Origin of the sequence: Mesorhizobium sp. LNHC221B00 (assembly GCF_000502935.1) — a bacterium.
In the GTDB taxonomy this organism is placed as follows: Bacteria; Pseudomonadota; Alphaproteobacteria; order Rhizobiales; family Rhizobiaceae; genus Mesorhizobium; species Mesorhizobium opportunistum.
In genome coordinates this window covers 169,939-215,292 of record NZ_AYWR01000007.1, presented here as the reverse complement: position 1 = coordinate 215,292, position 45,354 = coordinate 169,939, and the positions used below count along the sequence as shown (strand labels likewise).

At 63.6% G+C, this 45,354-nt stretch carries 47 protein-coding genes and 1 pseudogene (1 of these 48 only partly in view); 17 read left to right on the top strand and 31 right to left on the bottom strand.

Annotated features, from left to right (window positions below; genetic code table 11):
* Positions 1–951 (bottom strand): annotated as a pseudogene (locus tag X741_RS154360) (hypothetical protein); the annotation flags it as partial.
* Between the two features lie 76 nt (positions 952–1,027).
* On the bottom strand, positions 1,028–2,326 hold the full coding sequence (locus X741_RS154365; protein WP_023777678.1) for an adenylosuccinate synthase: 1,299 nt from the start codon (positions 2,324–2,326) through the stop codon (positions 1,028–1,030).
* Positions 2,327–2,537: 211 nt separating this feature from the next.
* Here X741_RS154365 and X741_RS154370 point away from each other — a divergent pair, with 211 nt between their 5' ends.
* Positions 2,538–3,440 carry a DMT family transporter gene (locus X741_RS154370; RefSeq protein ID WP_023777677.1) on the top strand — a complete coding sequence of 301 codons (903 nt, stop codon included), beginning with the start codon at positions 2,538–2,540 and terminating at the stop codon, positions 3,438–3,440.
* 54 nt (positions 3,441–3,494) lie between these two features.
* Here X741_RS154370 and serA read toward each other — a convergent pair whose 3' ends face one another.
* From serA to glmM, 5 genes are all read right to left on the bottom strand, one after another.
* Positions 3,495–5,096, bottom strand: a complete 1,602-nt coding sequence (gene serA, locus X741_RS154375) for a phosphoglycerate dehydrogenase (protein ID WP_023777676.1) — start codon at positions 5,094–5,096, stop codon at positions 3,495–3,497.
* 58 nt (positions 5,097–5,154) lie between these two features.
* On the bottom strand, positions 5,155–6,330 hold the full coding sequence (locus tag X741_RS154380; RefSeq protein ID WP_023777675.1) for a phosphoserine transaminase: 1,176 nt from the start codon (positions 6,328–6,330) through the stop codon (positions 5,155–5,157).
* 200 nt (positions 6,331–6,530) lie between these two features.
* Positions 6,531–7,304 carry an outer membrane protein gene (locus tag X741_RS154385; protein WP_023777674.1) on the bottom strand — a complete coding sequence of 258 codons (774 nt, stop codon included), beginning with the start codon at positions 7,302–7,304 and terminating at the stop codon, positions 6,531–6,533.
* A gap of 220 nt (positions 7,305–7,524) precedes the next feature.
* Complete coding sequence (locus tag X741_RS154390) at positions 7,525–8,373, bottom strand: outer membrane protein (protein ID WP_023777673.1); 849 nt, start codon at positions 8,371–8,373, stop codon at positions 7,525–7,527.
* A gap of 240 nt (positions 8,374–8,613) precedes the next feature.
* The gene (gene glmM / locus X741_RS154395; RefSeq protein WP_023777672.1) at positions 8,614–9,966 is read right to left on the bottom strand and encodes a phosphoglucosamine mutase; all 1,353 of its coding nucleotides are present in this window, start codon (positions 9,964–9,966) and stop codon (positions 8,614–8,616) included.
* A 367-nt stretch (positions 9,967–10,333) separates the two neighbouring features.
* Between glmM and X741_RS154400 the strand changes: the two genes are divergently transcribed.
* Together X741_RS154400 and X741_RS154405 are read left to right on the top strand one after the other, a co-directional pair.
* Positions 10,334–11,194 (top strand): hypothetical protein, encoded by an 861-nt coding sequence (locus X741_RS154400; RefSeq protein WP_023777671.1) that lies wholly within the window; start codon positions 10,334–10,336, stop codon positions 11,192–11,194.
* A 217-nt stretch (positions 11,195–11,411) separates the two neighbouring features.
* Positions 11,412–11,867: a hypothetical protein gene (locus tag X741_RS154405; protein WP_023777670.1), complete on the top strand. Its 456-nt coding sequence runs from the start codon at positions 11,412–11,414 to the stop codon at positions 11,865–11,867.
* 126 nt (positions 11,868–11,993) lie between these two features.
* Here the strand turns inward: X741_RS154405 and ftsH are convergent, their stop codons facing one another.
* The 13 genes from ftsH to ybgC all read right to left on the bottom strand — a co-directional run bounded on the left by ftsH (position 11,994) and on the right by ybgC (position 23,126).
* A complete protein-coding gene (ftsH, locus tag X741_RS154410) occupies positions 11,994–13,922 on the bottom strand; it encodes an ATP-dependent zinc metalloprotease FtsH (RefSeq protein ID WP_013892541.1) in 1,929 nt (642 codons plus the stop codon).
* Between the two features lie 122 nt (positions 13,923–14,044).
* Positions 14,045–15,412, bottom strand: coding sequence for a tRNA lysidine(34) synthetase TilS (gene tilS / locus X741_RS154415; RefSeq protein WP_023777669.1), 1,368 nt, complete (start codon positions 15,410–15,412; stop codon positions 14,045–14,047).
* 40 nt (positions 15,413–15,452) lie between these two features.
* Positions 15,453–16,559 (bottom strand): tol-pal system protein YbgF, encoded by a 1,107-nt coding sequence (gene ybgF / locus X741_RS154420; RefSeq protein ID WP_023777668.1) that lies wholly within the window; start codon positions 16,557–16,559, stop codon positions 15,453–15,455.
* 221 nt (positions 16,560–16,780) lie between these two features.
* Positions 16,781–17,287: a peptidoglycan-associated lipoprotein Pal gene (pal, locus tag X741_RS154425; protein WP_013892538.1), complete on the bottom strand. Its 507-nt coding sequence runs from the start codon at positions 17,285–17,287 to the stop codon at positions 16,781–16,783.
* Between the two features lie 245 nt (positions 17,288–17,532).
* Positions 17,533–17,805 (bottom strand): four helix bundle protein, encoded by a 273-nt coding sequence (locus tag X741_RS01000000166495; protein WP_280940335.1) that lies wholly within the window; start codon positions 17,803–17,805, stop codon positions 17,533–17,535.
* Complete coding sequence (locus X741_RS1000000171455; RefSeq protein ID WP_023777666.1) at positions 17,735–17,923, bottom strand: four helix bundle protein; 189 nt, start codon at positions 17,921–17,923, stop codon at positions 17,735–17,737. Before X741_RS1000000171455 ends, X741_RS01000000166495 begins: the two co-directional genes overlap by 71 nt.
* Positions 17,924–17,959: 36 nt before the next feature.
* Entirely contained in the window at positions 17,960–19,243 is a 1,284-nt protein-coding gene (gene tolB, locus X741_RS154430) for a Tol-Pal system beta propeller repeat protein TolB (protein ID WP_245272696.1), read from the bottom strand.
* 66 nt (positions 19,244–19,309) lie between these two features.
* Positions 19,310–20,467, bottom strand: coding sequence for a cell envelope integrity protein TolA (locus tag X741_RS154435; protein WP_023777664.1), 1,158 nt, complete (start codon positions 20,465–20,467; stop codon positions 19,310–19,312).
* Positions 20,468–20,474: 7 nt separating this feature from the next.
* Complete coding sequence (gene tolR / locus X741_RS154440) at positions 20,475–20,927, bottom strand: protein TolR (protein WP_013892535.1); 453 nt, start codon at positions 20,925–20,927, stop codon at positions 20,475–20,477.
* 12 nt (positions 20,928–20,939) lie between these two features.
* Positions 20,940–21,650, bottom strand: a complete 711-nt coding sequence (gene tolQ, locus X741_RS154445; RefSeq protein WP_023766137.1) for a protein TolQ — start codon at positions 21,648–21,650, stop codon at positions 20,940–20,942.
* 272 nt (positions 21,651–21,922) lie between these two features.
* Entirely contained in the window at positions 21,923–22,237 is a 315-nt protein-coding gene (locus X741_RS154450; protein ID WP_023777663.1) for a type II toxin-antitoxin system RelE/ParE family toxin, read from the bottom strand.
* A complete protein-coding gene (locus X741_RS154455; RefSeq protein WP_023777662.1) occupies positions 22,227–22,502 on the bottom strand; it encodes a type II toxin-antitoxin system ParD family antitoxin in 276 nt (91 codons plus the stop codon). The genes X741_RS154450 and X741_RS154455 overlap by 11 nt, the downstream gene beginning before the upstream one ends.
* Before the next feature lie 150 nt (positions 22,503–22,652).
* Positions 22,653–23,126: a tol-pal system-associated acyl-CoA thioesterase gene (ybgC, locus tag X741_RS154460; RefSeq protein WP_023777661.1), complete on the bottom strand. Its 474-nt coding sequence runs from the start codon at positions 23,124–23,126 to the stop codon at positions 22,653–22,655.
* A 55-nt stretch (positions 23,127–23,181) separates the two neighbouring features.
* Between ybgC and X741_RS154465 the strand changes: the two genes are divergently transcribed.
* Positions 23,182–24,432 carry a cellulase family glycosylhydrolase gene (locus tag X741_RS154465; protein WP_023777660.1) on the top strand — a complete coding sequence of 417 codons (1,251 nt, stop codon included), beginning with the start codon at positions 23,182–23,184 and terminating at the stop codon, positions 24,430–24,432.
* 8 nt (positions 24,433–24,440) lie between these two features.
* Here X741_RS154465 and X741_RS154470 read toward each other — a convergent pair whose 3' ends face one another.
* From X741_RS154470 to X741_RS154490, 5 genes are all read right to left on the bottom strand, one after another.
* Positions 24,441–25,337: a metallophosphoesterase gene (locus X741_RS154470; RefSeq protein WP_023777659.1), complete on the bottom strand. Its 897-nt coding sequence runs from the start codon at positions 25,335–25,337 to the stop codon at positions 24,441–24,443.
* A 161-nt stretch (positions 25,338–25,498) separates the two neighbouring features.
* Positions 25,499–26,536 carry a Holliday junction branch migration DNA helicase RuvB gene (gene ruvB / locus X741_RS154475; protein ID WP_023777658.1) on the bottom strand — a complete coding sequence of 346 codons (1,038 nt, stop codon included), beginning with the start codon at positions 26,534–26,536 and terminating at the stop codon, positions 25,499–25,501.
* Positions 26,537–26,579: 43 nt separating this feature from the next.
* Entirely contained in the window at positions 26,580–27,200 is a 621-nt protein-coding gene (gene ruvA, locus X741_RS154480) for a Holliday junction branch migration protein RuvA (RefSeq protein WP_023777657.1), read from the bottom strand.
* 13 nt (positions 27,201–27,213) lie between these two features.
* Positions 27,214–27,726: a crossover junction endodeoxyribonuclease RuvC gene (ruvC, locus tag X741_RS154485; protein ID WP_013892528.1), complete on the bottom strand. Its 513-nt coding sequence runs from the start codon at positions 27,724–27,726 to the stop codon at positions 27,214–27,216.
* 62 nt (positions 27,727–27,788) lie between these two features.
* Positions 27,789–28,322, bottom strand: a complete 534-nt coding sequence (locus X741_RS154490; protein ID WP_023777656.1) for a DUF1465 family protein — start codon at positions 28,320–28,322, stop codon at positions 27,789–27,791.
* 540 nt (positions 28,323–28,862) lie between these two features.
* Between X741_RS154490 and X741_RS154495 the strand changes: the two genes are divergently transcribed.
* A complete protein-coding gene (locus X741_RS154495; protein ID WP_023777655.1) occupies positions 28,863–29,414 on the top strand; it encodes a DUF2269 family protein in 552 nt (183 codons plus the stop codon).
* Positions 29,415–29,455: 41 nt separating this feature from the next.
* On the opposite strand, the gene X741_RS154500 is transcribed toward X741_RS154495, so the two are convergent.
* The 3 genes from X741_RS154500 to X741_RS154510 all read right to left on the bottom strand — a co-directional run bounded on the left by X741_RS154500 (position 29,456) and on the right by X741_RS154510 (position 31,634).
* Complete coding sequence (locus tag X741_RS154500; RefSeq protein ID WP_023777654.1) at positions 29,456–30,226, bottom strand: sulfite exporter TauE/SafE family protein; 771 nt, start codon at positions 30,224–30,226, stop codon at positions 29,456–29,458.
* Positions 30,227–30,345: 119 nt separating this feature from the next.
* A complete protein-coding gene (locus X741_RS154505) occupies positions 30,346–31,074 on the bottom strand; it encodes a class I SAM-dependent methyltransferase (RefSeq protein WP_023777653.1) in 729 nt (242 codons plus the stop codon).
* A 110-nt stretch (positions 31,075–31,184) separates the two neighbouring features.
* A complete protein-coding gene (locus X741_RS154510; RefSeq protein WP_013892523.1) occupies positions 31,185–31,634 on the bottom strand; it encodes an Lrp/AsnC family transcriptional regulator in 450 nt (149 codons plus the stop codon).
* A gap of 133 nt (positions 31,635–31,767) precedes the next feature.
* Between X741_RS154510 and X741_RS154515 the strand changes: the two genes are divergently transcribed.
* From X741_RS154515 to X741_RS154525, 3 genes are all read left to right on the top strand, one after another.
* Complete coding sequence (locus X741_RS154515; protein WP_023777652.1) at positions 31,768–32,652, top strand: DMT family transporter; 885 nt, start codon at positions 31,768–31,770, stop codon at positions 32,650–32,652.
* 141 nt (positions 32,653–32,793) lie between these two features.
* Complete coding sequence (locus tag X741_RS154520; protein WP_023777651.1) at positions 32,794–33,441, top strand: thiamine phosphate synthase; 648 nt, start codon at positions 32,794–32,796, stop codon at positions 33,439–33,441.
* A 1-nt stretch (position 33,442) separates the two neighbouring features.
* Positions 33,443–34,486 carry a tetratricopeptide repeat protein gene (locus X741_RS154525; protein WP_023777650.1) on the top strand — a complete coding sequence of 348 codons (1,044 nt, stop codon included), beginning with the start codon at positions 33,443–33,445 and terminating at the stop codon, positions 34,484–34,486.
* Positions 34,487–34,501: 15 nt separating this feature from the next.
* Here the strand turns inward: X741_RS154525 and X741_RS154530 are convergent, their stop codons facing one another.
* The gene (locus X741_RS154530; RefSeq protein ID WP_023777649.1) at positions 34,502–35,518 is read right to left on the bottom strand and encodes an NAD(P)-dependent alcohol dehydrogenase; all 1,017 of its coding nucleotides are present in this window, start codon (positions 35,516–35,518) and stop codon (positions 34,502–34,504) included.
* Between X741_RS154530 and X741_RS1000000169705 the strand changes: the two genes are divergently transcribed.
* The 8 genes from X741_RS1000000169705 to X741_RS154560 all read left to right on the top strand — a co-directional run bounded on the left by X741_RS1000000169705 (position 35,508) and on the right by X741_RS154560 (position 41,820).
* Entirely contained in the window at positions 35,508–36,311 is an 804-nt protein-coding gene (locus X741_RS1000000169705) for a LysR family transcriptional regulator (protein WP_198023955.1), read from the top strand. The two genes, X741_RS154530 and X741_RS1000000169705, sit on opposite strands and share 11 nt — an antisense overlap.
* A complete protein-coding gene (locus tag X741_RS1000000169700; RefSeq protein WP_023777647.1) occupies positions 36,311–36,487 on the top strand; it encodes a hypothetical protein in 177 nt (58 codons plus the stop codon). Before X741_RS1000000169705 ends, X741_RS1000000169700 begins: the two co-directional genes overlap by 1 nt.
* A 139-nt stretch (positions 36,488–36,626) precedes the next feature.
* A complete protein-coding gene (gene efp / locus X741_RS154535) occupies positions 36,627–37,193 on the top strand; it encodes an elongation factor P (protein WP_013892519.1) in 567 nt (188 codons plus the stop codon).
* A gap of 84 nt (positions 37,194–37,277) precedes the next feature.
* A complete protein-coding gene (locus X741_RS154540) occupies positions 37,278–38,078 on the top strand; it encodes an inositol monophosphatase family protein (protein ID WP_013892518.1) in 801 nt (266 codons plus the stop codon).
* A 151-nt stretch (positions 38,079–38,229) separates the two neighbouring features.
* The gene (locus X741_RS154545) at positions 38,230–38,934 is read left to right on the top strand and encodes a hemolysin III family protein (protein ID WP_023777646.1); all 705 of its coding nucleotides are present in this window, start codon (positions 38,230–38,232) and stop codon (positions 38,932–38,934) included.
* Between the two features lie 152 nt (positions 38,935–39,086).
* Positions 39,087–40,112: a MotA/TolQ/ExbB proton channel family protein gene (locus tag X741_RS154550; protein WP_013892516.1), complete on the top strand. Its 1,026-nt coding sequence runs from the start codon at positions 39,087–39,089 to the stop codon at positions 40,110–40,112.
* A 1-nt stretch (position 40,113) separates the two neighbouring features.
* Positions 40,114–41,145, top strand: a complete 1,032-nt coding sequence (locus X741_RS154555; protein ID WP_013892515.1) for a peptidoglycan -binding protein — start codon at positions 40,114–40,116, stop codon at positions 41,143–41,145.
* A 249-nt stretch (positions 41,146–41,394) separates the two neighbouring features.
* Entirely contained in the window at positions 41,395–41,820 is a 426-nt protein-coding gene (locus X741_RS154560) for a hypothetical protein (protein ID WP_023766118.1), read from the top strand.
* 97 nt (positions 41,821–41,917) lie between these two features.
* Here the strand turns inward: X741_RS154560 and X741_RS154565 are convergent, their stop codons facing one another.
* Positions 41,918–42,271: a DUF1304 domain-containing protein gene (locus tag X741_RS154565; RefSeq protein ID WP_023766117.1), complete on the bottom strand. Its 354-nt coding sequence runs from the start codon at positions 42,269–42,271 to the stop codon at positions 41,918–41,920.
* Positions 42,272–42,411: 140 nt separating this feature from the next.
* Between X741_RS154565 and X741_RS154570 the strand changes: the two genes are divergently transcribed.
* A complete protein-coding gene (locus X741_RS154570; RefSeq protein ID WP_023777645.1) occupies positions 42,412–43,830 on the top strand; it encodes a carboxypeptidase M32 in 1,419 nt (472 codons plus the stop codon).
* A 66-nt stretch (positions 43,831–43,896) separates the two neighbouring features.
* On the opposite strand, the gene X741_RS154575 is transcribed toward X741_RS154570, so the two are convergent.
* Positions 43,897–45,354, bottom strand: the 3' portion of a protein-coding gene (locus tag X741_RS154575; RefSeq protein WP_023766116.1) for an ABC transporter transmembrane domain-containing protein. It continues 342 nt past the right edge of the window; the window shows 1,458 of its 1,800 coding nt (coding positions 343–1,800); the start codon falls outside the window, past its right edge — the gene reads right to left on this strand; the stop codon is at positions 43,897–43,899.

Sequence of the window (45,354 nt, the reverse complement as noted above, 5' to 3'; positions counted from 1 at the left end):
GGTCGCGGCGGGGGCAGGCGTGGCGGCGGGCGTAGGCGCATTGACCGGCGCGTTCGTTGCCGTTGGCGGCGTCGTCAACGCGGCGACGGATTCGCCCTCGCCTATGCCGCTTTGCCCACCGGCCGGGCCGGGATCGGTTTCGCCGCCTTCAGGTGTCAGCCGCTGCGTGAATTTCGTCGCTTCGGCGCCTGCCGCCGGCGGCGTCGCCGCGTCGGTCGCAGGCTTGGCCGGCGCCGGTTTCACCGGTTCGGTCTTGGCAACCTTGCTGCCGTCCAGGCCCAGCATCTTGCCGAAGGCATCCTTGTTCAGCCAGATGCCATAGCCGCCGCCGGCAACAACCAGCAGGGCGACGACGGCGGCAATCAGCCCGCCATAGCTGCGCTTGCGCTCGGCGGGACGCAAACGCTGGAAGGTGTCGGCCGTGGCCGGCTCGTCATCATTGGGAAGGACATCCGGCTGGTCGTCTTCCTGGTCCGCGTCCATGCCTGGCAGGTTCTTGTCAGCCAGATTGAAGGATGCCGGCTGCACCGACGCGGGCTTCGGCCAGCTTGGCTCGGGCTTGGCGGCGGGCGGCGGCGCGGGCCGGTAGGGTTCCGGTTTTGCAGTGGGCGCCGCTGCGGGCGCTGGCCACGACGGCCCCGCATTCGCCGGCTGGCGTGTATGGTTCGGCTGGTTCTTGTTGCGGTCGATGGAGGAAAAGATGTTTTCCAGCTCGGCGAGCGGATCCGTCTCCGGCACGCTCTTGGTGTAGTCGCGCTCGACACTGGAGATAGCATCTTCCAGACCGCGCTTCTGCTTGGCGGCATCCGACGGCGACAGCGGCGGATCGCGCAGGGCAATCTTGGCTGCGATCGTCGAGCGGGCCTTGTCATAGACCCTCGCCCGCATCTCCGGCGACTGATCGCTGAGGTTGTCTATCGTTTTCTTCAGAACAGCAACGAAATCTGCCATGCTTCAGTCGACCTGTATTTTTGCTTCCGCGCCGGCCCCCGCAAATCAGCCGCAATGCCCGGAAAGGCTTCAGAAACTAGTCTTGAAACGGATCGGTCACAAGTATCGTATCGTCCCGTTCCGGACTGGTGGAGAGGAGCGCGACCGGTGCGCCGATGAGCTCCTCGATGTATCGGACATATTTGACGGCCTGGGCCGGAAGGTCGTTCCAGCTGCGTGCCCCGGCGGTGGTGCCTTTCCACCCCTCCAGCGTCTCGTAGACCGGTTCGACACGGGCCTGCGCGCCCTGGCTCGCCGGCAGATAGTCGATCGCCTCGCCGTCGAGGAGGTAGCCGGTGCAGACCTTGATCTCATCCAGCCCGTCGAGCACGTCGAGCTTGGTCAGCGCGATGCCCTTGATGCCGTTGACGGCGACCGCCTGGCGCACCAGCACCGCGTCGAACCAGCCGCAGCGGCGCTTGCGCCCGGTGACGACGCCGAATTCGTGGCCGCGCGTGCCTAGAAACTCGCCGATCTCGTTCTTCTGCTCGGTCGGGAACGGTCCCTCGCCGACGCGTGTCGTGTAGGCCTTGGTGATGCCGAGCACATAGCCGATGGCGCCCGGACCGACGCCCGCGCCGGCGGCGGCCTGCCCGGCGACCGTGTTCGACGAGGTGACGAAGGGATAGGTGCCGTGGTCGATGTCGAGCAGCGTGCCTTGCGCGCCCTCGAACAGGATGCGCTCGCCGGCGCGGCGCTTGTCGTCGAGTATCTTCCAGACCCGGTCCATATAGGGCAGGATCTCGTCGGCGACCGAGGTCAATTCCGTCATGATCGCATCATGCGTGACTTCGGCATGGCCAAGCCCGCGACGCAGCGCATTGTGGTGCGTCAGCAGCCTGTCGACCTTCAAGGGAAGCGTTTCCAAATCCGCCAGATCCATCACCCGAACCGCGCGCCGACCCACCTTGTCCTCGTAGGCGGGGCCGATGCCACGGCGGGTCGTGCCAATCTTCGTTCCGGAATTGGTGGCGGCATCCTCGCGGAATCCGTCCAGCTCCCGGTGCAGTGACAGGATAAGCGCCGTGTTTTCGGCTATTTTCAGGCGGTCAGGCGTCACTTCGACGCCCTGCGCCTTGAGCTTCGCCACTTCGGCCACGAAAGCATGCGGATCGAAGACCACGCCATTGCCGATGATGGACAGCTTGCCTTGCCGCACGACGCCGGACGGCAACAGCGACAGCTTGTAGACCTTGCCGTCGACGACCAGCGTGTGGCCGGCATTGTGGCCGCCCTGGAAACGCACCACGACATCGGCGCGCTCCGACAGCCAGTCGACGATCTTGCCCTTGCCTTCGTCGCCCCACTGCGAGCCGACGACCACCACATTGGCCATGTTTCTTTTCCCTTGAGACGCCGCCGAGCGGCTTGGATTTGGTTCGAAACGACAGGCCTCTATAGCGTCAAGACCTCGCGAGTGCGACCTTTCTTTGCCGCCGAAAATGCCCTGAGGCACAACAATTTTCGGCTTTGACATCATTTACTTGGGCTGACGGGGGCAATAGGCCGGCAAACACCGTGGTCATCCCCACGGCCGGAATCCCGCGATGCATCGAAGCGCTTACATATTCCTGCTGCTCACCACGCTGCTGTGGGGTGGCAATTCGGTGGCCGGCAAGCTGGCGGTCGATCACGTCTCGCCGATGACGCTGGTCTTCCTGCGCTGGGTGCTGGCGGTGGCGATCCTGCTGCCGATCGGCTGGCGCATGATCCAGGAAGACTGGCCTGTCGTGCGCAGGAACTGGTTCGTACTGGCCGCACTTGGGGCCAGCGGCTTCACCTTGTTCAACACCATTTTCTACACCGCGCTCAACTACACGACGGCGATCAATGTCTCGATCGAACAGGCGGCGATGCCGGTCTTGATCATCGTCGCCAATTTCATCTTCTTCCGCTTGCGTGTGAGCTGGGCGCAGATTGCCGGCGTGGTGCTGACCATCTTCGGCGTAGTCCTGACTGCCTGCCATGGCGATCCGCGCCGGCTGCTCACATTGGAACTCAATTTCGGCGACGCTATCATGCTGGTGGCGGTCGTCCTCTACAGCGGCTATTCGGTCGGGCTGCGGATGAAGCCAGTGATGCGTTGGCAGAGCCTGATGCTGTCCCTGGCGGTCGCCGCGCTCATCACCTCGCTGCCCTTCTTCCTGTGGGAGGTCGCCGCCGGCAAGGTCATCGTGCCCGATGCGCGCGGCTGGACGGTCATCGTCTACACCGCGATCGGCGCCTCGGTCATCTCGCAGATAACCTACATCAGGGGCAACGAACTGATCGGCGCCAACCGCGCCGGCCTGTTTATCAACCTGGTGCCGATCTTCGGCACGCTGCTCTCGGTCGTGATCGTCGGCGAGACGTTCCAACTCTATCAGGCGCTGGCACTCGTGCTCGTGCTTGGCGGCATCGCGCTCGCCGAATACAGCGGGCGAAAGACGGCAAATTTGCCGCCAGTCTGAACGAAAGGCGCGACCACGCCGCGCCTTTCGAGGCTGAGTGCAAGGTCGCGGTGTCTACACCCCGCCCACGTCGAACTGCAGCCGCTTGGCCGAATCGATCGACTTGTGTGCCCGCACCTGTTCCAGCACCTTTTCCGGGAACGGTGCGTCCAGATAAAGCAGCGCGATGGCGTCGCCGCCCGGCCGGTTACGGCCGAGCTGGAAGTTGGCGATGTTGACGTCGTTCTCGCCGCACACCGTGCCAAGCAGGCCGATGATGCCGGGCGCGTCGGCATTGGTCGTGTAGAGCATGTGCTGGCCGACCTCTGCATCGAGATTGATGCCTTTGATCTGGATGAAGCGCGGCTTGCCGTCGGAGAAGCAGGTGCCGGCGATCGAGCGCGTCCTGTGCTCGGTCGTGACGGTCAGCTTGATATAGCCGTCGAACACGCCCGACTTGTCGCGCTTGACCTCCGCGACGATGATGCCGCGCTCCTTCACCATGATCGGCGCCGACACCATGTTGACGTCCGAGACCTGCGGCCGGATCAGGCCGGCAAGTGCGGCACTGATCAGCGCGCGCGTGTTCATCGTCGCGGTCGAACCGTCGAACAGGATCTCGACCTCCTTGATCGGATCCTCGGTGACCTGGCCGACAAAGGCGCCGAGCACTTCCGCCAGCTTGACGAAAGGCTTCAGCCGCGGCGCTTCCTCCGCCGTGATCGACGGCATGTTGATGGCGTTGGAGACGGCGCCCTTGATCAGATAGTCCGACATCTGTTCGGCGACCTGCAGCGCGACGTTCTCCTGCGCTTCCGCCGTCGAGGCGCCGAGATGCGGCGTCGCCACCACGTTCTCCATGCCGAACAGGGCGTTCTGCTCGGCCGGTTCGACCTCGAACACGTCGATGCCCGCACCCGCGACCTTGCCGCTTTTCAGCGCCGCGATCAGGTCGGCCTCGACGACCAGCCCGCCGCGGGCGCAGTTGATTATGCGCACGCCGTTCTTCATCTTGGCTATTGCAGCGGCATCGATGATGTTGCGCGTCTTGTCGGTCAGCGGCGTGTGCAGCGTGATGAAGTCCGCGCGAGCGAAAAGTTCGTCGAGTTCCACCTTGTCGACGCCGAGTTCCTCGGCACGCTTGTCCGACAGGAACGGGTCGAAGGCGATGACATGCATCTTCAGGCCGACGCCGCGCGTGGCGACGATCGAACCGATATTGCCGCAGCCGATGACACCCAGCGTCTTGCCGGTGATCTCGACGCCCATGAAGCGGTTCTTCTCCCATTTACCGGCATGGGTCGAGGCATTGGCTTCCGGGATCTGGCGCGCCAGGGCGAAGATCATCGCGACGGCATGTTCTGCCGTCGTGATCGAATTGCCGAAGGGTGTGTTCATCACGATGATGCCCTTGCGGCTGGCCGCAGGGATATCGACATTGTCGACGCCGATGCCGGCGCGGCCGACGACCTTGAGTTTGGTGGCGGCGTTGATCAGCTTTTCGGTGACCTTGGTCGCCGAACGGATGGCAAGCCCATCGTACTGGCCGATCACCTCGAGCAGCTTTTCCTTGTCCTTGCCGAGGTCCGGCAGATAGTCGACCTCGATGCCGCGATCCTTGAAGATCTGGACTGCGGTGGTGGAGAGTTTATCCGAAACGAGAACGCGGGGCGCCATGGCGGCCTCCTTGAAATGGATTGTCGGGAAATGGCGGCCCGCGGGCCGCCACGAAATCTCAGGCTGCCGCTTTCAGCGACGCCTTCTGCGCGGCGAAGGCCCAGTCGAGCCAGGGCAGCAGCGCTTCGAGGTCCGAAGCCTCGACCGTTGCGCCACACCAGATGCGCAGGCCGGGGGGCGCGTCGCGATAGGAGCCGATGTCGTAGGCGACGCCCTCCTTGTCGAGCGCCGAGACCAGGCCCTTGGCGAAAGCCGCCTGCGCGTCGGCATCGAGTGCCACGACATCGGGATCGGTGAAGGACAGGCAGACGGAGGTGTTCGACCGCGTTGCCGGCAGGCTGGCGAGATGGCCAAGCCATGCCGACTTGTCGACGAAGCGATCGAGCACCGCGGCATTGGCGTCGGCCCTGGCGACCAGGGCATCGAGGCCGCCGATCGACTTCGCCCAGTTGAGCGCGTCGAGGTAATCCTCGACGCACAGCATCGACGGCGTATTGATGGTCTCGCCCTTGAAGATACCTTCGATCAGCTTGCCGCCCGAGGTCAGGCGGAAGATTTTCGGCAGCGGCCATGAAGGCTTGTAGCTCTCCAGCCGCGCGACGGCACGCGGCGACAGGATCAGCATGCCGTGCGCGCCCTCGCCGCCCAGCACTTTCTGCCAGGAGAAGGTGACGACATCGAGTTTCTCGAAATCGAGCTTTTGCGCGAACGCGGCCGAAGTGGCGTCGCAGATGGTGAGGCCCATACGATCGGCCGGGATGAAATCGCCGTTCGGCACGCGCACGCCCGACGTGGTGCCGTTCCAGGTGAAGACCACGTCGCGGTCGAAATCGATCTTGGTGAGATCAGGCAGTTCGCCGTAGCCGGCCTCGATCTTGCGCACGTCGGCGAGCTTCAGCTGCTTGACCACGTCGGTGACCCAGCCGGAGCCAAAGCTTTCCCAGGCGACCATGTCGACACCACGCTCGCCGAGCAGCGACCACAGCGCCATCTCGACAGCGCCGGTGTCCGACGCCGGCACGATGCCGATGCGGTAGTCCGCCGGGACCTTGAGGATTTCGCGCGTCAGCTCGATTGCTCGTTCGAGCTTGGTCTTGCCGATCTTGGCGCGATGGGAACGGCCAAGCGCGGCATGCTTCAGCGCCTCGACCGACCAGCCGGGGCGTTTTGCGCAGGGACCTGAGGAAAAATTGGGATTTGCCGGACGGAGTCCGGGCTTCGTATGCGTCGTCATCGTGGTCTATCCTTCCAGATAGTGGCCCCTCGTTGGGGAGGGGTGGCCCACGGACGGCGATATGCGTTCAGGCCTCGGGCGTCAAGAGGAAAGTTTTTGTCGCGGGCAGGATACCGGCGATCCTTGATCAGGATCTCGTGATTTCAAACGCAAACGGCGGACCCCAGGATCCGCCGCCAAAATCCTAGTCTGCCCCAAGTCTACCAGAGATCGTATCTCAGGCCGAGCTTGACCTGGTGATTGCTGATGCCCTTGCGGATCGGAAACGATGTCGGGCTCGCTGCGGTCACATATTCGGCATCTGGTGCCGAAAAGTACTGATATCCGAGATCCACCGCGACATTCTTGGATACCTGATATGCGAGACCCGCATTCAGCGTATAGGCCAGGGAATACTGGGTCTTGTTGTCGTTAAAGACATAGTCGTCCGTGCTGTCGTTGTTGTCGGTGAAATAGCTTCCCGAGAGCTTGCGCGTGTTGCGGACCACGCCAATACCGGCGCCGAGATAGGGCGTGATCCCGACATAGGTGCCAAGATCGACATAGCCATTGAGCATGCCCGAGAAGGCATAGTTCTTCAGGGACCCCGATGCCACCGTCGCCGTTGCCGGTAGTGCCACGATCGTCGAATCGTCATAACCGGCGCTGGCCTTGTTGCCAGGCAAGTACCCGAGATTGAGGTCGGCACGCAGATAGTCGTTGAAGTGATAACCGAAGCCGATGCTGGCAAAGACGGAATCTTCTTTCTCGTCGAAGCTGGCGGGCGTGAAGGCGAAATCATCGTTCTTGAAACTCTTCTCCACCAGGTAGGAGACATCGCCGCGCAGGTACCAGCCGGAGCCAACCTCGACTGGCACGTAATCGGGCGCCTGGTCGACATAGATCGGAGGATCGTAGTCGGCGGCCAAGGCTGGTGTCAGCGGCAACAGGGTGAGCGCGGCAAGCGCCTGCGCCATACGCGATGTGAGTGTCATGGTCCCCGGCTCCCGCATTCGGCCCCGTCCGCGATCGTGACGGCTGCCATCGTTTCAAGGAGCATTGTTAACCATAGTGGTTAAGTCGGGGTTAAGGCTAACAGAGCGTTAGCGGATTGATTTCGAACGCGAACTCATCCGGGCCGCCCGGCGCGAGACCGCCAAACGAAAACCGCCCGGCTGAGCCGGGCGGTTCGCGATTGTTCCGATGTCGGAGGTGTTACTTGGTGTAGATCGGCTCGGGTTCGGGCTGGTAGGCCACCACGGGTGCGGCGCATCCGTTGTTGCCGCCGAACTGGTAGCGCAGGCCACCGCGCACTTCGTGGGTGTTGATGCCACGGTCGAAGCCAGGACCGGCGCTGCTTGCATCCCACTCGAACATGCGGCCGCCTTGGATATGCGAGAAGCGATAGCCTGCATCGAGGATGATCTTGTCGGTCAGGCAGTAGGAGGCACCGGCCATAAGGGCATAGGCGAAGCGCCAGTTGGACGAGCCGGGATTGGTCTCGGCGGTGTTCGGGTCGTAGACGGTGTCCCATTTGACATGCGCGCCGCCGATACCGGCGCCGACATAGGGCGTAATGCCGTGGTAGGTGCCGATATCGACATAGGCGTTGGCGAGCAGCAGGAAGGCGCTCATCTTCGACACTTCGACTGAGGTCGTGGGGTTGCCACCCAAGTCCACGCCGGAGGTGCTGCCATTGAAGTTCGACTTGAACCAGTAGTCAGCGGTCAGATCGGTGCGGAAGTGATCGTTGATCTTGTAGCCGACGCCGCCGCCGAGCGAGAAACCGCCCTTGAGCTTGCCGGAATCGAAACTGTTGCTGCCCGGCGTGACCACGTTACAGGGACAGATGGTGTAGGTCGTGTAGTCGATGCCGCGCACGTCCGACTTGTGATAGTCGATGTCGCCACGGATATACCAGCCGCCGACATCGGCAACCGGTTGTTCGTAAACCGGCGGCGGTGCCTCTTCGACCTGCGGCTCCGGCAGGTCGGCCGCGAATACTGGCCAGGCCAGACCCGCGAACAGCAACGCGAACAGGGCCTTTCTTGCTGTATTGAACATGCTTGTCACCCCTAGACCCTCGGAACGGCGATCGTGTCCGAATAAGATTGGCTTTCAGGCGTGGATAATGAATTGCAAAAGTTAAAAGGCATTTAACCCTGTCGATTAACCACGAATCTCTAAAATCCGAGGCATTCGAGGGTAATATCGAGAGCGGGATCGGTCCTGCCGCCAAAGAAAAAAGCCCGCCGGAGGGGGCGAGCTTTCGATGTAAACAGGGCGAAGCCTCGGCGCCGGAGATCAGGCGGCGCTGCGGGTTTCCGAGATGACCTCGACGATGTCGTTGACGACGGCCTCGACCAGTTGCGGATCGTCACCCTCGGCCATGACACGGATCAGCGGTTCGGTGCCCGATGGCCGGATGACCAGCCGCCCGGCCTTGCCGAGGCGATGACGGGCATCCTCGATGGCGGCCTTGACCGGGGCTTCCTCGAGCGGCTTGCCACCAGCGATGCGGACATTCTTCAGGAGTTGCGGCACCGGCTCGAACTTCTTCGACAGCTCGCTGACCGGCCTGCCCTGCCGCTTGATGCAGGCCAGCACCTGCAGGGCCGAGACGAGACCGTCGCCGGTGGTCGAGAAATCCGACAGCACGATGTGGCCCGACTGTTCGCCGCCGACATTGAGCCCGTGCGCGCGCATATGCTCAACGACGTAGCGGTCGCCGACCTTGGTGCGGTGCAATTGCAGCTTCATGTCGCCGAGGAAGCGTTCGAGGCCGAGATTGGACATGACCGTCGAAACGACGCCGCCGCCGGCAAGCCGCCCGCTCTGGTGCCAGGACTCGGCGATCAGCGCCATGATCTGGTCGCCGTCGACGATGGCGCCATTTTCATCGACGATGACGACGCGGTCGGCGTCGCCGTCGAGCGCGATGCCGATGTCGGCGCGCACTTCGTGCACCTTCTTCTGCAGCCCCGCCGGATGGGTCGAGCCACATTCCTTGTTGATGTTGAAGCCGTTGGGTTCGACATTGATGGCCACGACTTCGGCGCCGAGTTCCCACAATGCCTCGGGCGCCACCTTGTAGGCCGCGCCATTGGCGCAATCGACGACGATCCTGAGGCCCGAAAGCGACATCGAGCGGGGCAAGGTGCGCTTGGCGAATTCGATGTAGCGGTCATGCACGCCGTCGACGCGCTTGGCCCGGCCCAGCCCGTCGGAATCGGCGAGTGCCAGTTCGATATCCTTGTCGAGCATGCTCTCGATGCGCTCCTCGATCTCGTCGGAGAGCTTGTAGCCATCGGGCCCGAACAGCTTGATGCCGTTGTCGTAATAGGGGTTGTGCGAAGCCGAGATCATGACGCCGATGTCGGCCCGCAGCGACCGCACCAGCATGGCCACCGCCGGCGTCGGGATAGGGCCGAGCAGGAACACATCCATGCCGGCAGCGCAAAGACCGGCCACCATGGCGTTCTCGATCATGTAGCCGGAAAGCCTGGTGTCCTTGCCCAGAACGACACGATGGCGATGGCTGCCGCGCTGGAACGAAAGGCCGGCGGCCATGCCGACCCGCATGGCGATTTCCGCGGTCATTGGAAACTTGTTGGCGCGCCCGCGAATGCCGTCCGTGCCGAAGTAATTTCCCGCCATGCTAACCAGCATCCCTGATTGTTCTTAGCCGGCACGTCATGCCACAATTGGCCCGCGCCCTATGATCACATTGTGTGATTATATGTTACCATTCCTTAGAAAATCATTGTTGTGCACCGCACACAACCTGATTGCATCCTGACCTGCTGAGACTGCCACGCCGCAATACACCAGTCACGTTAGCCTTTCAGCGTAGATGCACCTGGAAAATCCTGTCCTCAAGTCCAACAGTCCGAACAATTCATCACCTTGCCGCGAGGCTCCTGCTTTCGGCGGCATATACGCTACTTAGCATCTGGCGCAACCGACCGTTGAGCGTTATTGATTCGCAGGGACGTATCATGGGCTGCTGCAACGGAGAAACGCTATGCTCATCCACCGACTTGCCACTTTGACCGGCCTCGCCGTCGTGACGTTGTTCCTGGCCGCGCCAGCCAACGCACTGACGATGGCCGAATGCAGCACGAAGTATAACGCGGCCAAGGACGCGGGGACCCTTTCCGGACAGACCTGGAACCAGTTCCGCAAGGCGCAGTGCGGCACCGATGCCGCCGCCACCACCGACACCAAGCCGGCCGCCACCACCAAGGCCACCACCAAGGCCGAAACCAAGGCTACCGAAACCAAGCCCGCCAAGGCAGCAAAGGCTGCCGCCGCCGACAGCACGGCCAAGGGCCTGACGGCCAAGGAATGCAGCGCCAAGTACCAGGCGGCGAAGTCCGCCGGCACGCTGAACGGCATGAAGTGGAACGACTTCCGCAAGGCCGAGTGCGCCGCCGGCGCATCCGCTGCCACCGACACGACCAAGCCGGCCACCACAAAGGCAGCCGCGGCTCCCGCAGACGGCGGCAAGGGCCTGAGCATGGCCGAGTGCAGCACCAAGTACCAGGCTGCCAAGACGGCGAACACGCTGAAGGGCATGAAGTGGAACGACTTCCGCAAGGCCGAATGCGGTGCCGGTGCCTCCGGTGACGACACCGTGCCTGCCCCCAGCGAGGCGAGCTACACCAAGGAGCCGGCAAAGCCGACGACGGTCGCGCCCAAGGGCGTTACCTTCCCGTCCGCGATCTCGCCGAAATATGCCAGCGAGACCCCCGGAAAGGGCCGCATGCATACTTGCCTTGACCAGTATTACACCCTCAAGGACGCCAACGCGCTTGGCGGCCTGAAATGGATCCAGAAGGGCGGCGGTTTCTACAGCCTGTGCAATGCCAAGCTGAAGAGCTGATCTCCAGCAGCATTCTGAAAAAATATAGGCCCGCGAGCCGCAAGGTTCGCGGGCTTTTTGTTGCGCATGACAGCGCCCCGGCTTGCTCGCTCCTGTACATGACGGAGTTGTCGGTCTCATCAGTTCGTGTGCTCTTGGCGAAAAATTCCTATTGAACATAACAAGAACAAACAGTATACAAAAAGACGTCACACTTGTTATCAACCAGGAGGGTCTTATGTCCAGTTTGAAATTGGCGGTATTGGCCGCGACGGCATTGGTTTCTTGGAGCGTCGCCCCTGCAAGCGCAATGACGATGAAGGAATGCGGCGAAACCTATCGAACCGCCAAGGAGGGCGGCACACTGAACGGCATGGACTGGGCCGCTTTCCGTAAGGAGAAATGCGCGTCCCTCGCGGAGGGTGTCAGCGCAGATACGGCCAAAACCGCGCAGCAGCCGAAGGACGAAGCCAGTCCGGCGTCCGCCCCCACCGTGGCCCCGGCGGGCGTCGCATTCCCGACTACACTCGCCGCCGAGTTCAAGACCGAAAAGCCCGCCAAGGCACGGATGAAAACCTGCCTGCAGGGTTACCACGGCAACAAGGAGGCGGGGACGTTGAACGGCCTTCGCTGGATCCAGAAGGGCGGCGGCTATTACAGCCTGTGCAATGCGCGGCTGAAAGCTGAATCATGAGAAACCATGCGGCAAAACCCGAGGCGCCAAGCGCCTGAGCGAATGCAGACGGGTGCTTGAAAAGCGAATGATTTCAGGTCGATCGACCTGAAATCATTCCGCCTCCATCGCAAATATGCAGTGCATTCAGCTTGACGGCTGCGGCTCCATGCCGCCTTCGGGCTCGGGACCCTTCTTGCGGCGGCCACCGGACTTCGGCACGGCCGAGCCGCGGCTTGGAGGGGTATCATCCCCCAAATCTCGCGCGGGCTTGTTGCCCGCGATCAGTTGCTTGATCTCGTCGCCCGACAGCGTCTCGTATTCGAGCAGGCCCTGCGCCAGTGCGATCCATTCCTTCTTCTTCTTGGTCAGGATGGACTTCGCCGTCGAATAGGCCTCGTCGATCAGGCGGCGCACTTCGGCGTCGATGATCTGCGCGGTCTCTTCCGAGATGTTCTGCGTGCGCGCCACCGAATGGCCGAGGAAGACTTCCTCCTGGTTGTCGCCATAGGCGACATGGCCGAGCTTGTCGGAGAAGCCCCAGCGCGTGACCATGGCGCGTGCCAGCTTGGTCGCCTGCTCGATGTCGGAGGACGCGCCCGAGGTGATGTTCTCTTTGCCGAACTTGAACTCCTCGGCGACGCGGCCACCCATCATGATGGCGAGGCGCGAGATCATGTATTTGTAGCTCATCGAATAGCGGTCGCCTTCCGGCAACTGCATGACCATGCCGAGCGCGCGGCCGCGCGGGATGATGGTGGCCTTGTGCAGCGGATCGGCCGACGGCACGTTGAGCGCCAGGATGGCGTGACCGGCCTCGTGATAGGCGGTCAGCTCCTTCTCGGCCTGGGTCATGGCCGACGAGCGGCGCTCCGCGCCCATCATGATCTTGTCCTTGGCGTCCTCGAACTCGGCCATGGTGACGAGGCGCTTGTTGCGCCGCGCCGCCATCAGCGCCGATTCGTTGACGAGGTTCATCAGGTCGGCGCCGGAAAAGCCGGGCGTGCCGCGGGCCACGACCTTGAGATCGACATTGGGTGCCAGAGGCACATTGCGCACATGCACCTTGAGGATCTTCTCGCGGCCGACGATGTCGGGATTCGGAACCACCACCTGGCGGTCGAAACGGCCCGGACGCAACAGCGCCGGATCGAGCACGTCGGGACGGTTGGTGGCGGCAATCAGGATGATGCTTTCGTTGGACTCGAAACCGTCCATCTCGACCAGCAATTGGTTCAGCGTCTGCTCGCGCTCGTCATTGCCACCGCCGAGGCCGGCGCCGCGATGGCGGCCGACAGCGTCGATTTCGTCGATGAAGATGATGCAGGGCGCATTCTTCTTGGCCTGGTCGAACATGTCGCGCACGCGGCTGGCGCCGACGCCGACGAACATCTCGACGAAGTCCGAGCCTGAAATGGTGAAGAACGGCACGTTGGCTTCGCCGGCGACCGAGCGGGCAAGCAGCGTCTTGCCGGTGCCGGGAGGGCCGACCAGCAGCACGCCGCGCGGAATCTTGCCGCCGAGGCGCTGGAACTTCTGCGGATCGCGCAGGAATTCGACGATCTCTTCCAAATCTTCCTTGGCTTCGTCGACGCCGGCGACGTCCTGGAAGGTGACGCGGCCATGCGCCTCGGTCAGAAGCTTGGCCTTCGACTTGCCAAAACCCATGGCGCGCCCGGATCCGGACTGCATCTGGCGCATGAAGAATATCCAGACGCCGAGAATGAGGATCATTGGCAGCCAGGAGATCAGGTAACCGAACAGCGAGTTGGAGCCGTCGGTCTCGGGCCGCGCGTTGATGGTGACGTTCTTGTCCTGCAGCCGCGAAACCAGCTGCGGATCGCCGGGTGAATAGGTCTGGAAGCCGCTGGAATTGTCGGTGTAGGTGCCTGTGATGCGGGCACCCGCGATGGTCACCGTCTTGACCCGGCCGGCCCCGACATCCTGGAGGAACTGCGAATAAGGCACATCGCTCGAAGCCCCGCGCGTCTGCGGCGTCTGGAACAGATTGAACAGGGCGATGAGCAGGACCGCTATGATCGCCCAGAGCGCGAGGTTGCGATAGTTCGGATTCATCAATTGTCCCGTTGGCGTCCGCTTGCGGACAGCATCATGAGAGGAAACTTGGGCCTAACATAGGGAGACCGTCCCCCCTTGCCAAGCAGAACAGCATGTCTGGGTTAAGCTTTCGACCACCGTCAACCGGCACTGTGGCCGCCGCAAGGCAAGGCGGGAAGCGATGGCGCGCCAATCAGGCCGGCGACGGCCCGCGCCGGCGCCAGGTCGAAGGACGGCAGGAAGCGGGCAAAAGGCGCAACGACCGGCCGCGCGTCGAACCCTGGCGATGCCGGTTCGCCCTGCTGCACATCAGGGTTTTCAAAGGCTTGCCGCGATGTCGGTTCCGCGGCCAACGCAGCGCGCATCAGGCTTGCCGGGGTTTCTCCCGCGTCGGTCGGCAGCCGCTTCGCTGCTGCCGCACCCAGCGGCGCGATCAACAATCCGGCGGAGCTGTCGTTCAATGTGATGTGGCGGCGGCCATCCCAGATGGTGTTGTCGATAGCCGCGGCGGCAGGCGGCAAGCCACGCGCCTCGCGGCGCAGGAAGATACCGGCACGCCGGAAATCGACCACCGTCCGCGACAATGTGGCACAAAGAAATCCGGCCTTCAGCCGGGCGAACAGTGCCTCGCCGCGGGCCTGGTCCGGCAGGAAGGCAATCCCCCCGACGGTCGCCAGCAGGATGCGCAACGCATAGATGGCCCCGCGCTCGTCGCCGGTCGAGAGCAGTTGCGGGTCGAGGCGCACAAGGCCCGTGGCCGGCTGGCTGGCAAAACGCCGGATCAGGTCGGCGGCATCGAGACCAAGCTGTCCGCGCTCGATGGCAGCCTGGCTGGCCAGGACCAAAGCCTCGTCCATGCGCCGGACATTATCGTCGGCAAGTGCCGCTCTCACGCGCGGCCGCTCGAAGCTCTCGTCGCTGTTGGTCGGATCCTCTGCCCAGCCGACATGTTTGCTTTGCAGGAAATCGCGCAGTGCCGCGCGCCGCGTGCCCAGCAGCGGCCGCACGATCCATTCGCGCCAGTCGTAGAGCGTGGCCGGCGCCATGCCGGCCAGCCCCCGACCCTGTACATTGCCCAGGCTCCCGTCGCGGGCGTGGCGCATCAGCACCGTCTCGGCCTGGTCGTCGGCGGTGTGGCCGGTCACGATCAGGCCGATGCCTTCCGCCTGGGCTGCGCTTGCCAGCAACCGGTAGCGCGCCTCCCGTGCCGCCGCCGGCAGACCGGTCGAAGGCTTGCGCCCGGACCAGACCATGGTGCGGTGGGCGATGCCCCGCTCCGCGCACAGCTTCGCCACGGCTTGCGCCTCCGCCGCCGAGCCCTGTCGCAGGCCATGGTCGATGGTCACCGCCAACAGCTTGGCGGACGGCGCGGATCGATCGAGATGATGTTTGAGAAGCAGAAGCAAGGCGGTCGAATCGCTGCCGCCGGATACGGCCGCAACAGCGCCGTTGGTGAAATCGATATGCGAAAAAAGTCTGGTCGAAAGATCAGGCCCGGAATCGAGCATCAACATCCCGGTTCTTGGGCTGGGACATGCAGGCGAAAAATCAGCACGCAGCCAGTGCCTTCTCCTGCTTGACGCGTTCCTTGAGGGCGCTGGAAATGTCGGGATAACGCTTGCCGATCTCGCCGAAAGTAGCGCAGGCGACGTCATGCTGCTTGAGACCGACCAGCGACACGCCGAGCTTCAGCAGCATGTCCGGCGCTTTCTTGGCCTTGGGATAGTCCTTGCTGGCCGAGAGGAACACCTCTGCCGCGTCGCGGAATTTCTGCTGACCCAGCAGCGACTCGCCCAGCCAGTAATGCGCGTCGGCTGTCTTGGCATCCCTGGGGAAGCGCGAGATGTGATCGCGGAACCCCTGCTCGGCCGTGCCGTAGTCGCCCGACAGGATGAACTGATATGAATTGCGGTAAAGTTCTTCCGGATCGTTGGTGGCGGGCAGCGCCGCGACCACCGTGCCGTCCGACTTGCCTGCCTTCGCCGGCGCACCGGTGGCCGGAGCGGCATCCTGCGCCGGCGCGGTCGCCTGGGTGTTGCCGCCGGCGTCGATCACATTGCCGTTCTTGTCGACGGTGATGGAACCAAAGGTCTTTTCCGGTGCTCCGGTTCCGGGGATCACCTTGCCCGGGTCGCCATCGGGCGATTCGACGATGACGTCCTCGACCGTCTTGCCGCCGGTGGACTGATTGCTGCCGGCCCCGGCGCCGGCATCGGCCGGCGCCTTGGCTGCGGGGGCAGAGGCCACGTCGTTGTTGGTGCCGGCATCCGACTTCTTCTGTGCCGGTGCTTGTCCGCCTTGCGCCCCGCCTTCGAGCTGCTGGAAGCGGAACTCGTTGTCTTCCTGCTGCTTGCGGATCTGTTCCTGCATCTGCAGGATCTGGAAATTGAGTTCCTCGATCTTGCCGTTCATCTGCCGCAGCTGATCCTCGAGCGCGGTTGCGCCGGCGCCATTCGACTGCTGTGCAAGCTGGACCTGGTCCGGTTTCTTCTTGTCGCCGAACAGGCTGGGCAACTCGATCGACGGCAGATGGAAGGAAAAGCCGCTGTCGGTTGATTGCCCCGGGCCACTAGCCCCCAAGCCGCTAGCCGAGGCTGTGACGCCTGATAGGAGCAGCAGCGCAAGCGTGCCGCTCAGAACCGATCTCAAATGCATGTGCCTCTCGCGTATGTCGTTAGTTGTCCGCGCCTTCCAATCACCATGAGACCAGCCAAGCGCCCTCGGCTCATAGCAGGGCGCGAGACTTCGGCCAAATTTTGTTTCGGGCAGCCGGATAGGAAAAAGGCGGCCCGAGGGCCGCCTTTCGCAAAGCTGTGTTGCATTTCTGCCGCTACCGCCGCGCCCTCTCCTGGCGCAGGCGGACGGCCCTGCGCCGATCAGGAACCGGCGCCGCTGAGCGTGGTGACCGCACGGCGGTTCTGCGACCAGCAGGAGATGTCGTCGCACACCGCGACCGGGCGTTCCTTGCCGTACGAAATCGTCTTCAGGCGGCTGGAAGCGACACCCTTGGAAACGAGGAAGTCGCGGGCCGCGGCGGCGCGGCGGGCGCCGAGCGCCAGATTGTATTCGCGCGTGCCGCGTTCGTCGGCATGGCCTTCGACGACAATGGCATACTGCTTGTACTGGTTCAGCCACTGCGCCTGCCGGGCGAGCGTCGTCTGCGCGTCGGCACGGATCGAGGACGAGTCCGTGTCGAAGAAGATGCGGTCGCCGATGTTGACGGTGAAGTCCTGCGCCGAGCCGGGCGTTGCGGCACCCGCGCCGTTGAGGCCGAGATCAGCGGCGCTGTTCGGCGTCTTCTTCGAGGCGCAACCGGCGATGGCGAGCATCGCCACCAGCGCGATCATGACCGGGTTTCTGGTAAGTGCTGCGATACGGCCCATGCCGCCTCTCCTTCGTATTTCGAGTGATCGTATTCGAGTGATTTCGTTGATCACCCAGTAACCACGTTTGGGTTAACCGGTATTCAAGAAACACGGTTAATATTAGGTTTAGCTGCCCGTCCGCACCTGTTTGGCTTGAGGCCACAATTGGCGCGGACCCTAGGCGGAAATACGGCCAAAACGCGACGAAGGCGTGGAAAAAGGGGAATTGAAGAGTTGGAGAATTGAAGAGTTGGAGAAAGAGGTCACTTCAGCGCTGCTCTGAGATTCACCAGCATCCCGTAGATTTGGCTATAGAACTGCTGCCATCTGTCGAGTTGTGTCGTCGAGATGTACTCAAGGTCGGATGCGTAGGAAATCCAGGTCTCCACCTCGCTGCACGATCCCATCGCCATCGAAATGAACCGCGCGAATTCAGCTTTGGAGTGAGGTTGTTTGGCAAACCCCTCAGCCAGATTGGCGCAGATCGCCTTGCTTGAACGGCGCAATTGATCGGCGCAATTGATCGGCGAGCGCATATTGCTCGATCTTCGGAAAGGCAAGCGTGGCTTTGTGAATCTCGAGAGAAATAGTATAGGCCCGCTTGTAGACCTCAAGGTCCCTGGCGCGCCCAACGTAGCCTCCCTGCTTCTCCATTTCTCAGTTCTTCAATTCCTCAGTTCCTCAATTCCCCTATTCAAGCAACGGCGACCAGGCCGGATCGGACGCAAAATTCGAAGTCGGGATCGGCTGCTCGTTGCGGCCGGTGAGATCGACCGAGATCAGTTTCGGACCACCATTGGCGTCGCGGAAGAACATCAGGACGCGGCCGTTCGGCGCCCAGGTCGGCCCTTCCTGCTGGAAGCCCGACGACAGGATGCGCTCGCCCGAACCGTCGGTCTTCATGACGCCGATCTGGAATTCGCCGCCGGTCTGCTTGGTGAAGGCGATAAGGTCGCCGCGCGGCGACCATACCGGCGTCGAATAGACGCCGTCGCCGAATGAAATGCGGGTCTGGCCGGAGCCGTCCGCGCCCATCACGTAGATCTGCGCGCGGCCGCCGCGGTCGGATGTGAACACGACCTTGCTGCCGTCCGGCGAATAGGAGGGCGAGGTGTCGATGGCGGTCGAGTTGGTCAGCCGCGTCGTCGAGCGGCTGCGCAGATCCATGGCGAAGATGTTGGAATTGCCGTCGTCGCGCAGCAGGCTCATGATCACCTTCTGGCCGTCGGGCGAGAAGCGCGGCGCGAACGTCATGCCGGGGAAGTTGCCGACGAGTTCGCGCTGCCCGGTCTCGATCTGCAGGAGATAGACCCGCGGCTGGCCGCTTTCATAGGACATGTAGGTGATCTCTTGCCGGTTCGGCGAGAAGCGCGGCGTCAGCACGATCGACCGGCCGTCCGAGAGATAGCGGACGTTGGCGCCGTCCTGGTCCATGATGGCAAGGCGCTTCTTGCGCGCGTTCTTGGCGCCGGACTCGTCGATGAAGACGACGCGCGTGTCGAAATAGCCCTTCTCGCCGGTCAATCGCTCATAGATGGCGTCGGCGATGATGTGGGCGACGCGGCGCTGGTTGGCATCGTTGGCGAAGAACTGCTCGCCGGCCATCTGCTGGCCGGCAAAGGTGTCCCAAAGCCGGTACTGCGCGCGGATGCGCCCATCGGCCTCCTTGCTGACGCTGCCGGTGACCAGCGCCTGGGCGTTGATCACCTTCCAGTCGTCGAAGCGGGGTGCGGCATCCGGGTTCGAGATCTTCTCGATGAAAGCACTCTTGTCGATCGGCGCGAACAGGCCGGAACGCTTGAGGTCGGCGGTGATGATTTGCGAGATCTGGGCACCAAGCGCATCGCCGCCCTGGAAATCCGTGATGGCGATCGGCAACGGCTCGACATTACCCTTGTTGACGTTGAGCTCGACCAGCGCCAGTGCCGGCAGGGTGCCGGCAGCGGTCATGCCCATCGCCATCGCTGCGATCATCAGGAGCGGCTTGAGGATTGATTTCATGTCTTCTCGCTTCTCATACTGATTTTCGGATAACCGGACCTAGAGGCCGAGCATTTCCCTTGGATCGAAGGTGACCCGGATGTCGTTCCAGATGTCTTGCTTGCCGGCGGGAACCTGCAGCCCGGCCACGTCGCATTTCTGCACCGCACGGACCGCGCTCTCATCGAACTGCCGGTTGCCGCTCGATTTTTCTACCGATGGACGACCATCGAGCTTGCCGGAGTTGTCCAGGTTGAAACGCACCACCACGACGAAACTCTCCGAGCCTTCCAGCCCGGCCGGCAGCGTCCAGCAACCGCCCAGCTGGCTTTCCAGAGCTCCCTGTTCGGACTTAGAGAGCTTCTGGCCCTGATCCTTGTCACCGCCGAGCGAGGCTTGCTGGGTCGAACGCTTGGCGCCGCCGCCGGACGGCTTCTGCTTGTCGAGGAGAGCAGAGATTTCGTCGGCGTTGAACTGCTTGTCGTCGGACTTTGGCTTGGACGACGCTTCCTTGACCGGCTTGTCGGCATCCTTGCGGTCCGGTGCCTTGGCGCTTTCCGCCTGTGCCGGCTGCGGCTTCGGCCGCGCTTCCGGCGCCGGCGCCGAGCTTGGCAATTGGGTCTCTTCGGTCGGCGGGTCCTTCGCTATGGCCTCGGCGACCGCATCAGGCTTGACCTCGGGCGTCGGATCGATAGCGGCGGTCTTGTCCTGCGGCGGCGGGGTCGGCGCCGGCTTGGCCGGCGTCGGCTTGGGCTCCACCTGCTTGACCGGCTCGGGCTTGACCTCTTCCTTGGGCTGCGGCGCCGGCGCCACTTCCGTCGCCGGAATGGGCTTCGGCTTTTCCTGCGGCTTCGGCACGTCCTCGGTCTTCGGCGTTTCCTTGGGAGTCGGTGCAGGTGGCGGAGCCGAGGTCGTATCGACCGGCTTGGGCTTGGCTTCCGGCGTTATCGGCTTGTCGGTGTCGACGCTGTTCTCGCCGACTTTCTGCGCATTCGGCACGATATCGGGACGCTGCGTCGGCAACGGCGCGGGCTTTTCATGCATCACGGCCTTCTTGTCGCCCTGCAATGTCTGCGCGATGGCTTCCATCGGCACGATATCGACCGCGACCGACTCGACATCGGCCGACGGCAGCGCGGCCGGAGCCGACAGGGTGAACAAGCCGAAGGCCAGCACCGCCGTGTGCAGGATCACCGATGTGGTGAGGCCGGTCTTCATCGTCTTGCTACTGATCCTGTTCCTGCAGTGAAACCAGGCCGATGTTCTTGTAGCCGGCGGCCGAAATGCGGGCCATCACCTTCATCGCCGTGCCGTAGTCGGTGGATTTGTCGCCACGAATAAAGATGCGCTCCTCATAGCCGGTCTTCGAGATCGCCTGCAGCTTGGCCACCAACTCCTCGATCGGAATCTCGGTCTCCTGCAGATAGATCTTACCCGCGGCATCGATCGAGACGGTGATCGGCTGCGTGTCGGCATTCATCGCCTTGGCCTGCGTATCCGGCAGGTCGATCGGCACGCCGACCGTCAGCATCGGTGCGGCGACCATGAAGATGATCAACAGCACCAGCATGACGTCGACCATCGGCGTGACGTTGATTTCCGACATCAGTCCATGGTGACGGCCGCGCCGCCGGTGGCCGCGCCCGCCGCGCCCTGCCATGCCTACGGACATACCCATCTTTTGTGCTCCTCAGGCCTTCGGCGCGACTTTTTCATCGATTTGGCGCGAGAGTATGGCGGAGAACTCGTCGGAGAACCCTTCCATGCGCACCGCTATCTTGCTCGCGTCGGACGACAGTTTGTTGTAGGCGATGACGGCGGGAATGGCGGCGAGCAGGCCGATGGCCGTCGCCAGCAGTGCCTCGGCGATACCGGGCGCGACCACCGCAAGGCTGGTGTTCTTGGAGCCGGCGATGGCCTGGAACGAGGTCATGATGCCGATGACGGTGCCGAACAGGCCGATAAAGGGGGCGGCCGAGCCGGTGGTGGCGAGGAAGCCGAGGCGCCCCTCGAGCTTCTCCATCTCGCGGGTCAGCGCCAGGTCCATGGCCTTGTCGATGCGGGTCTGCAGCCCGAGCGGCGTTTTTGCACCTTTCTCGAAGCTCTTCTTCCACTCACGCATGGCGGCGACGAAAATGGCGCCCATACCTGACGTCTTGCGGTCGGCGAGCGTGCGGTAGAGTTCCTCCAGCGACTGTCCCGACCAGAAGACCTGCTCGAAGCGGTTGAGCGCCAGCCGCATGCGGCCATAGGCAACCAGCTTGTCGATTATGATCGCCCAGGTCCAGACCGAGGCACAAAGCAGCCCGATCATGACCAGCTTGACCACCCAGCTGGCCTGCATGAACAGCGCCCAAATCGACAATTGCGCGCCCGGTTCGGCGAGTGCGATATTTTCCATCGTTACGTCCTTAAGGTTTCCGGGCGAAGCTGGCGGCTGGCCCCTGGCATCCCTTGTGGTCGGTTCGCACGAAGCTACCGGGCACCCCAAGTCGAGCCTTTCGCGGCCTTTTCGGGGCAAATATTGGTGAAAGGAAGGCGCTGGATAGCGCCAATCTTCACCAATCTCTTCATGAACCGTTATGGTTAAGGATGGGTTAGTCCGTAAGGCGCGGCGCATTGCCGCGCCCGATGGCGTGGCCGGGGCGCAGACATAAGGTTTGTGCGATGCGGCTAGAAGTCCGTTTCGTCCACATAATAGGTGGGGTAGTCCTGCCCGCCATAGAGGATACGCAGGATCAGCACCTGCTCTGCGTCGACCCGAAACAGGATCGACGCACGACGTTCGAAGCCGACGACGCGGACGCCGGATGCGACGGCGTCGCGAACGATGCCACGTTCCGGGAACGTGGATAGCGCCATGCATGCTGCCTCAATGCGGTCGATATAGCCGCCGGCACGCGCGGCACCGCTTTCCTTTTCGATGTAGTTGTAAATGGCAAAGAGATCGGACTGCGCCGAGGGTCTGAAAAAGACCCTATGCGTCACGCTTGGCGGCCTTCATCCGGTCTGCATGGTGCTCGCGCAATGCCTTGAACACGTCCTCGGTGGGGATGTCCGGACGCGGATCATCGAGAGCCTCCTTCACCTTGGCTCGCATGATGGCGGCGATGACCTGTTCCTCGCGGTCAAGGGCGCGAAGCGCGGCACGCATGACTTCGCTCGCGGAATCATACGCTCCCGACGCCAGTCGGGCGTCGAGGCTGCTCTGCTGGCGTCCAAGCGTCACGCTTATGGGCTTGCTGGTTCTCATGGCGAATGTTTCCTAGTGCCTCCTCATAGCACAGTGTATGACGCTGTCATACTATTTTCTGACGCGCCACCCGGCTTTCTGACGCGCCACCCCGGCTGAAAACCGGGTTGATGAGCTTTAGCGCCGCTAGGGGCAATCCGTTCAATCAGCCTACGCAGCAGACTTGGGCATGAACGCCGCGATCCATTCCTTGGGGAAGCGTCTCGGCCGGCCATTCTCGCCTATAATCGCCGCTTCGACCTTGGCTTCGACCAGCACCTCGTCGCCGCGTTTGAGCTGCTGCGCCATGAAGATGCGAGCTCCGGAAATGGCCTCGGTACGGGTGTCGACGGTCAGGATGTCGTCGATGCGGGCGGGGATACGGAAGTCGATCTCCATGCGCCGCACCACCCAGACTATTCTTTCGCCATGCTTGCCGTCGGCGAGTTCGGTGTGATGCACGCCGGTGAGTCTGAGATAGTCGGAGCGGCCGCGCTCGAGGAATTCGAGATAACGCGCATGGTAGACGACACCCGAAAAATCGGTGTCGGCATGGTAGACCCGCGCCATCAGCCGATGACCGGACGCCGTCAGCGCACCGGAAAGCCCGGCCAGCAGCGTCGCCGATTCACCATGATCGCCCATTGCGCTTCCTTTTTCAGTCGCGGCGAGGCACCTGTTCCCCGTGACCTAGCATCGGATGGCACTGTTGACGGCGATGATCAAGAGTTTGATGGCGGGGCTGCTGGTGCTGGCGGCCCTGTCGCTGCCTGGCCATGCGGCGACCTTCTCGATGAAGCGCGGTCTCAATCTCGACCAGTGGGTCACCTGGCCCGGCGAAGATCAATGGAGCGACGCCAAGGCCATCCTGCCCTATCCCGAGTGGCGCACATTCCTTGGGGAAGACGATCTCAGGAGGCTGAAGGACGCCGGCTTCGATTTCCTGCGCATGCCGGTCGACCCTTCGCCCTTGCTGTCCGACCAGACGACAGCGTTGCGCGACGACCTCTATGCCAGCGTGCTGGACTCGGTGCGCATGATCAACCGCGCCGGCGTGAAGGTGATCGTCGATATGCATCTGATCCCCGCCGGCGGCAGCCGCAAGATCGGCATGGCTGAGGTGATGGACGACCCGCGGACCTTCGAGCTTTATGTCGACATGGTGCGCAAGATGGCCCGCACCCTGTCCGGTGAGGATCCCAGGAAGGTCGCCTTCGAATTGATGAACGAACCGATCGTCGATTGCGACAGCGACGGCACCAGCCTGTGGCCCGAGCGTCAGCAGAAATTGTTCGCCGCCGCCCGATCCTCGGCGACGAAACTCACCCTGGTGCTGACCGGCGCCTGCTATTCCGCCGCGTCGTCGCTGGAGAAGATAGACCCGAAGGCCATCCCCGACGACAATGTCATCTGGACCTTCCATTCCTACGATCCGTTCCTGCTCACCCACCAAGGCGCGACCTGGGCCGGCGACTTCATCCCCTATGTGACCGGCCTGCCCTATCCGCTGACATCAGTGCCGAAGGCGCAGCTCGAAATGACGCTGGACACCATCCGCGCCCGGATTAAGGCCGAGGCGCCATGGACACGGCAGAGCGGCCTGCTTGCCTATCTCGACCAACAGGTCGCCAGCATGGACAGCCCCGACAAGCTCGACGGCCTGATGGATGCGCCGTTCAAGAAGGTCGAGGCGTGGGCGAAGGCCAACCACATCAAGCCGGAAAACATCACGTTGGGCGAGTTCGGCATGATCCGCCAAGAATACGGCAATTCCTACGTGATGCCGCCCGAGTATCGAGCCGCCTATGTCAAGGACATGATCGCCCGCGCCGAGGCGCACGGTTTCTCATGGTCGGTGTGGAGCTATGGCGGCGCGTTCGGCATCGTCGACGCCTTCAACGGCGACAAGGCCGAGCCGGACGTGATGAAGGCAATCCGCAACCTGCGCTGAACCACGCATCAGCCAAGGTCGATCGACAGGATTTCCGGACGCATCCCGAAACGGATGGGCAAATTGCTGAAGCCAAGTCCGCCTGAGACGATCAGGTTGCGGTCGCTTTCCACGACATGGCCGTAGGCGTAGCGATTGCCGTAACGCGACGGCACGATCGGCGAATAACCGAACAGCCGCACCTGCCCGCCATGGGTGTGTCCCGACAGCGTCAGCGAAACCCGCCACGGTACTTTCGGGAAGATATCCGGCTCGTGCGCCAGCAAGATGACAGGCGAGCTATCGCTGACCTTGGCCAGCGTGCCGTCGAGATCGTCCAGCCCCTTGGGCCCGTCGCCCTTTTTGGTCGGCAGCAGGGCCAGCTGATCGGCGAGCCCCGCGATCCAGACACCATGCCCATCCTTTTCCAGGCGCACGGCGTCGTTTTCGAGCACCGGAATGCCGACTTTCTCCAATGCCTTGCGCGCGATCGTCGGACCAACCCCTGCCCGTTGCGCGAAGCCGTCGTTCCACCAGTCGTGGTTGCCAAGGATAGACAGCACGCCGAGCGGCGCCTTGAGCCCTGACAGGGCGCCCGCCCATTGCGGTGGCGTCACTCTTTGCGAAACCAGGCGCATGCCGGCGATGTAGTCGCCAAGCAACACGATCAGGTCCGGTTGCAGGGCATTCGCCTCTTCGGCAAGCGATGCGATTCGCTCCTGCGTCATCCACGGCCGGCAGGCATGGATGTCGGCCAGGGCGACGACACGCAGCTTCAGCCCCGCCGGCCAATTCGGCGGCGTCAGCGCATAGCGCTTCACATGCGTCAGCAGCATCGGCTCGATGCCGACCGCATAGGCGCTGAACGCGGCGACCGACAGGAACGACCCGCCCATGAAGCGCAGGAACCCGCGTCTGGTTATCATTCTATGGCTCCGGCACTTGGATCGCGGCGTCGTGCCGCGAGGCAGCGCCGATAAAATCCACGATTGCGCCGGCAAATCGGCAAAGACGAGTAGATTTTGCGCAGGGCGTTCACAGATGCTTGATCATTGGGTCTGGAACCCGCGCCTGATCATTGGCGCCGCTACTCTTCCTGGAACAGGTTGATCTGCTGCTGCGCCAGATCCTTCGGCGCGTCGAGGCCGAGGTGGCGCCAGGCATTGGCCGTCAGCATGCGTCCGCGTGGCGTGCGCTGGATGAAGCCCTGTTGGATCAGATAGGGCTCGATGATGTCCTCGATGGCGTCGCGCGGCTCGGACAGGCCGGCCGCGATCGTCTCGATGCCGACCGGCCCGCCACCGAAATTGCGGGCGATCATGGAGAGGTAGCGCCGGTCGAGCGCGTCGAGGCCGAGCGCGTCGACCTCCAGCCGGGTCAGGGCCTCATCGGCGATCAGGCGGTCGACATGGCCGTCGCCGGCCACGGAGGCGAAATCGCGCACGCGGCGCAGCAGCCGGCCGGCGATGCGTGGCGTGCCGCGCGCGCGCCGCGCGATCTCGAGCGCGCCATCGTCGCCGAGCGGCATCTGCAGGATGCGCGCACCGCGCCGCACGATCTGTTCCAATTCCTCGACCGTATAGAAATTAAGCCGCACCGGAATGCCGAAACGGTCGCGCAGCGGATTGGTGAGCAGGCCAAGCCGCGTCGTGGCGGCGACCAGCGTGAACCGGGCAAGGTCGATCTTGACCGAACGCGCCGCCGGCCCCTCGCCGATGATCAGGTCGAGCTGGAAATCCTCCATCGCCGGGTAGAGGATTTCCTCCACCGCCGGGTTCAGCCGGTGGATCTCGTCGATGAACAACACGTCGCCTTCTTCGAGATTGGTGAGCAGTGCGGCGAGATCGCCGGCTTTGGCGATGACCGGCCCGGAGGTCGAGCGGAAATTGACGCCGAGCTCGCGTGCCATGATCTGCGCCAGCGTGGTCTTGCCGAGCCCCGGCGGACCGACGAACAGTACATGGTCGAGCGCCTCGTTGCGGCCCTTGGCAGCTTCGATGAACACTTTGAGGTTGGCCCGCACCGCCGCCTGGCCGACGAAATCGTCAAGCGTCTGCGGCCGCAAGGTCTGCTCAGAATCCTCGCCGCGTTTTTCGGGAGCAATAAGGCGGGGCGCTAGGCTCATGCCGTCTTCCTCGCATATGGCCGGGAAACGGACAAGCGAGCCCTCACCGCGCCAGTTCCTTCAGCCCGAAGCGGATCAGCTTCGAGGCGTCCGCGTCCTCGCCCGCCGTCTTCAGCGCCGCCGATACCGCATTGGCGGCGGTGTCGCGCGAATAGCCGAGGTTGACCAGCGCCGAGACGGCATCGGTGATCGGCGCGGGCGCCACGCCCTCGCCGAGCTCCTGCTTCAGGCCGATGGTGCCGGAGGCGGCGCCGGCATAAGCCGGTGCCTTGTTCTTCAACTCGGTGACGATGCGCTCGGCCACTTTCTTGCCGACACCCGGCGCGCGCGAAACCATGGCGATGTCGCGCAGCGCGATCGCATTGGCGAGGTCGGCCGGCGTCAGCGTCGACAGGATGGCCAGCGCCACCTTGGCGCCGACGCCCGGCACATTGTTCATCAGCAGCCGAAACCACTCGCGCTCGAGCTGCGACTGGAAGCCATAAAGGCGCAGCATATCCTCGCGCACATAGGTCTCGATGAACAGCACCACCGCTTCGCCCGGAGAAGGCAGTGCTGCCAACGTGCGCGCCGAGCAATAGGCGACATAGCCGACGCCATGGATGTCGACGAGGCAATGATCCTCGTCGATCTCGTCCAACGTGCCCTTGAGCTTGCCGATCATTCCGCAAAGCCTCTCATGATGCCAATGCCGCCATCCGGTAAGCAACGCTTTGCCGGTGATGCGCGTGGCAAATCGCGATCGCCAGCGCGTCCGCGGCATGTTCGGTGTCGAAGGTCGCTTTCGGCAGCAGCACCTTCACCATCATGTGGATCTGCTTCTTGTCGCCATGGCCGACGCCGATCACCGCCTTCTTGACGGCGTTGGGCGCATATTCGGCGACGACGAGGCCGGCGCGCGCCGGCACCAGCATGGCGATGCCGCGCGCCTGGCCGAGCTTCAGCGTCGCCACCGCATCCTTGTTGACGAAGGTCTGTTCGACGGCCGCTTCGTGCGGCATGGCCGCATGCAGAACCTCGGCGAGCCCGTCATGCAACTGGCAAAGCCGCGTTGCCAGTGCCGCCTTGTCCTCGGAGCGCACGGTGCCGGAAGCGACGAAGCGCAAGGAATTGCCGAGGCTCTCGACGATACCCCAGCCGGTGCGCCTGAGCCCCGGATCAATCCCGATAATGCGAATCGCGTCCCCCATCCGGCGAGTTTACCTCCGGCGGACAGCGATGCCAGCAAAATGTGAACAAACCAGAAACGGAGCTAGTTGCGGGCGAAAGCTGTGTTCAGCAGGCTGATCTGGTCCGAAACCGGATTGGCCCGGCGGGCCACGGGCTGCATGTCTACCATGGCGCTGGCGCCGTAGATCTCCTCGTCCATGCGGCGCACCAGCGCCTGCAGGCGCAGCGAGCGGGTGACGAGGTCGAGGAAATCGTCGGGCAGTTCGGCCCAGCCGGCCGCCTCGTCATGGGCGGAAGCCGTGTCGAGGCGCACCTTGGATTTTTCCGAAGCGACCTGGTCGCGGGTCATCTCGCCGGAATTGGCCGCGCGCTGCAAAAGCAGCCACGAGGCAACCTGCATCAGCCTGGTGGTCAGCCGCATCGATTCGGCCGCGTAGAGCGTGGCGGCCAGCCGCGACAGCTTCTTGGCCTCGGCCCGGCCCTTGCCGTCGAGATATTCCGCTGCCTGTTCGACCAGGCCCATGCCTTCCTGATAGAGCGGTTTGAAGGAGTGCGAAAAAACCCGGCGCTCCGCCAGTTTGACGGTTTTCGCACTGCCCTTCGAAACCTCGTTCATGGATACGCCCCTGCACTTGCAACCGGCCGATTCGGCTCACTGCCGATACACCCGGGACCCTAGATGACTGAAGCTTGAAAATGCGCTTCGCCAGGGGTGAAGGCAAGCACATGTTTAACAGAAGGTTAACAGCGATCCCCTGCGCGCAATGTCGCTGGAATGCGGACAAAAAAAGAGCCGCGGATAAGGCGGCTCTCAGGAGTTTAACAGGGAGGCGTCAAACAAAGTGGCTCCAACCACTCGGTAAGAATCCAGATCACTGGATGGACATAGTAAACGCCTGTAAAGCTTAATGGACCCTTAACGGCACCGATGTTTTTTGACCGAACGTCCCGCTCCTGTGCCGTAACAGCACACGGACCGAGCCTCGCTTCGGGCCCCGGAGCTATTGCCGGGAGCCGCGCCGATCGAACCGCCGAAACACAGGCGGTTTTTCGCGACATCGTTCCGAAACAGGCGGCACGCTAAACGCCCGCTCCTCCGACGGCTGGCGCATGTCCGCTCCGCCGCGGCAACCCGGAAATATCCCAGGAGCAACCGATGGACTGGTATTCGATCGTCAAATTTCTCCACATCGTCTCAGCCACCTTGTGGGTCGGCGGCGGCTTCGTACTGTTTCTGCTCGGTATGATTGCCGAGCGCGCCGGCAACATCGAGGACAAGCTTCAGGCGATGCGTGCCAGTGGGCAGTTGGGCGGGCGCTTCTTCGCACCGATGTCGATGCTTACCTTGCTCTTCGGCCTTGTCATGTGCGGCTTCTGGGTTGGCTTCTCCGATCTTTGGATCATCATCGGCCTGGTCGGCTACGCCACCACCTTCTCGATCGGCATGTTCATCTTCAAGCCCACCGGCGAGCGCATGGCTGCGATGATCGCCACGGAAGGCGTCACGCCTTCCCTGCTTGCCATTGGCCAGCGCATGATGAGCACGGCACGCTTCGACTATGCGGTGATGCTGGTGATCGTCGCCGACATGGTGCTCAAGCCGACCGCGGATGACATCGGCATTCTCGCCGGCATGGTGCTGGTCCTGGTGGCGGGCGCCATGCTGGCCTTCGGCGGAAGCCGTCGCCTTGTGCCCAGCGCCGCCTGATCCCGCAGACGGTGAGGGCGGCTGAACAGCCGCCTCGCCTGTTATATGAGGCCTGCGATGCCGTCCCACAGCAGCTTCAGCGCCACCACTGCCACCGTGGCGTAGGTGAAGGGGTAAAAAATCTCCGGCCGCATGCGCCGTACCAGCCAGGCGCCGGCGATCGTCGACAGCGGCGCCAGCGGCATCAGCACGGCGGACGCCGTCAGGTTGGCGGTGTCGAACTGGCCGAGTGCGAAATAGGGCACGAGCTTCAACGCATTGGTGGCGGCAAAGAAGATCGCCGCCGTGCCCGAGAGCACCTTGGGGTCCAGCCGGATCGGCAAGGCATAGACCTGGAAGGGCGGCCCGCCGACATGCGCGACGAAGCTGGTGAAGCCGGCAACGGTTCCCCATAGGGCGGCAGCCACGCGGTTGGGTTCGGCGGCATGGCTCGAGCCATGCCGAAACTGCAAATAGAGCCAGCGCAGCACGAAGATGATGGCGACGGCGCCGACGATCAGCCGCACCGCTTCCTCGGTGACCAGGGCTGCTGTCAGCCAGCCGAGGCCGATGCCGATGACGGCGCCCGGCATCATGTCGACCAGCATCTTGCGGTCGTAAACACCCCACCAGGTCCACACCGAGACGATGTCCATCAGGCACAGGATGGGCAGCAGGATGGCCGCCGCCTGCACCGGCGGCATGGTCAATGCCATCAGCGGCACGCCGACGAAGCCGACGGCGCCGCCGAAGCCGCCCTTGGACAGGCCGACCAGAATGACCGCCGGAATGGCGGCCGCATAGAACCACGGATCGAGAAGCAGGCCTGACATGGGGAGGAACTGGTCTGGAGGGAAAGCGCGTCAACGGCCTGAATAGCCTAGAATTACGCGTCGGGCGACTGCAAATCTGGGCCGCCCGCCGCGCACCCGGCCAATGGCTGGCGCCGACCCTATCGCCGGGCCGAAACCAGCAGGAACATCGGCCGCTCGAGCTCTTCCGCCAGTTCCGGCCTGGCCGCGATCTGCTCGGCCGTCGGACAGAAATCCTCGACATGCTCTATGGTGAAGCCGGACCGGATCAGGCTGTTCAGCGTGGTGCCCATCGTGCGGTGATATTTGACCACCCCCTTGGCAAGCCAGTCGGTCTGGCGAGGGCCTTCCACCAGATACTGGTCGACGGGCCACGTCTTGCGGCCTTCGGCATCGATGAGCCAGCCGGGTTTGGTCGGCGCCGTGTAGATCGGATGTTCCGTCGAGAAGACGAAATGGCCGCCGGGCGAAAGGGCTCGATGCACCGTCCCGAACAGCCGCGCGACGTCCTCGACATAATGGAGCGCAAGCGAGCTGTAGGCGAGGTCGAAGGCACCTTGCGGCAGGCTGAGCTGGTCGAGATCGGCCCACTTATAGGTGATGCCGGTGTCCGGGCCGGCGGCTCTCGCCCGGGCGAGCATCTTCTCCGACAGGTCCAGGCCAAGGATCTCTCGCGCCCCATTCTCATGCGCCCAGCGGCAGAACCAGCCGAAGCCGCAGCCGAGATCGACGACCCGCAAGCCGCCGATTTCAGGCAGCATCGCCCGCAGCGCCGGCCATTCGGCAGCGCCCTCCAAGCCCTCGACCGAACGGCCAAGCTGGCTGTAGCCGGCGAAGAAATCCGGCTGGTCGTAGATATTCTGAGCCATGTTTTCCTCGTTGTCAGGCAATCATCGTTCCCGGACAATCATCTGGTGGAAGACTGACATTTGGTGGGCTGGCCGCGCATTTCCACCTCGGCCACGCGGTGTCAAGGCAATCAGGCCGACGGTGCCCCGAGCGGTGGTGGCCGCCGCCGGATCGGCTGCGCCTTGATGATGGCGGTGCTGGTCTCGGCCTTGTCGGCGATGCGGTCGAGAATGCCGTCGAGATCACCGATCGAGCGCACGAACAGTCGCGCGACGAAGCAGTCATCGCCCGTCACCTTGTCGCATTCGCCAAACTCGGCAATCTCCTCGATCAGCTTCTGGACGATGTGCAGCTTGCCCGGCAAAGGCTTGATGCGCACGATCGCTTGCAGCGTATAGCCGAGCGCCAGCGGATCGATCTCGACCGTGAACGCCCGGATGACGCCACGCTCCTCAAGCCGCCGAAGCCGCTCCGAAACACTCGGCGACGACAGCCCGACCTGGGCCGCCAGATCCTTCAGCGAGGTCCGCGCGTCCCTTACCAGGATTTCGAGGAGATTTCGGTCGAGATCGTCAAGCATTTCAGATTTCTCGCAAATTCGGAGTGGACACCTAATATAATTAGGTCCTCTATCCATATTCCCTTTTCCAGATGATGGAAAGCATCCGCATCGCATGAGATTATGCAGCCTCAACGGGTTTGAGAAGTCCATCATGAACGATACGGTACGCGGCACGATCGAAATGTCCGCCGCCATGGCGATCCTTGGAACGATCGGCTGGTTCGTGATCATGTCCGGCCAGCCGATCATGGATGTGGTGTTCTGGCGCTGCGCATTCGGCGCGCTGACGCTGCTGATCATCTGTGCCTCGCTCGGATTGTTGCGCAACAGACTGCCGCTGCGCATCATCGGCCTCGCAGCACTCGGCGGCGCGGCCATCGTCATCAACTGGCTGCTCCTGTTCAGCGCCTTCTCACGCGCGTCGATCTCCATCGCCACCGCCGTCTACAACACGCAGCCCTTCATGCTGGTCGGCTTCGGCGCGCTCTTCTTCGCCGAGCGGCTGACCCTGACCAAACTGACCTGGCTAGCGATCGCTTTCGCCGGCATGGTGCTGATCGTCGGTGCCGCCCCTGACGCCGGCGATGTCGGCACCAACTATTTCGCCGGCATCCTGATGGCGCTGGCCGCGGCCTTCTTCTGGGCAGTCGCTGCCATTGTCACCAAGAAGCTCAAGGGCACGCCGCCGCATTTGATCGCGCTCATCCAGGTCTGTGTCGGCGTCGTCATGCTGGCGCCCTTCGCCAATCTCTCGCATCTCCCCGCCGACCCATGGAGCTGGGCCATGCTGGCGACGCTGGGCGTCGTCCACACCGGCCTGATGTACATCCTGATGTATGGCGCCATCCAGAAACTGCCGACACACCTGCAGGGATCGCTGTCCTTCATCTATCCGGTCGTTGCCATCCTGGTCGATGTCACCGCCTTCGGCCATCGCTTGCATCTCAGCCAGGTCGTCGGCGCGGCCGCCATCCTGATCGCTGCCGCCGGGATGAATCTCGGCTGGACGCTGTGGAGGTCGCGGGCCCCGGCCTGACGACCGCAACCGCTCACGAGATACCTGGAGGCGTTTCGACCAGCGATCCCGCCCGTCCGCCTGTTCAAAGCGGGCACTTTGCTCTATGCCGCAATCCAACCATCTTCGCCCGGCATAGGCGAAACTCGGGATCGAAGAGCCATGAACGACGCAACGCCCCCCAACCGCTGCCGCATTGTGCTGATCGCGCCGCCAGGCGTGCCGGCGGACCGTATCGCGGCCGCATTCGACGGCGGCGACGTCGCTTCGCTGATCCTGCCGGAGAACGGCATGGACGAGGCCTCCTTCCAGGCCTTCGCCGAACAAATCGTGCCGGCGGCGCAGGCCGCGGGCGTGGCCGTCATCATCGCCGGCGACACCCGGATCGCCGGCCGTGTCCAGGCCGACGGCATCCATGTCGAGGTTTCCAAGGCCGAGCTCGCCGAAACGATTGGGCATTTCCAGGCCAAGATGATGGTCGGCACCGGCGGCGCCAAGACGCGTGACGATGCGCTTGAACTTGGCGAGACGCGGCCCGACTACATCTTCTTCGGCCGCTTCGGCTACGACAACAAGCCCGAGCCGCACCCGCGCAACCTGTCGCTGGGGCGATGGTGGGCCGACATGATCCAGATCCCCTGCATCGTCATGGCTGGATCCGACCTCGCATCCATCGAGACGGTGGCCGCCACCGGTGCCGAATTCGTCGCCCTGTCGAGCGCGGTGTTCGCCGACGGCGTCGATCCGCAGGCGGCGGTCGCCCAAGCCAACGCGTCGCTCGACGAAACCGCGCCGCGCTTCGAGGATTGACGTGGCGTCGGCAAGGCTTCCCCTTCAGGCCCTGCTTGCGGCGGTCATGATCCAGACCGCTGCCGCCGCTGAAACGGTACCCTTGCCGCAGCCCAAGCCGGATACCGGCATGCATACCGACAAGCCGATCGAAAACCAGCTGCCGCAGCCCGCCACCACCGCGGAGCCCGCGCCCTTGCCCTCGGCCGACAACATCAACCCCGACCGCTTCGGCGCCAAGCCGGCGGACGCGGCCTATGGCGCCTTCCAGCGCGGGCTCTACAAGACCGCTTACAACCTCGCGCTGGTCCGCGCCCAGAATGGCGACCCGGCGGCGCAGACGCTGGTGGCCGAGATCCTGTCGCGCGGGCTCGGCGTGCCGCTCAATGCGGCGGAGGCGGCGAAATGGTATGCGCTTGCCGCCGAACAGGGCGTGCCGGAATCTCAGTTCCAGTACGCGCTGATGCTGCTCGACGGGCGCTACGTCAAGAAGGACGAGAAGGAGGCCTATGCGCTGATGCAGGCCGCCGCCGAAGCCGGCAACCGGCTGGCGCAATTCAATTTCGCGCAGATGCTGGTCCAGCAGGATCCCGGCGACGCAGGCTGGAGCAAGGCGGTCTCCTACTATGAGCGCGCCGCAGCGACCGGCCTCGCCGACGCGCAGTACGCCATGTCCCAGATCTATGCCAACGGCGTCGGCGGCAAGACCCGCGACGACGCGCACGCAAGGCGCCTGTTGGCGCAGGCCGCGCGGCAGAACTACGACACCGCGCAGATCGACCTCGCCGCCTGGATGATCGAGGGCCGCGGCGGCGCGCGCGACCTGAAATCCGCCTTCGGCTGGACGAAGCAGGCAGCCGAAGGCGGCAATGTCGCCGCCGAGAACCGCCTGGCGAAACTCTATATGGAAGGCATCGGAGTCGACCCCGACCTGGTGCTCGCCGCCGCCTGGTACATCGTCGCGCGCCGCGCCGGTCTCATCGATCCTCAGATGGATGATTTCCTGCAAGGGCTGAGCGACGACCAGACCAAGCAGGCCTTGCAGAAGGCGAACCGCCTGCCTTGAGACTGGCTCATGCGGTCATTGGATGTGATCCAGGACGACCTTGCCAAAGGGTGATCCGTGTTCGAGGTGCCGGAAGGCCGCGGCCGCATCCTGCCAGGCAAACACCTTGTCGATCATGGGTTTCATCCGGTTGACGGTCATGCCTCGGTTCATCGCCTCGAAGGACTCGCGCGAACCGACCGGTATGCCGCGCGCCCTGACCTGGCGGCGAAAGATGTCGAGCGGATTGATCGACCCTTCGCTGCCGCCGAGATAGCCGATGACGTTGATCTGGGCACCGCGCGCCGCAGCCTTCAACGATTTGTCGAAGCTTTGTGGTCCGCCGACTTCAATGATGTGGTCGGCACCACGGCCATCGGTCAGCGCCAGCACCGCCCCCGCCCAGTCCGGATCGCTGCGGTAGTTGATGCCGTCATGCGCGCCAAGCGCCTTAGCCCGCGTGAGCTTGTTGTCGCTGCTTGAGGTGACGATCACGCGTGCGCCCGCTGCCGCGGCGAACTGCACAGCAAACAGCGACACGCCGCCAGTGCCCAAACTGAGCACCGTATCGCCCGGCTTCATCCGGCCTTCAGTGAACAGCGCATGCCAGGCCGTGACCGCGGCGCAAGGCAAAGTCGCCGCTTCGACATCGCTCAGATGCGGTGGCGCAAGCACGGCTGCCTGTTCGTCCAGCCGCGCGAACTCGCTGAGCAGACCATCGATGGGACCGCCACGCTGATAGGAAGGTTCGGCCATGGCAAAGCTGCCGCCGACCCAGCGCTGCCAGAACGTGCCGCAGACGCGGTCGCCGGCCTTGAAGCGGGTCACTTCGGCGCCAACCGCAACCACTTCGCCGACACCGTCCGAAAGCGGAATCAGCGGCAGCGCAAAGGCAGTGTGGTAGCTACCACGGGCGATTTCGACATCCCGGTAGTTGAGCGCGGTCGCCTTGACCCTGATGATCATCTCCTGGCGGCCTGGTTCCGGCATCGGCCGCTCCACCGGTCTGAGATTTTCGATGCCGCCGGGGGCCTGCAATTCGATGGCCTTCATTGTCTTCCCTTTCCTTTTGGCAACCCGCCAAGGGAAAATCGCTTGCCTGCGCGCCGATTTCAAATTCATAATAATCAGAATGATTATGCATCTGGAGTATTTCGACGATGCTGGAGAACTGCGCACCCTTGTTCTCTTTGCTGAGGAAGGTTCGATCCAGAATGTGGCCCGCCGCCTGCCTTTGACGCAGCCGGCCGTTACCCGGCAGATCCAGCGGCTGGAAGAGATGCTTGGGACCACGCTTCTCGATCGTCGGCAGAAGCCTCCGCGCCTGACGGCAGCGGGATCGGAGGCGCTGGCGCGTGCAAAGCACATACTGGCTTCGGTCCAGGCTCTGAAGGCGTTCGCTGCAGATGCCGAGCCGCAAGGCGTACTGCGTGTCGGCCTGGCACACGGCTTGTCCGACGCAAGCGTCGCCGGCGCTATCGCCGGCGCGGCTGCTGCGTTCCCCAAACTATCGCTGCGGCTCAAGACCGGCTGGAGCGCGGAACTCATCGAGCAATTCGAACGCGGCCAACTCGACGCGGCGATCGTTCTGCGACCTGCCGATCATCAGTGCTCGGACGCGCTTGGCATCGAACGTCTCTGCATCGTGCAGGCTGGCGGCACCGAAACCCATCTTGCAGACGCTGGGACTCACATGTCTTGGGTTCTTAGCCCCGAGCCCTGCGACGCGCGTCAGAAACTCCTCTCAAGTTTGGGCGGCGAACGGCATCGGCTCGTTGTGGCGGCCGAAATTCAGGATCCGGCAATGCAGATGGAGTGGGTACGTCGTGGGCATGCCTCGGCCTGATGCCATTGCGGCTCGCGGCGCGAGGACTTCCCGACGGCCTCGCGCTTGTCGATATCGAAGATTTAGATCTTTCACTGCAGGTCGTGGCGCTGCGCTCTCCGCACCTCAACCGGCTGGCGAATGCCGCGGATGCCATTGCAAAGGCCGTCGGCGAAGCCATCAAAATCGAGACCTGATGCCGGCTGGCAGGCCAGAGCCGATCCCGCGTCCCTTGCCTCTCCGGGCGATTTGTGGTCTTGGAAGCCCGAAATCGCTTTCCCAGCGACAATCCCATACCAACGGCTGGCCGTTGGCAGCATCCCGGATCACCTCATCATGGCCAAGATCAACGGCAACGAAATCCGTCCCGGCTACGTCATCGAGCACGATGGCGGCCTCTGGGTGGCGGTCAGGACCAACACCGTCAAGCCCGGCAAGGGCGGCGCCTACAACCAGGTCGAGCTGAAGAACCTCATCAACGGCACCAAGCTCAACGAGCGCTTCCGCTCGGCCGAGACGGTCGAGCAGATCCGCCTCGACCTGAAGGATTTTTCCTTCCTCTACGAACAGGACGACGCGCTGGTGTTCATGGACACCCAGAGCTACGAGCAGCTCGAACTGAACAAGGACTTCGTCGGCGACCGCGCCGCCTTCCTGCAGGACGGCATGATGGTGACGGTGCAGCTTTACGAGGAAAGGCCGATCGGCATCTCGCTGCCCGATTACGTGACCCTGGCGATCACCGAGGCGGATCCGGTGGTGAAGGGCCAGACGGCGGCATCCTCATACAAACCGGCGGTGCTGGAGAACGGCATCCGCGTTCTGGTGCCGCCCTTCATCGGCGCCGGCGAACGCATCATCGTCGACACCAACGAAATCACATACGTGCGCCGCGCCGACTGATGCATGTCGCCCAAAAGTGGCCCCGGTTTTGGGTCACCGACATGCATCAAGACAGAGTTTAATGCGGGCACAGGAAGACATACGATGGCACGCTCAGCCCTTCTCAACGTCATGGTCCAGGCCGCAATGAAGGCCGGCCGCTCGCTGTCGCGCGACTTCGGCGAGGTCCAGAACCTGCAGGTCTCGATGAAGGGGCCGGGCGACTATGTCAGCCAGGCCGACCGCAAGGCCGAGGACATCGTCTTTGCCGAACTGTCGAAGGCACGCCCGGGCTACGGCTTCCTGATGGAAGAGCGCGGCATCGTCGCCGGCGACGACAGCCAGCACCGCTGGATCGTCGATCCGCTCGACGGCACCACCAATTTCCTGCACGGCATTCCGCTGTTCGCCGTCTCGATCGCGCTCGAGCGCCAGGGCCAGATCGTCGCCGGCGTCATCTACAATCCGGCGATGGACGAACTCTATACGACTGAGCGCGGCGGCGGCGCCTTTCTGAACGACCGCCGTCTGCGCGTCGCTGGCCGCACCAAGCTCGTCGACGCCGTGATCGGCTGCGGCGTGCCGCATCTGGGACGCGGCCAGCACGGCAATTTCCTGATCGAGCTGCGCCACGTCATGGCCGAGGTCTCCGGCGTCAGGCGCCTTGGCTCGGCTTCGCTCGATCTCGCCTATGTCGCCGCCGGCCGCATGGACGGGTTTTGGGAAATCGGCCTGTCGGCCTGGGACATCGCCGCTGGCCTGCTCCTCATCCGCGAGGCGGGCGGCTTCGTCTCCGACATGGATGGCGGACAGGACATGCTGGACCATGGTTCGGTCGTCGCCGGCAACGAGATCATCCAGCGCGCGCTGCTGAAGACGGTGAAAAAGCCCCTCGCGCCCCGCTGAAGCAATTCCGGGAAAGGCGCGCAGCGCTTTCCCTGGGGAATTGCGTAAAGGCACAAATGCCGCCGCGCTGAACCGCCGCAGTCGCAAAACCGCAACCAAAGCTTGAAATACTGTCCGGCGGCTGCCCAGATAGGGTGACGCAGGATCATTGATGACGAACACACCGCCGCAACTCGAAATCCCCGCCGCACTCGAAATCCCCTTTGTCGGGCGCTGGCACTACTCCCGCGCGGAGATGATCGCCGACGGCATCGTCCATGCGGTCGGCATCGTGCTGGCGATCGCGGCCGGCTCGGCGTTGCTGGCGCTGGCGGCGTCTCGGGTCGGGCCAGGCGAATACATTGCCGCCGCCTTCTATGTCGTCTCGCTGCTCACCGTTCTGTCGGTATCGCTGACCTACAATCTGTGGCCGGTGACCTCGCCGGTGAAATGGGTCCTGCGGCGTTTCGATCACGCCGCGATCTATCTCCTGATCGCGGCCACCTACACGCCGTTTCTGGCACAGCTCGACGGCTCGCCGCTGGCCAATTGGATGATCGCGTTGGTCTGGGTCGCGGCGGCAACGGGCATCGCCATTAAGGTGTTCTTCCCCGGCCGCTTCGACCGCCTGGCGATCGTCTTCTATCTCGCCATCGGCTGGAGCGGGGTCGTGCTGGTCAAGCCGCTCGTCGAGACGCTGCCGACGACGTCGATCGGGCTCATTGTCGCCGGTGGCGTCGTCTATTCCTGCGGTGTCGTTTTCTTCGCCTGGAAGGGACTGCGCTTCCACAACGCGCTGTGGCACGGCTTCGTCGTCACCGGCGCCGGCTTGCATCTGGCAGCCATGGTCGACTGTCTGGTGATAAACCGCCTCTAATCCTGGATACCGATTTCGGTTTGCATGTCGGATGGACGCGCTGCACATTAGCCCCATGGCAATATTGCCAAGCGCCATTCAATTTGGTCACAATTCCGTTTAGAGTCGCCAACGACGTGATCGGCGGCAGCGGCATCGGAAACGGGGCACGAATGGCTTTTCTCAGATCCTTCGGCATGGGCAGGCGCTCCGACGTCCTGATCTACGATCCACATAAACTGTCGAGCCCGCAGGTCTTCCTGCTCACCATGGTCATCTTCCTGGCCATCGTGGCGTTTATCGCCGCGATATTGACCCGCCAGATCTCGACCGCCTTCGTCACCAATCCCGGCCTAAACGGCCTGATCGTCGGCGTGCTCGCCGTCGGCATCCTGCTGGCCTTCGTCCAGGTCGGGCGGCTGTTTCGCGAGGTGCGCTGGGTCAATTCCTTCCGGGCCGGCTCGGAAACCACCGAACCGGTGCTGCTGGCGCCGATGAAGGCGATGATCGGCCGTTCGTCGTCGATGGCCTTCTCGACCTCCTCGATGCGCACCATGCTCGATTCCATCGCCACGCGCCTCGATGAAAGCCGCGACACCTCGCGCTATCTTGTCGGCCTGCTGGTGTTCCTTGGCCTGCTCGGCACCTTCTGGGGCCTGTTGAACACGATCGGCTCGATCCGCGAGACCATCGAGTCGCTCGATCCCGGCACGGGTGACGCGGCCGCGGTGCTCGATTCGCTGAAGCAGGGCCTGTCGGCGCCGCTGGCTGGCATGGGCACCGCCTTCTCGTCCTCGCTGTTCGGCCTGTCCGGCTCGCTCGTGCTCGGCTTCCTCGACCTGCAGGCCGGCCGCGCCCAGACGCGCTTCTACACCGAGCTCGAGAACTGGCTGTCCTCGGTCACGGACCTCTCGTCCGACATCGTGGTTTCCGACCCCGCCAAGACCGAATCCTCCGACGAGATCCGCGTGCTGTCCGAAAAGCTGCGCAGCATGCAGGAGAACGGCGGCGGCTCCAACCCGCGCGTTGCCACCGCCATGGCCAATCTCGCCGACGGCATTTCCGGCCTGGTCAAGAACATGCGCTCCGAGCAGCAGATCATGCGCGACTGGGTCGAGGCTCAGTCCGACGAGCAGAAGGCGATGCGCAACACGCTGGAAAAGATCGCCGACGCCCTGAAGAAGCAGGGAGTACACTAGCGTGGCCCTGGCACGGGCGCGGCGCGCCGATCGCCGCATCGACTATTGGCCGGGCTTCGTCGATGCACTGTCGACGCTGCTGCTGGCCATCATGTTCCTGCTCACCGTCTTCGTGCTGGCGCAATTCCTGCTCGGCCGCGAAATCTCCGGCAAGGATACGGCGCTGTCACGCCTCAACTCGCAGATCAACGAACTGACCCAGCTTCTGGCGCTGGAGCGCTCGACAGCACAGGACAAGGATGATTCGCTCGCCAATCTGCAGGCGTCGCTATCGGCGGCGGAGGCCGAGAAGAGCCGGCTCGAACAATTGCTGGCGCAAGGCGCCGGCGCCGGCGACGCCGCCAACCAACGTGCGGCGGCGCTCGGCGGAGAACTCGACAACCAGCGCCAGATCAGCCAGCAGGCGCTGAGCCAGGTCGAAATCCTCAACCAGCAGATCGCCGCACTGCGCAAGCAGATCGGCGCGCTCGAGGACGCCCTCAACGTGTCCGAAACGCGCGACCGCGATTCCAACACCAAGATCGCCGATCTCGGCCGCCGCCTCAACGTCGCGCTGGCCCAGCGCGTGCAGGAACTGAACCGCTACCGCTCCGACTTCTTCGGCCGCCTGCGCGAAATCCTCGCCGATCGCGAGAACATCCGTATCGTCGGCGACCGCTTCGTCTTCCAGTCGGAAGTGCTGTTCCCGACCGGCTCCGAGGTGATCAACGATGCAGGCAAGGTCGAGATGAAGAAACTCGCCGATGCCATCATCGAGCTGCAGAAGGAAATTCCGCCGGAGATCAACTGGGTGCTGCGCGTCGATGGCCACACCGACAACAAGCCGCTGTCCGGCACCGGCCGTTATCGCGACAATTGGGAACTGTCGACGGCGCGCTCGACCTCGGTGGTCAAGTTCCTGATCGAGAACGGCGTGCCTGCCAACCGGCTGGTCGCCGCCGGCTTTGGTGAGTTCCAGCCGCTCGATCCCGCCGACACCGAAGAGGCGCGCAACAAGAACCGCCGCATTGAACTCAAGCTCACCGAACGTTGATCCATCATCACGCGATGTCACGGGAATTTGTTCGCCGGCTCAACTCTAGGGCGCAAAGCGCGACCGGCAAGGCCTGAAAAGATTATCTTTTTTTAATTACACTTCGCGCCAGAGCGCTCCTAGCTTGCTGCGCAGGGCCGAGAACCGCCGGCGATGCCTCTCATCGCGACGCGACGGAACCGGACGGCCCGCGTCCGGAACGCGGGGCGGCAAGGCCGCTCCCTTTTCCCCAGCAAAAGGAGGCGCGTCATGCGCTCTTCAGCATCTCTCAAGACTGCAACCCTTGCCGCAATACTGATTGCCGCCCCTCTTGCCGGCGCCTATGCCGCGGGCCATCACAAGGGCGCGCTCGACGCCGCCCCACCGACCGAAATGGCGCGCCCGCGTGTCGAGGCTCTCATCGAGCAGGCGCAGGGCGTCCGTCAGGGCATCGTGGACGCAAGACAGGCTAACAACATCACCCCGGCGGTCGCCGAACACTTGGAAATGCGCACCAACCAGATCAGCCAGGCCGCCGAGAAGATTGCCGCGTCGGATCACGGCAGGATCCCGTCAGCGCAGTATCGTGACCTGCTGCGCCGCCTCGACAATGTCGACCAGCGGCTGAGGGGCGACACCGGCAGCGGTTTCATGATGGGCGACGGCTCCGACGGCGGAAACTATCCGAACGGCTGAGGCTATCCCGCCTGGAAAGGTCCCAGAGGAAGGACCACCTGGCGCCTTCGGGACCCCAATCCCGCGGGCGCCCTTTTTCCTGATCGGCCGAGTTTGCCTACCAGCCAAGCCAGACCGCGATCAGGGCGAGCACAGCCGGCACGGTCTGGATGAACAGGATCTTGCGGCCGACCGTTGCCGCGCCGTAGAGGCCGGCAATGGCCACGCACAACAGGAAGAAGACCTTGACCTGGAAACCGGCCGCGCCGAGGTAAAGCCCCCAGATCAGGCCGGCGGCGAGAAATCCGTTATAGAGACCCTGATTGGCGGCGAGCACCTTCGAGGCGCTGGCGAATTCCGGCGTCAGGCGAAATGTCTTGTGCCCGCGCGGCGTGTCCCAAAGCACCATCTCGAGATAGACGATGTAGACATGGATCAAAGCCACCAGCCCGACCAGGATGTTGCCGATCATTTGCTCCCCCTTCATTTGGCCCGTCAGCATTTCATGCGCGACGGCGTCGGCGCAAGGCGCATCTGCCGGACGATCTCTGAGGGTTGCCAACGCTTTTGCGTTGGTGTCTTTTCGCGCCGTCCTCAATCACGGAAGCCGCCATGTCCTTTCAGAAACTCGACGATCTCGGCCACAAGCTTGAAGCGCTCGAGCATGCACTGGCCATCCTCGGTGCCGATGAAGCGACCCACATGGCCGTGGGCGGTGGCGAAAAGCGTGCCGAGGCGATGGCAGCCCTTGCCGGCATGTACCACACCAGGGCGACCGCACCGGAGATATCCGACTGGATCGCCGCCGCCGAAGGTGAGGTGCTCGACGACGAGCAGCGCGCCGCACTCACCGAACTGCGGCGGCAATACACCAATTTGACCTGCCTGCCGGTCGAATTCGTCGAACGCCAGACGACGGCGCGCATGCGTTGCGAGCAGCTGTGGCGCGACCTGCGCGCCAAGAATGATTGGGCGGGCTTTCAGCCGGCGCTGGAGGGCGTGGTGGCGCTGGTGCGCGAAGAGGCCGCCCTGCGCTCCGACGTGCTCGGCCTCGCGCCCTATGACGCGCTGATGGAGCAATACGACCCCGGCAACCGCGTCAGATCGGAAGAGCACACGTCTGANAAGCATCCTCTGAAGCCGCTTTCGGGCACTTACGCGATCGACCGCCAGCGCGAACTCGGCCTTGCCATGATGGCGGCGGTCGGCTTCGACCTGACACACGGCTCGCTCTCGGTGTCGCACCATCCCTTCTGCGGCGGTGTGCCGAGCGACGTGCGCATCACCACCCGTTACAAGACATCGGATTTCCTGTCGGCGCTGATGGGCGTGCTGCATGAGACCGGGCACGCGCTCTACGAACAGAACCTGCCCAAGGCATGGTCGCACTGGCCGCTCGGCAAGGCCCGCGGCATGGCCGTGCATGAAAGCCAGAGCCTGTTCGTCGAAAAGCAGATCGGCCGCAATCCCGCCTTCTGGCGCTGGGCTCTGCCAGTGGTGGAAAAGCATCTCGGCGAAGCCTGGTCGCTCGACGATATCCTGCCGCATGTGCACCATGTCGAGCGCGGCCTGATCCGGGTCGACGCCGACGAGGTGACCTATCCGCTGCATGTCATCCTGCGCTACGAACTGGAGCAGGAACTTGTCACGGGCCGGCTGGAGGTGGCTGATCTGCCCGAAGCCTGGGACGCCAGGATGCGCGACTATCTCGGCCTCTCGACCATTGATAATCCTGCCGACGGGCCGATGCAGGACGTGCATTGGCCAAGTGCTGCCTTCGGTTATTTCCCCTCCTACACTCTGGGCGCGATGATGGCGGCGCAGCAATGGGCCGCGCTGACGCGGGAGCATCCGTCGGTCGATGACGATCTGGCGAAAGGGAATTTCGCTGATATCAACGACTGGCGCCGCAAGAAGATATGGTCGCAAGGATCGCGCTGGTCGACCCCGGAGTTGCTCGAGCGCGCCACCGGCGAAAAGCTCAACGCCGCGTATTTCGTCAACCACCTGAAGCAGCGCTACGGCGGCTGAAACCGGCCATCGCGCCATTCCGGCTTTCGGCGACCGGCGGCAACAGCCCGCCGGATCGGAAAATGCCTACTCCGCCGCGCCCCGGAAGGCGCTGGCGCCGGTCTCGAACTGCAGCTTGGCCAACCGTGCATAGATGCCGCCTTTGGCGACGAGGCTATGGTGCGTGCCTTCCTCGACGATCGAGCCGCCATCCATGACCAGTATCCTGTCGGCCTTCAGCACGGTTGCCAGCCTATGGGCGATGACGATGGTGGTGCGGCCCTGCATCAGCCGTTCGAGTGCCGTCTGCACCAGCGTCTCGCTTTCGGCGTCGAGCGCCGACGTGGCTTCGTCGAGCAGCAGGATCGGCGCGTCGCGCAGGATGGCGCGGGCGATCGCCACCCGCTGGCGCTGGCCGCCGGACAGCGTCACGCCGCGCTCGCCGACCTGACTGTCATAGCCTTTGTCGAGCTTGAGGATGAATTCGTCGGCCAGCGCGTCCTTCGCCGCCGCCTCGATCTCGGCTTTGCCGGCGCCCGGCCGGCCAAAGCCGATATTGTCGCGCGCGGTGGCCGCGAAGATGGTGACGTCCTGCGGCACGATCGCGATGCGTTCGCGCACCGAGGCGGGATCGGCCTCACGCACGTCGACGCCGTCGATCAGCACCTTGCCGGTTTCGGGATCGTAGAAGCGCAAGATCAGCGAGAAGACCGTGCTTTTGCCCGCACCCGAAGGACCGACGATCGCCACCGTCTCGCCGGGCATGACCTGAAAGCTCAGCCCGTGGACGGCGGCGCGGTCGGGTCTGGCCGGATAGGAGAAGGAGACGTCGTCGAAGACGATCGCTCCCCTGGCGACCGCCGGCAGCGGCTTCGGATCGGCCGGCGCCTGGATCGCCGGCTCCTCGGCCAGGATCTCGGTCAGCCTTTCTGCCGCACCCGCGGCCTGCGCAAGTTCGCCCCAGACTTCCGACAGCGCGCCGAGCGCACCGGCGGCGAACACCGAATAGAGCAGGAACTGGCCGAGCGTGCCCGGCGATATCGTGCCTTCGAGCACGTCGCGCGAGCCGAACCACAGCACCGCGACGACGGAAGAGAAGATGGTGAAGATGGCGAAGAAGGTGAGGAAGGAGCGCGCGAAGATCGAGGCACGGGCCGCCTCGAAGGCAGCCTCCACGGCGCTGGAGAAATGGCCGGTGACCAGCTTCTCATTGGTGAAGGCCTGCAAGGTGCGCACCGCGCCGATCTGCTCGCTGGCATAGGCGGTGGCCTCGGCCAGCGTGTCCTGCGCCTGCCTTGACTTGCGCCGCACCGACCGCCCGAAGGCGACCAGCGGCAGCACGATGACGGGAATGGCCGCAATGACCAGGCCCGACAGCTTCGGGCTGGTGACGACCATCATTCCCACCGCGCCCAGGCCAAGGATGACGTTGCGCAGCGCGACCGAGGCGGTGGCGCCGACCGCCGATTTGACCTGCGTGGTGTCGGCGGCGAGCCGTGACACGATCTCGCCCGACTGGGCGGTGTCGAAGAAGGCAGGCGACAG

Excerpts from the sequence above, each read along its gene's own strand:
- X741_RS154365 (WP_023777678.1), bottom strand. The coding sequence starts at position 2,326 with ATGGCCAATGTGGTGGTCGTCGGCTCGCAGTGGGGCGACGAAGGCAAG.
- X741_RS154370 (WP_023777677.1), top strand. The coding sequence starts at position 2,538 with ATGCATCGAAGCGCTTACATATTCCTGCTGCTCACCACGCTGCTGTGG.
- serA (WP_023777676.1), bottom strand. The coding sequence starts at position 5,096 with ATGGCGCCCCGCGTTCTCGTTTCGGATAAACTCTCCACCACCGCAGTC.
- X741_RS154380 (WP_023777675.1), bottom strand. The coding sequence starts at position 6,330 with ATGACGACGCATACGAAGCCCGGACTCCGTCCGGCAAATCCCAATTTT.
- X741_RS154385 (WP_023777674.1), bottom strand. The coding sequence starts at position 7,304 with ATGACACTCACATCGCGTATGGCGCAGGCGCTTGCCGCGCTCACCCTG.
- X741_RS154390 (WP_023777673.1), bottom strand. The coding sequence starts at position 8,373 with ATGTTCAATACAGCAAGAAAGGCCCTGTTCGCGTTGCTGTTCGCGGGT.
- glmM (WP_023777672.1), bottom strand. The coding sequence starts at position 9,966 with ATGGCGGGAAATTACTTCGGCACGGACGGCATTCGCGGGCGCGCCAAC.
- X741_RS154400 (WP_023777671.1), top strand. The coding sequence starts at position 10,334 with ATGCTCATCCACCGACTTGCCACTTTGACCGGCCTCGCCGTCGTGACG.
- X741_RS154405 (WP_023777670.1), top strand. The coding sequence starts at position 11,412 with ATGTCCAGTTTGAAATTGGCGGTATTGGCCGCGACGGCATTGGTTTCT.
- ftsH (WP_013892541.1), bottom strand. The coding sequence starts at position 13,922 with ATGAATCCGAACTATCGCAACCTCGCGCTCTGGGCGATCATAGCGGTC.
- tilS (WP_023777669.1), bottom strand. The coding sequence starts at position 15,412 with ATGCTCGATTCCGGGCCTGATCTTTCGACCAGACTTTTTTCGCATATC.
- ybgF (WP_023777668.1), bottom strand. The coding sequence starts at position 16,559 with ATGCATTTGAGATCGGTTCTGAGCGGCACGCTTGCGCTGCTGCTCCTA.
- pal (WP_013892538.1), bottom strand. The coding sequence starts at position 17,287 with ATGGGCCGTATCGCAGCACTTACCAGAAACCCGGTCATGATCGCGCTG.
- X741_RS01000000166495 (WP_280940335.1), bottom strand. The coding sequence starts at position 17,805 with ATGCGCTCGCCGATCAATTGCGCCGATCAATTGCGCCGTTCAAGCAAG.
- X741_RS1000000171455 (WP_023777666.1), bottom strand. The coding sequence starts at position 17,923 with ATGGAGAAGCAGGGAGGCTACGTTGGGCGCGCCAGGGACCTTGAGGTC.
- tolB (WP_245272696.1), bottom strand. The coding sequence starts at position 19,243 with ATGATCGCAGCGATGGCGATGGGCATGACCGCTGCCGGCACCCTGCCG.
- X741_RS154435 (WP_023777664.1), bottom strand. The coding sequence starts at position 20,467 with ATGAAGACCGGCCTCACCACATCGGTGATCCTGCACACGGCGGTGCTG.
- tolR (WP_013892535.1), bottom strand. The coding sequence starts at position 20,927 with ATGGGTATGTCCGTAGGCATGGCAGGGCGCGGCGGGCGCGGCCACCGG.
- tolQ (WP_023766137.1), bottom strand. The coding sequence starts at position 21,650 with ATGGAAAATATCGCACTCGCCGAACCGGGCGCGCAATTGTCGATTTGG.
- X741_RS154455 (WP_023777662.1), bottom strand. The coding sequence starts at position 22,502 with ATGAGAACCAGCAAGCCCATAAGCGTGACGCTTGGACGCCAGCAGAGC.
- ybgC (WP_023777661.1), bottom strand. The coding sequence starts at position 23,126 with ATGGGCGATCATGGTGAATCGGCGACGCTGCTGGCCGGGCTTTCCGGT.
- X741_RS154465 (WP_023777660.1), top strand. The coding sequence starts at position 23,182 with ATGGCACTGTTGACGGCGATGATCAAGAGTTTGATGGCGGGGCTGCTG.
- X741_RS154470 (WP_023777659.1), bottom strand. The coding sequence starts at position 25,337 with ATGATAACCAGACGCGGGTTCCTGCGCTTCATGGGCGGGTCGTTCCTG.
- ruvB (WP_023777658.1), bottom strand. The coding sequence starts at position 26,536 with ATGAGCCTAGCGCCCCGCCTTATTGCTCCCGAAAAACGCGGCGAGGAT.
- ruvA (WP_023777657.1), bottom strand. The coding sequence starts at position 27,200 with ATGATCGGCAAGCTCAAGGGCACGTTGGACGAGATCGACGAGGATCAT.
- ruvC (WP_013892528.1), bottom strand. The coding sequence starts at position 27,726 with ATGGGGGACGCGATTCGCATTATCGGGATTGATCCGGGGCTCAGGCGC.
- X741_RS154490 (WP_023777656.1), bottom strand. The coding sequence starts at position 28,322 with ATGAACGAGGTTTCGAAGGGCAGTGCGAAAACCGTCAAACTGGCGGAG.
- X741_RS154495 (WP_023777655.1), top strand. The coding sequence starts at position 28,863 with ATGGACTGGTATTCGATCGTCAAATTTCTCCACATCGTCTCAGCCACC.
- X741_RS154500 (WP_023777654.1), bottom strand. The coding sequence starts at position 30,226 with ATGTCAGGCCTGCTTCTCGATCCGTGGTTCTATGCGGCCGCCATTCCG.
- X741_RS154505 (WP_023777653.1), bottom strand. The coding sequence starts at position 31,074 with ATGGCTCAGAATATCTACGACCAGCCGGATTTCTTCGCCGGCTACAGC.
- X741_RS154510 (WP_013892523.1), bottom strand. The coding sequence starts at position 31,634 with ATGCTTGACGATCTCGACCGAAATCTCCTCGAAATCCTGGTAAGGGAC.
- X741_RS154515 (WP_023777652.1), top strand. The coding sequence starts at position 31,768 with ATGAACGATACGGTACGCGGCACGATCGAAATGTCCGCCGCCATGGCG.
- X741_RS154520 (WP_023777651.1), top strand. The coding sequence starts at position 32,794 with ATGAACGACGCAACGCCCCCCAACCGCTGCCGCATTGTGCTGATCGCG.
- X741_RS1000000169705 (WP_198023955.1), top strand. The coding sequence starts at position 35,508 with ATGGCCTTCATTGTCTTCCCTTTCCTTTTGGCAACCCGCCAAGGGAAA.
- X741_RS154530 (WP_023777649.1), bottom strand. The coding sequence starts at position 35,518 with ATGAAGGCCATCGAATTGCAGGCCCCCGGCGGCATCGAAAATCTCAGA.
- X741_RS1000000169700 (WP_023777647.1), top strand. The coding sequence starts at position 36,311 with ATGCCATTGCGGCTCGCGGCGCGAGGACTTCCCGACGGCCTCGCGCTT.
- efp (WP_013892519.1), top strand. The coding sequence starts at position 36,627 with ATGGCCAAGATCAACGGCAACGAAATCCGTCCCGGCTACGTCATCGAG.
- X741_RS154540 (WP_013892518.1), top strand. The coding sequence starts at position 37,278 with ATGGCACGCTCAGCCCTTCTCAACGTCATGGTCCAGGCCGCAATGAAG.
- X741_RS154545 (WP_023777646.1), top strand. The coding sequence starts at position 38,230 with ATGACGAACACACCGCCGCAACTCGAAATCCCCGCCGCACTCGAAATC.
- X741_RS154550 (WP_013892516.1), top strand. The coding sequence starts at position 39,087 with ATGGCTTTTCTCAGATCCTTCGGCATGGGCAGGCGCTCCGACGTCCTG.
- X741_RS154560 (WP_023766118.1), top strand. The coding sequence starts at position 41,395 with ATGCGCTCTTCAGCATCTCTCAAGACTGCAACCCTTGCCGCAATACTG.
- X741_RS154565 (WP_023766117.1), bottom strand. The coding sequence starts at position 42,271 with ATGATCGGCAACATCCTGGTCGGGCTGGTGGCTTTGATCCATGTCTAC.